Genomic DNA, 57,671 nt, shown 5'->3' on the forward strand with positions numbered 1-57,671 from the left:
CTTCGTGCTCGTCATCGTCTCAAACTATATCGTACGCAAATATAACAAAGAAAACGCATTATTCTAGGAGTGACAACTGATGACTCATGAAAGTAATCTGACAAAATGGATTCCCCATGTCGTGCTGATGGGTTTCGCGCTGGCCTGCATTGTGCCGTTCTTGCTTCTCATCATTTCATCCGTCACGAGCGAAGACAGTATCGTGCGAAACGGTTATTCCTATTTCCCGGAACAACTAAGTCTGACCGCTTATGAGTATTTGTGGTCGCACTGGAATGAACTTGGCCGCGCATACGGCATTACCATCTTCATAACGGTCGTGGGCACGGTCACGAGTCTCGCGATTACGTCCATGCTCGCTTATCCGATGTCGCGTACAGATTTGCCGTTACGAAACTTCTGGGCGTTTCTCGTCTTCTTCACCTTGCTGTTCAACGGCGGGCTCGTCCCGACCTATCTGATCTATACGCTTGTATTCGACATTAAGAACACGATTTGGGCGCTGCTCATTCCTGGACTGCTTATGAATGGCTTCAACGTCTTGCTTGTCCGCACGTTCTTCATCACCTCGATTCCCCCTGCACTGGTTGAGGCCGCAAGCATCGACGGCGCAGGCGAGATCAAGATCTTCTACAAAATCGTTCTGCCGCTCTCCATGCCGATTATGGCAACGATTGGACTATTTGAAGCGATTCTGTACTGGAATGACTGGTTTAACGGCTTAACGTATGTTACAGATCCGAGCCTGTTCAGCATCCAAAACATTCTGAACCGGATCATTTCGGATATTCAATTTCTGTCGAATAACAGCAGCTTGGCCTCGTCTGCGAACGAAACAATGGCTGAATTGCCGAGCACTTCGGTCCGGATGGCCATTGCAGTTGTCGGTGTCCTGCCGCTTCTGATTGCCTATCCGTTCTTCCAAAAGTATTTCATAAAAGGGATTACAATTGGTGCCGTCAAATAATGAAATTTGTGTCGAAGGAGCGTCTGATAACATGATCGGAATATGGCATGCAAGCAAGACGGTTAACGGGTCCGTCTTCAAATTGTTATTCTCCATAACGGAAAACGACGGTTATAAGCTCGCGATAAATAGTGAACCTACGCCAGCATTCATTCTGCCAATGGATGCCCAAATCGAAGGGAATAATCTTCGCGCGGAGGGGCGTTCATTCTTCACCCCGGATCCGGTGTGCGTAACGCTAGTGTTCGAAGGCGATACGTTCCGAGGAACGGTCACGCTACCATTCATGGGGGAACTGCAAATCGAAGGTGAACGTGGGCGCGGCCGTTCGCTTAGCGAGGATCTCATTCCGAAGGTGATGCCGTACCGGAAAACGGGTGTCAATTTGCGTTCGGACGCGGACATACGCCAAGAGGTCGAGAAGCTGCTCGATCGAATGACACTTCTCGACAAGATCGGTCAGATGTCCCAGAGCGGTGCTTCCGATTTCTCCTTTGGCAGCGACGTTGAATCAGAGCCGACGGAGAAGCTGGTCGCCGAAGGGAAAGTAGGCTCGATTCTAGGAGCTTTCGATATTAACCGCGTATTCGAGCTTCAGAAGATTGCGGTGGAACAGTCGCCGCATCGCATCCCATTGCTGTTTAACGCGGACATCATTCACGGTTTCCAGACGATATTCCCTGTGCCCCTTGCCTGGTCATGTAGTTGGGATCTCGAAGCGATCAAACGTGCTTGCGCTATCTCCGCGAAGGAAGCGGCCGCTTCGGGAACGACATTCAACCATGGCCCTATGGTCGACATTACCCGTGACCCTCGTTGGGGCAGGGTCGTTGAGGGGGCAGGGGAGGATCCTTATCTTGGAGCGCTCATTGCTAGGGCGCAGGTGGAAGGCTTCCAAGGTGACAACTTGTTCGACAACGAGACTATAATCGCATGCCTTAAGCATTTCATCGCATATGGCGCGGCTGAAGGAGGCCGGGACTACAACACGGTCGACATTTCCGAAGGGACGCTGCGCAATGTCTTTCTTCCGCCTTTCAAAGAAGGGATAGAAGCCGGGGCCGGATCGGTGATGAATGCTTTCAACATCTATCAGAGCATGCCCGTCGCGGGCAGCCGATATTTGCTAAATGACCTGCTTCGGGATGAACTCGGCTTCGACGGAATGTTGATTTCTGATTACGGCGCAATCGAAGAGATTCATATCCACGGCGCGGCCAAGGACGGAAAGGAAGCAGCGAAGCTGGCGCTGGAAGCCACCATGGATATCGAGATGGTGACACGACTATATTTCCGCTATTTGCCAGAGCTCATCAAGGAAGGCGTTATAAAGGAAGAGCAGATCGACGAGGCCGTAAGACGCATTCTAACGTTCAAGTTTAAGATTGGCATCATGGACGATCCGTTCCGCTATGTGCAGCCGGAGAAGGAGATGGAATACCACTTCAATACCGCGCATCTTGAAGCGAGTCGGGATCTGGCACGCAAATCGATCGTGCTGCTCAAGAACGACGGAGTGTTGCCGCTCCGGAATGACGGGCGAACGGTTGCGCTGATCGGCCCGTTTGCAGCAAGTCAAGACCTGCTCGGGCCGTGGCAGTTTTCCCGTTATGGGATGGAGACAGTCACGCTGCGTGACGGTCTGGTCGCCAAAGGATTCACAAGCGAACGGTTGCTTGTCGCATCGGGGTGTGGTGTCGACAGCGAAATCGAAGGTGGCTTTGACAAAGCACTTGCTGCCGCAACCCGTGCGGACGTTGTCGTGCTGGCGCTCGGCGAAGACAGCAACATGTCGGGCGAAGCGGCATCTCGGGCCGATATTGAGCTGCCCGCCGTTCAACGAAAACTTGCGGAAGCGATTGTTGGCCTCGGCAAGCCGACGGTGCTTGTGCTGACGAACGGCCGTCCGCTAATTTTGGATTGGTTTGATCAGCACGTCAATGCCATCGTCGAAACTTGGTTTGCCGGATCGCAAGCCGGTCATGCTATTACGGACGTACTGCTAGGCGAATACAATCCGTCAGGCCGTCTTACGATGAGCTTCCCTCATCATGCGGGACAAGTGCCAATCTACTACAATCATTTCAATACAGGTCGCCCGGTCACACCTGAAAATGCGCATATGAAGTTCAACTCTAAGTATCTGGACAGCCCGAACGAGCCGCTCTATCCGTTTGGTTTCGGCTTGAGTTATTCCGCTGTTGAATATACGGAGCCTCTGTTAGACAAGTGTGTCATGTCCCGGACGGAGTCCTTGTCGGCCAGCGTCGAAGTGAAGAATATCGGAGATCTTACATGCGAAGAAACGGTTCAGCTTTATATACAAGACCTCCATGGCAGCGTCGTTAGGCCGGTCAAGGAGTTGAAGGGGTTCCGTAAAATCAAGTTGGAGCCGGGTGAGACACAAGTCGTGACATTCGATGTCATGGAAAAAGATTTGGAATATTATTTGCCGGACAATAGCTTCAAGGCCGAAGCTGGATTGTTTAAGCTATTCATCGGACCAAACGCAAGAGTCGTTAAGGAAGCGTCTTTCGAGCTGACCGATTAAGAAGGCGCGGTTAATGATCGAGTGGAAGGTATTACCCGGATTGGAGCTCGGCATGCCGTCTGATCGCGGCATAAGTGCCACTCTCATCGCTAAGCGGTGCGAAGCGTGAGAAGGAGCTGCAGGGGTTCGAAAAAATTGAACTGGAGCATTGCGAATCGGGGAAATATTTGGATTAAAGGACGTACTCCGTTTGGGGTGCGTCCTATTGTCATTTAAGGTGGTTTGTCCGTTCATTTTGGAGCTAAAATTAGAATTTTCTAAACCGCAACTCAGGCATCAAATTTCCGCCACCGAAATCGAAAAACGCAAGTTTTGAATAAAAAAGTGCACTATTTTGGAGCGCATGCTTAAAGAGCCAAAAAATTTAAAGGGAAACCGAAAGAGCCTCCGTATATCGACGATATGAAAGCGGTTTATAATTGCCCTACACCAGCGATGGTGATAACGAAAGGGGATGAAAGAAGAAATGAAAAGGTACAGAAAACTAGGAGCGACTGTCGCTCTATCACTCATGATGATTTTTAGCGCTGCTTGCGGGAGTAATGCAAATAACGGTAATTCAGGCGGGGAGAACGCGGGTACGAATGCAGCGGCTGGAGCTGCTGCTAACGATAATGCCGTAAAAGCAAGCGGGGACAAAAAAATTACGCTTGGTTTCTCGCAAGTAGGTGCTGAGAGCGGTTGGCGCTCAGCAAACACCAAATCGATACAAGAGTCTGCAGGTGAAGTGGGCTATGATCTGAAATTTTCCGATGCGCAGCAAAAACAGGAAAACCAAATTAAAGCCATTCGTTCGTTTATCCAACAAAAAGTTGATGTAATCGGCTTCTCCCCCGTAGTTGAATCGGGTTGGGACACGGTTCTTAAAGAAGCGAAAGATGCGGGCATCCCGGTCGTCTTGACCGATCGCGCCGTTGATTCGCAGGATAAATCGCTTTATGTTACATTCATTGGCTCCGATTTCGTGGAAGAAGGCCGTAAAGCCGGACAATGGTTGGTAGATCAGTACAAGGATGCACAGGAACCGGTCAATATCGTAGAACTTCAAGGTACGACTGGCTCCGCGCCGGCGAATGACCGCAAAGCGGGCTTCGAGGAATTGATTAAGTCAAATCCTAACTTAAAGGTTATCGCATCGCAAACAGGTGATTTCACTCGTGCGAAAGGCAAAGAAGTTATGCAAGCCTTTTTGAAAGCCCATAAAGATATCGATGTTCTTTATGCGCACAATGACGACATGGCACTTGGAGCCATTCAGGCAATCGAAGCTGCCGGCCTAAAGCCAGGCGTAGATATTAAAATTATTTCTGTAGATGCGGTTAAGGACGGTATGCAGGCAGCAAGCGAAGGGAAAATCAATTTTATCGTTGAGTGTAATCCTCTGCTAGGGCCTCAATTGATGGAAGCCGTACAAAATATTATGGACGGAAAAGAGATTCCGGCTCGCATTGTGACGGTAGAGTCGACATTCACGTCCGAGCAAGCGAAAGAGGCTTTGCCGACACGGGCTTATTAATTCAAACTTATTTTAAATCAAGCGAGAAAGTCACTCGATCCAGCCGAATGCTGCCTCCAGAGTGGCTTTCTCATTTGAAAAGGAGAGATATCCAGTGAGTGAGATTCAACCTGTTCTGCAAATGACGGGCATTCATAAAGGGTTTCCTGGCGTTCGTGCATTATCAAACGTGAATTTTCGTTTATTCCCGGGCGAGGTTCACGCTTTGATGGGGGAGAACGGAGCAGGTAAATCAACGCTGATTAAAGTGCTGACAGGCGTTTATTCCATCGATAAGGGAACGGTTCTTTTGAACAATAATCAAATTTCGGTTCAAAACCCGCATGAATCACAAGAAGCCGGTATCAGCACCGTATACCAAGAGGTTAATTTATGCACGAATCTTACGGTGGCGGAAAACATCTTTATTGGAAGGGAACCAAGAAGATTGGGCCGAATTCTTTGGAAGGAAATGAACCGGAGGGCAGAAGAACTTCTGCGCGACCGTCTTCATTTGCAAATCGATGTGACGCAGCCTCTGCATGCTTATTCGGTTGCTATTCAGCAGTTAATAGCCATTGCGCGGGCACTCAACATATCGGCCAAGGTGCTCATTCTCGACGAGCCAACCTCAAGCTTGGACAGCAATGAAGTAAAGCAATTGTTCACCATCATGAGAAAGCTGAAAAACGAAGGTCTAGCCATCCTTTTCGTCACGCACTTTCTAGACCAGGTCTATGAAATTTCAGATCGGATAACGATTCTTCGTAACGGCGAATTCATTGGAGAGTATCCGGCTAATAAACTGCCTCGAATCGAACTCGTTTCAAAGATGATTGGCAAAGAACTTCATTTGCTCGAGGACCTTCCGAAATTATCTAATGAGGTAGAGTACCATAGGAATGAATTAGTAGCAGAAGCAACTGGGGCAGGGAGAAAGGGAGCGATAGAGCCCTTTGATTTGAAACTCCATAAAGGAGAAGTTGTTGGACTCGCGGGGTTGCTAGGGTCAGGCCGTACGGAAGCCGCGCGTTTATTTTTCGGAGCTGACAGACCCGACGTGGGATCGGTCGTTGTCTCGGGGACGAAGCAAGCGGTTCATTCCCCTAGGAAAGCAATCGATCAAGGGATAGCATTTTGTTCGGAAAACCGCAAGACCGAGGGCATAATCGATGATTTAACGATTAGAGAAAACATTATTTTGGCTCTCCAAGCGACTCGCGGCTGGCATAAGCCAATTTCCCGCAAGCGACAGGATGAAATCGCCAACGAATATATTAAGCTTTTGAATATTAATCCTCCTAATCCGGAGCATCTCATTAAAAACCTAAGCGGTGGCAATCAACAAAAGGTGCTGCTTGCAAGGTGGCTGCTGACGGATCCTAAATTGCTGATATTGGACGAACCGACAAGGGGAATTGACGTAGGCGCTAAGGCGGAAATTCAGAAGCTTGTGCTATCGCTCGCAAAGAAGGGAATGTCGGTCCTCTTTATTTCCTCAGAACTGGAGGAAGTGCTGCGGGTTAGCAATCGCATAGCCGTATTGCGGGACAGACGCAAGGTAAAGGAAATTACGGACGAAAAATTCAGTCAGCAAGAAATTATGCAGACCATCGCAGGAGGATAAACATGATGAAAAGGGTGTTCAAACACCATCTATTTTGGCCTTTGAGTGTTTTAGGCGGATTGCTTTTATTTAATTTATTATATTCTCCTGACTTTTTCTCAATTGTCATGAGAGACGGACATTTGTACGGCAGTTTGATCGATATTTTAAATTTCGGAGCTCCTTTGATGCTCGTTTCCATTGGAATGACCATTGTCATTGCAACGAAAGGCATAGACTTGTCCGTTGGCTCCATTGTGGCCATCGCAGGAGCAGTTACCTGCATGACAATAAGCAAGGGGGCTGATCAAAATGCGCTTTCGCTTGTGTTAACAGGAATTGGAATGTCTCTCATCCTGTCTTTAGTATTAGGAGTTTGGAACGGCATCCTCGTTGCCGGAGCAGGCATACAGCCAATTATTGCAACTCTTATCCTTATGGTTGCCGGCCGGGGGATCGCACAGTTAATTACAAGCGGCCAAATTATTACGGTTTCCAGTCCGACATATGCGTATATAGGAACAGGTGCGTTAGCTTCTCTTCCGTTTTCTATATTTGTAGTCCTATTTATATTCGTTATCGCTGCTTTGTTAACAAGAAAAACGGCGTTAGGCATATTTATTGAGTCAGTCGGCTCTAATCCGAATGCAAGCCGTTTAGCCGGTATCCGTTCCAATTTCGTTATCATTTCAGTTTATGTGTTTTGCGGTTTATGCGCGGGTATTGCGGGTTTGCTGCTCAGTTCCAACGTTTCCAGCGCCGACGGCAACAATGCAGGTCTCTGGTATGAGCTGGATGCGATCCTGGCAGTCGTTATCGGAGGAACCTCACTGAATGGAGGACGTTTTTACCTGATGGGTACAATCATCGGCGCGTTGATTATCCAGACGTTGACGACAACGATATACATGATCGGGGTACCGCCAGAAATTACACTCGTCGTTAAAGCCTTTGTTGTACTCGCCGTTTGCCTGATTCAATCGGAAACGTTCCGGCAGACGATCGTCAAGAGATGGAAAACGAGGCATTACCCCGCAGAAAAGGAGATCGTACGCCATGCTTCTTAACCGTAGATACATCCCTATTTTAGTTACGTTTGGTTTGTTCATTATTATGTTTGCGGCAGGATCCTTTCGATATACGGGCTTTTTTTCTCTTCAGGTGCTGCTAAATCTTCTCATTGATAACTCATTTCTTCTTATTGTTGCAGTAGGAATGTCATTCGTTATCTTATCGGGGGGCATTGATTTGTCCGTCGGTTCGGTCATCGCTTTAACGACCATGATTTCCGCTAGTCTGATCCAGCAGCAGGGATGGCCGCCTGCAGTGGTCATTACTCTTGTCTTAATTATCGGTTCCCTCTTCGGTTACGCGATGGGCGCCATTATTCATTATTTCAAAATCCAGCCTTTTATCGTAACGTTGGCTGGGATGTTTTTGGCAAGAGGTCTTTGTTATATGATAAGCATTAATACCATTACGATTGATAATCCTTTCTACACAGCAGTCGCGCAAACCAAAATCCCATTGCCCGGCGGAAGTTTTGTATCCATTAGCGTAATCATTGCCATCGTCGTCGTTATCGCTGCTATCTACGTCGCGCATTATACCCGCTTCGGACGCAATGTTTATGCAGTCGGCGGCAGCGAGCAATCTTCTTTGCTCATGGGCTTGCCCGTAGCCAAAACAAAAATAATGGTGTATACGTTAAGCGGATTCTGTTCTGCCCTTGCCGGTGTTGTCTTTACATTCTATATGCTTTCGGGTTACGGGCTGCACGCAGTAGGACTTGAGCTCGACACGATCGCTGCGGTTGTAATCGGGGGGACACTGCTTTCTGGAGGTGTCGGTTATATTGCGGGAACCTTCTTTGGCGTATTGATTCAGGGGGTTATCCAAACTATAATTAGCTTCGAAGGAACGTTGAGCTCTTGGTGGACGAAGATCGTTATCGGTCTGCTGCTTTGCGTTTTCATTCTTCTACAGAAGGTTCTCAGCGCAAGACGCTCCACGATAAAAGCTTAAAAGATTGAGGGGGACTTATGCGTAGTATCTTAAAATGGATGAGTATCCCCATGCTTGTTATTTTTCTCGGCGGCTGCTGGTGGGGAGTCCAATCGGAACAAACGGTATCGATGGATGAATCGTTAACAGAAACGGACCTGTGGACACCTCCGATTACACCCACTGACGGATTGGGGGAGAGAATTAAGCTGGGCTTCTCTCAGCTCGGAAGCGAAAGTGATTGGCGAAGGGCGAATACGGCTTCAATCACCGAAGCGGCTGAAGAAGCGGGAATCACACTAATGATGGAAAACGCCGAGCAGTCCCAGGAAAAACAGTTTGAGGCCATTCGAGCCTTTATTAAGCAAAAAGTGGATGTCATTGCAATAGCTCCGGTTGTGCAATCCGGCTGGGAAGCTATTCTGAAAGAGGTTAAGGAGGCTGGCATTCCGGTCGTCGTCTTGGATCGATCCGTTAACGTAGAGGATACATCCCTTTATGTTACATTTATCGGACCGGATTTTTACGAGGAAGGAATCAAGGCGGCCAAGTATGCTATTGATAAAATGCGCAATCATCCGGGACCTATCCGCATTGCCGAGTTAGAAGGTACGGTAGGATCCACGCCTTCAATCGACCGCGGGAGAGGTTTTAGGGATGCCATTGCGGGTAGAGAAGGCATGAATATTATCTGGAGCAGTCCGGCGGATTTTACCGTAAAAGAAGGAACCAGAGTGATGAGGGAGTTTCTAAAGGAAGCAGGAAGCGAACGGCCTCAACTTTTATTTTCACATAATGACGACATGGCGATTGGGGCAATTGAAGCCATTGAACAATCAGGACTTATTCCTGGCGAGGATATTATTATCATATCCGTAGATGGCACGCGGCAAGCATTCGAAATGATGGTAGAAGGAAAAATCAATGCGGTCGTGGAATGTAACCCGCTGCTAGGTCCATTGCTTATGCAGGCTACTAAGGAAATCATGGCGGGAAGAACTTTACCAAAAAGGATGATTCCGCCCGAAGATATCTTTACCCAGGAGAATGCTGCGACAGAAGTGAATAAAAGGAAATATTAGACCGATCATCACAAAGGCGAAACTGCTGAATCTCAAATTCAGCGGTTTTTTGTTGTTTGCAGCTAAGGGAAGACCCTAAGATGATAAAAAAGGAACCCAGGCTCACTTTTGATCATCTTGGGGTCCTTTTCCAAGTTTTAAAATCCCTGTATCAATCATTTCGGGAATCGTTTCGCCTCCGCTTACTTTTATAAGGGCTTCTATGATCTTTTGACCCCATTGATTTTCGTATTGCGAAATAATAGAGGTCACTTGGCCATTAAGCAGTGCTTCTTCGATTTTCGGCGTAGCTCCTATACTGAGGACATGCCTATTTAACCCATATGCTTTCCAGATCAAAATGGAAGCAGAGCTGGACACGAAATCAAGGCTGAGGAAGGCATTGAAATGCGGGTGCGCGTTAATCATTTCCTCTTGTTCCGTTATGGCGAGATCTTCACGGCCGTCATTGTAACGGACCTCCAACACTTCTATTTCCGTCTCATCATTTAAATAGTTGAGAAGTCCTTCAAGCCTTTCCTTTAGGCTATCCATTTCCGGCATTCCCGTCCCTACCAAAACCATCCCTTTTCCATTAAGCAATAGATCCGTTGCTTTACCGAGTTGTCGGCCTGTTTCGTAGTTGTCGGCGCCGATATAGCTGAGCCTTTTGCTGCCAGGCGAGTCTGTCTCGAAGCAGATGACGGGTATGCCTTGTTCTACCGCTTTATTGATAACGGGGGCAAGTGCATCGGGGTTCACGGGCGCGATAGCGATTCCGTCAACCTTCTGTTTAATCATCGATTCCATAATGCGAATTTGCTGCTCCAGGTTGGCTTCATCGGGAGCTGAGACTAATAGGCGTATATTGGCCGCTTTTGCGGTCTCCTCCGCATTCTCGGTTATTTTCTCATAGGCTGGAAAGGCCATAGGGAAGATGATTCCGAATACACGGTCCCTATCGGACGGTATGGTGCTGGGCTCTGATGAGTTCACCAGGCTTGTTGGAGGAGCCGACTGGCAGCTCACTATAAACAGTGCAAGGAGCAAGAGCATAAAAACCCAACTGCGTCGTTTATGGAGCAGCATGTTATTTTCCTCCGTCTTCCATAACATGCAGCTTCTCATTTGTGCTGCCTTGACGCCTAAACTCCATGGGCGTCATACCCGTTACTTTTTTGAAAATATTAGAGAAGTAATGCTGATCGTGGTAACCGACTTCAAACGCGATTTCAAACGTTTTTCTGCGAGTCGTTTTAAGCAGCTCCTTCGCTTTGCGGATTCGGGATTGCGTTAAATACTCGGTTAGCGTTTGGCTCGTTTCTTGACTGAACACTTTGCTTAAGTGACTGGGACTGACCCCTACATGTTTAGATACGACATGAAGTGACAATTGATCATCGTTGTAATGCTCATTAATGAATTGCTTGACGCTGGCGATCAGCGCACCGTATTGATCGGAGCCTTTCGAACGCCACAGCCACAAACGGTCCAGTAAAATAAGCAGATACCGAACGCAATCTTCCCAGCATGAAATCTCTCTAATCTGCTGTTGGAGCTCTTTTATCGTGTCAGAAGTATGATTGGAAGCCGTGAAGCTTTGCTTTGCGACACGGAAAGCCTCCAGTGTAATATCGTTTAGCAAATAGCAGCCATACATGGATGATTGCCAATCAAGACTCCTAAGCTCGGCTGCGAATTCATTTACGAATGGTTCAGCCTTTACGGAACTTCCTATCTTCATGAAATCAACGAAGAGATTGCGATCCAATAAGATATTGCTGATAGAAGAAGCTTTAATAAAGTCTTTAAATGCCAATTTGTTTTGATTGGAAAGCCGTTGCAGGTTTTTATCGTCATCTGCCTCCAAGAATGAGCTGTGTATGCCTTGGAGTCGGTCTTGAATGCTTCCTACCCCTATGGACAGATCGCAGTTGAATAGTTCCTGCAGCTCATATCGGAGCTTATTGACAATGATGTTCATGGCTTCGGATATGGCCGTTTTATCGTTTTCTTTGATAATCCAAATCATTTCCGATCGGTTGCGTTTGTAAGAAAAGCCGGTAATCAAGCTTTCCATTCGTTCTTTAAGGACATGCTCCACTTGCTCAGTACGTAACGATTCTTCGGATTCATGAACTCGAATGTCAATGATCGCAACCGCATAGTAGCGGGCAATTAAGTTAATTGAAATATTGCCTGAGGTTTCAATGGCATCGGAGGTACCGATCAGGCCACCGCATAGGTCGGAAAGCAATTTATCACTCGTATAAGTTAACTTTTTCTTATCCTGCCGTTCTTTGTCGATTCTTCTGCTAATCTTATGCAGCATTTCTATCAAATCCGACGCACCGACAGGCTTGAGGCAATAATCCTCAACGCCAATGCGAAGAGCGGACTGGGCATAATGGAATTCGTCATGTCCCGTAAGAATAATTATTTTGATATCCGGCATACGCTGACGAACGATCGTGCTAAGCTCGAGTCCGTTCATAAAGGGCATCTTTATATCGGTAATTAATATATCCGGCATCCGCTCTTCGATTAGAGGCAGCGCCATTTCCCCATCGGGTGCATCGCCGCAGTAGATAAAGCCCTCTTGCTCCCAATCTACGCAATTTCTAATGCTTTCCCTAATTAAGATTTCGTCATCAATCAACATCACTTTTTTCATGGTGCTGCCTCCTTATTTCTTTGGTATACGGAGGGAGATACGAGCCCCTTCTCCTTCGATGCTATCTAATTGCAGGCCGTAATGATCGCCGAAATAAAGACGAAGCCTTTGATGCACATTATTTAAACCAAACCCTCCTTCGCCAGGTTTATCAGGCAGTTCGGCGTCTTTGGGCAGTTCAAGCTGACGTCTTAGCTCGGCTAACCGTTCGGGATTTATGCCTATCCCGTTATCCTCGACGTTCAATATAATATTTCTCTCATTCTCGACATACCCGGTTATTCGAATATGTCCCATGCCTCTTTTGTTTTTGATGCCGTGATACAAAGCATTCTCCACAAGAGGCTGCAGCGTCATGCCAAGCATCGGATATACCTGCAGTTCCGCTGGTACGTCAATTTCATAGGAGAGGATGTCCCGGTACCGCATTTGCTGAATCGTTAAATAACTTTGTACATGCTCAAGTTCCGTCTTTAACGATATCCATTCTCTCCCTTTATTGAGCGTAAGCCGAAAAAAGCGAGCCAGCGCTTTCACTAATTTGATTACGCTTTCATTTTTGCCTGATTCAGCCATCCAGATGATGGATTCCAGCGTGTTATATAAAAAATGAGGATTAATTTGCGCCTGCAGCGTACGCAGCTCTGCTTTCTGAACTTGTTCCTGCTCGCGAATGCTTTTTTCTAGAAGCAGCTTAATGTTTTCCAGCATGATATTAAAGCTGTTGCTAAGATCCGTAATCTCATCATGGCCGGCAGGCTTTACCTTTGCTTCCAGATAGCCGCTCGCGGCTTGCTTCATTTTATTTTTCAGGATCTGGATGGGCCGAGTCAGCCGTTGTGTCAGGGATATATAAATGGCAATTGCAAAAACGGCGCTAAGGATCACGCTGGCAATGATTAGAAGCCTAATTTCATTCGCCTCGAAAATGATTTCCCGCAAAGGTGCCATGCCAATGATGGTCCAATCCGTTGTTTGCGATTTTACATGAACGACGAGTTTCTTATTTCCATCAATCGTTTGGACGAAACTGCCAGAAGCATTAGTGAATGTATTTGGCATTCCATTCCCCGCAGGAATGTTGATCTGTTCACCGGCGGAAGGCTTGAAAATCGGAACTCCTTGCGGATCCAGCACATAGAAGAAGCCTGTTTTGCCAATGGTGACATTATCGCAAAATTGTTCAATAATAGAGTCATCAAGGTCGATGACGATAAAACCAATCACTTCGTTTGTAATACGCTGCTGGATTGGCGCAATAATGGAAATGACGCTTTTGTCAGGGTAAGTAAAGCCGTCCAACCGATCGAACTCGGAGGAAGAGGACGGAGGTACCTTTAATACAAGACCCGGATCATTCGTCAATTGCACAAAATGCGGATTTCTGAGAGGATTATGGTCAAGTTGAAAAAGTCCTCTACGCTCGCTGATTCCTTTACCGTAGAGATTGACCATTTGAATGTTCAGTACGCTATCATATTTGTATGTATCACGGTACATCTCAAAGGTACGTACGATTTCTTTGGCCTCCGCGTTTGTTTCGGATTGCGAGATCAGAAAATGAAGAACCTTCGGATTATTTCCGAGCTCCAGCAGCTTAAGCGTATCCTGAAATAGCACATCGATGTTTCGGACCAGTTGATCCGCAACAAGTATGGTGGAGGCCTTGCTGTGATCGGATACGGTATGGTAAGACTTTTGATAGGATACAAGACCAACCACCAGCAGCGGGATTGATGTCAAAATAATAAACATCACCAGCAGCTTTGCACGCAGGCTCGATGTAATGCGTCGTATGAGCTTCATACTTTTTTTCCTTTCTATTAGGCCTTAACTCATATTGCAATTACATCATATATCAAAATCAGTGAGTTGAGAGTAAGAAATGGAATCGTCGATAAAAAATACAACTTTTAAATAAAATTGTACACTTTCCATTACACTCCAAAGAAGAGGGCCAAATCTATATGAGTTCAAGAACGATCGATTGCTCAACTACTGAAAAATGCCTTTGTGGGAAATTATTTTTGAAAAAATCAGTAAAGATCGGGTAACGAAATAAAGATATGTGTCTTGTATGATCAGAATGCAATTTGGATAATTGTAATGTTACGGTTGTCGCAATCATTATATGTGAAATGGGGTAAGAACTGTTGCGGGTACCTATAATGAATAAGGCCAAGCTCATGCTGACTGCATTATTGTCTGTTCAAATTTTATCGGCATGCAGTCAAAGCGACAGTACGAATAATCAAATTCCTGATGGGAACGATCACGTGACCGAGTATCAAGACCTAGGATTAAGCAAGTATAATCCGCCGATAGAAGTTACCTTTGTGAGGGAAACCAGCGTCGGTATGGAAAACTTAATAGGATTACTGCCGGGACAAACGTTGGAGGACAACACTTGGAGCCGTTTTTATGAACAGGTGCTCGGCATTAAAATAAAGTATGATTGGATCGCCAAAGGCGATCTCTATCATCAAAAATTAGGCGTTGCGCTTGCTTCGGGAGATATACCCGAAGTAGTAAGGGTCAATGCGCAGCAGCTCAGACTGCTCAGTAATGCAGGATTAATTCAAGATTTATCCGAGGTTTACGAGAAATACGCCACTCCGCTTACCAAGCGAATCCTTAGTCAGGAAGGAAACGGTCCTTTCGATGCGGCGACGATCGATGGAAAGCTGATGGGAATTCCGGAAACGGGCTCCTCTATTGAAGGAGCCCAGTATATATGGATCCGAACGGATTGGTTGGATCAGCTTGGTATTAAACCGCCCCAAACCATGGATGACGTTTTGGCGATTTCGAAAGCGTTTACAGAAAAGGATCCGGACCAAAACGGCGACAATGACACGTTTGGGCTTGCGATCACGCAATATTTGTGGGATCCCGTTATGGGAATAACGGCATTTATGGCAGGTTATAATGCGTTCCCGAATATTTGGATTGAGGATGATTCCGGTAAACTCGCCTATGGAGGAATTCAACCGGAAGTGAAAGAGGCGTTAAAAGTACTGCAGGTCATGTATCGAAAGGGTCAAATCGATAGCGAATTCGGGTTTAAAGACGGCAATAAAGTGAAGGAGCAAGTCGCTGCCGGGAAGATCGGAATGCTGTACGGGCAGCAATGGGGGTCGTTTTTGGTTCAAGTGAGCCGCGATAACAATATTAATGCCCAGTGGCAGGCATTTCCGATCGTTTCTTTATCGGGAGTAGCGCCGAAGGTACCGCTCAGTTTCAGCACAAATCAGTTCCTTGCGGTGAGGAAGGACTTTAAACATCCCGAAGCCATCGTTAAGCTTTTTAATTTACACCTGGAGAAAAATTGGGGAGAAACGGCCGAATATGAAACTTACTATATCTCTCCGCTCCCTATATGGCAGCTATCCCCTGTAACCCCTTATCCGGCAAGGAAAAACCTGGAGGCGTTTCGGCAACTAGACGAGGCCCGCCGCACCGGGGATACTTCCGTGTTAAAGGACGAAGCCAAAGCCATACAGAAGAACATTGATACCTATCTGTCCGGAGATAAGAATAAGGAATCAGGGTGGGGATGGGAACGAACATACGGTCCCTCAGGAGCCTTTGCGATCCTTGACCAATACGAAAAGAATAACCAGCTATTGTATGAGAGTTTTGTCGGAGCCCCCACGGAAACGATGATTGAGAAACAAGCCATTCTGGATAATCTTCAACACGAGACTTTTGTTGATATCATTCTTGGCAGGCCCATCGACGAATTCGATCAATTTGTTGAAGAATGGCATAAGTTGGGCGGAGAAAAGATGACAACAGAGGTAAATCAGTGGTTTGCAGGAAGAGACAGCAAGTGAAGATAAGGTGGACAACCTCTGGCTTTGTCTGCTAACAGCTTAAACATTTTAAACATACTTTAAAGCGGCTACGGAGGCGTTTTCTTGCTTAAATTTCCCGCCATATCCATACGAAATACAATCTTCGTCCGGCTGGTCTTTACTTACCTTCTCGTTATACTCCCCATCATTTTACTTGGGGCGTATTTGTATAACTGGAGCTACAAAAATGCTAGCCAGGATATATCGAGAGCAACCGTTAAACAGTTGACTTATTATTTAGAAGGATTAAACCGTGAACTCGAGTGGATGGAGCTTCAGCAATTCGATATTTTGGAGGATAGCGAACTAAATAAGCTTGCAGCCACTTGGGGGATGATGGATAACGCAGAAAGAAGATCAGGTTTGAACTACCTGCTGCATCAGCTTACCTCTTTCCAAAATAGCAGCCCCTATATCAAAGATATTTATGTGCATATCCGTACCATTAACAAAACGGTCTCGACGGCTAAAGCGATCTATGATTTTGATTCGGAAAGGTTCGATTATTTTCGCTCCACTGCCGGAGGAAATGAGAATCGGCTTATTAATTGGAATAACACGCTTTATATGAGTGCTTCTAAACAAAGCGGGAAAAAGGGAGAGGAACCTTTATTCCTTGTCGAAATCGAATTGGACACGGAGAAGCTAAGGGATTCTTTGCATCAGATCAACATTTATCCGGATAGCGGCTCTTTTCTGATCTCGGTTACGACGGGCTTTACGTTAATGAGCCAAGGGAACTCTAACCCTATTAACCAGGACTACATGAGGGTAGCGAATGCATCAAGCGGCAGCACTTTTTTATTGAATATGAATGGCAAAAAGTATCATTTCAATAAAGCCAATTCCGAGAAACTGGGACTTACCGTCGTTACCTATTTACCCGAAGAAACGGTCAAAAGACCACTGAGCATTTTTTATAGATGGGCTTGGGTGTTCGCCATAACGTCATTTTTTGCCGTTGTTATCTTTTCCTATTCTTCTTATAAGATTATCCATAAACCGCTGCTGTCTCTCGTTCAGAGCTTTAAACGGATGGAAGGAGGTGCATTGAACATTCGAATCGAACACGAACAGAAAGATGAATTTGGCTATTTGTATACAAGATTCAACCATATGCTTACGAAATTGCAAAGCCTTATTGATCAGGATTTCAAACAAAAAATGATGATGCAAAAGGCAGAGCTAAAGCAGCTGCAATCCCAGATTAACCCGCATTTTCTGTATAACAGCTTCTTCATTCTGAACTCATTGGCCAAAACCGGGGATGTCGATCGGATCGAACAATTTACCAATATGCTTGGCGAGTATTTCAGGTTTATTACCCGAAACGGGGAAGACCATGTTTTATTGTCGGAAGAAACGAGACACTCCCAAATGTATACGGAAATACAAAAACTCCGATTCTCAAGACGCATTCGAGTGCAATTTGATGACTTACCGAAGGAAATGGAACAAATCAAGGTACCAAGATTAATCATTCAGCCCATTATCGAGAACGCTTACGAGCATAGTCTCGAGAAAATGACAGAGGAAGGTTTGCTTCGCGTTTCGTTCGAGATGGATTATGCCGAGGCTCGAATCATTGTAGAGGATAACGGAGATAGCATTAGCGATTCCGAGATTGAAGCGTTAAGGGATCGGCTGGATCCTACCGCCGAATCCTATGAAATGACGGGCGTGATCAACATTCATCGCCGCCTTGTTTTAACATACGGGGAAGGCAGCGGCTTGAATCTATCAAGGAGCGAGCTGAACGGCTTGAAAGTCATCATTAGAATCAAGCTGCAGGAGGCGGTTTGGGATGTATAGACTGTTAATCGTCGATGATGAAGAAATAATTACGGATGGTCTATACGAAGTGTTTAATCAGCTCATGCCGGAAGAGATGGATATTTGCAGAGCCTACTCCGGCAAAGAAGCGCTAAATTGGATGTCCCGTACGAGAATCGATATCGTTCTAACCGACATTCGCATGCCCGGGATGAGCGGTTTGGAACTAACCGAAGAAATTCAAACCTATTGGCCAAGATGCAGAATCATTTTTCTCACCGGATACAGTGAATTCGACTATGCCTATAAAGCCATTCAAATGTCAAATGTCCGGTATTTGTTGAAAACGGAAGGGTACGCGAAGGTAACCCAAACCGTGCAAGAAGTCATGCAGGAATTAAATCACGGCATTCAATTGAATGAATTATTGGAGCAATCCCGCGAACAGAAGGATACGCTTGAATTTATGGCGCAAGGGGATTACTTTAGGCATTTCCTGCAAGAGAGCCATGGTTTTTATGGAAATCAAGAAGCGTTAGTCCAAGATTTTGACAAATTAAATATTAGTGTGGATCCTAAAGCGCCGGTCGTGCTGGCCCTTGGCCGCTTATCGTATGCCGCTGCTGCTTCCTATACCGAAAGAAGCCAAATCCTTGCTTCCTCTAGAATTATATGGAATTCATTTATGAAGGATCAGACACGAAGCATTGGAATCGTGGATAAGTACGGTGACATCGTATGGTTCATTCAGACTTCGATGCACTCCGAGGAAAAGTTCAACAATCATTTCATGCGTTATTTGGAGGGAACGCTGGAGCTGATCCAAGAAGCCTGTCTCGCATCCCTTGGTTTGACGATAGGTTTTACGATAAGCGGCGCTTCCTGTGAGTGGGGAAACGTAACCCCGCAGTATGAGAGGCTTAGACAGCTTCAGCAGTTAAAAATCGGAGACGGCATTTCCATGATTTTAATGGACCGTTCCGATCAATTCAATAGTTCTTCTATTAAAGAAGGATTTGTACCGAGCCATAAAGCCGAGGTCATGGAGGCGCATCTTGAGGCAGGCAGGGCGGCGGAATTTTTCGATGATTTAGAAGAAATGTCGAGATCCATGCTGCAGGCTAGCGGAAAAGTCCAGCGAACGATCGAAGGGTATTATTCAATCGCGCTTGTTCTGCTGTCTTACATCAACCGAATGGGGCTGCACAGTCAAATCGAGGATAACGGAAAGCTTATGCGATTGGATGACCATGCCTCCATGAAAGAGGGATTCCTTTATCTTAAACAAATCGCGGACGAGATATTTAAATTCAAACACAAGGATGAACGAGACAGAGCTTCGCATGTGATCGAGCGGATATGCCAATTTATCGAGGAGCATTTAAGCGAGGACTTGTCTTTGGTTCGACTCGCGGAAATCCACTATTTTAATCCGTCATACTTATCCCGCTTTTTCAAACAGGAACGCGGAATTAATTTATCCGAGTATATCGATAAATGCCGATTAAGAAAAGCAAAGGATCTTCTTAGAGACGGAGATTTGAAGGTGCGGGAAGTGGCTTCGTTCGTAGGTTACGAGGCAGCCCATTCTTTTACCCGTTTTTTCAAAAAAGCAACGGCATTGACACCCCAAGAATACCGCGACAGTTTATCCGTAATTGAATGAGTTATGTTCATGGTGAGTATGAATAGTCTTTTTTTCAATGAGTTCGTGATAGGTTCGTAAGTTCTGTTCTTATTAATGCGAGTTCATATAACCTTTAGACAACCTTAACCCCGGATTAACAACAAACCTATACACTTAGATAAGGAGACAAAACGAGGAGGGTCGAAGGTTGAACTTATACCTTTATTTTTGACAGTTTTCGGTGGCAGCCCAATGACAGTAGTCCAATTATATTATTATTTTGAATGGAGGTATCCGTATGTTTCAAGTACAAGCGTCGAGCCTTATTAAAAGGCAATTAAAACTACTCACAATTGTTGTTCTCACCATTCTTATTTGGGGGATGTCTGTTTTGCCGATATATGCGGCAACACCAGTGAAAACAGTGAACGCTTCGGCAACGCTTGCATACAATCTCAAAGGACTTAATCACAATGTGGCTGTTCAGAAAGCATACATTGCTTCAACGTATCTTTACGTAACCCAGCGTTCTGGGGGAACATGCTATCTTTCAAGGCTGCTCATAAACGGAAGTGATGCAACATACGTTGATGAAATGACCATCACTAATGCCGGGCATTGCCAAACCTTGGACATGTACACCTACAATGGTATAAATTATTTTTATTTCAGTTCAAAATCGGATCCTTCAACATCGTATTACTGGTCGCTCCAGGCAGCAAGGCTTCAATACTCGCCCGGCGCGACATATGATTATACGGATCTTCATCGGTTTACCTATATGAATTACGCCAATAAGACCGGTACAAGATTAGGCGAGACATACCGCGTTGATGCCGGCGGCAACAGTACCCATACTGTCTTCCGCATACAAACGGTAGAAGGAACCGTAACTTGGTCCATTTATGACACGGTAAAATTGAACCAGCTTCTTGACAGCAATGAACAGGTACGAATGGACAGTGCGGCGGCGGTAGGAGCCTGCATTACCAGCTTTACGCAGTCGGGCAGTGCTATAGTCAGACCGAACGGATCTTTCCAGGGTGCTGATATGCTCGATAATACGGAAATCTATACGTCAGGCGGGGCAGAAGGCGATACTCCGCAGATTGCTATGATGTCAAACACAGGGTCATACAAAACTCTTGTGAATATTACAAATGTGGGAACCCATGAAATCGAGGGAGTACAGACAAAAAACGGTAACGTTTATTTTACTATAGTTACAGACCCAGTAAACAAAACAAACACGCAGAAAGTTTATTTCGTTCCTGATAGCCTATTTGCCTAACCGCCAAACCGGTCTGCCCCCGAAAACTGTACCAAGCCTAAAAGTAAGAGTAGTCATAGCTGGAAAGAGCGATTGAAAAGGTCGGCAAGATGAGAGCCTGTTGAGAAACCTCAACAGGTTTTCTTTATGCTCATACCTAAAAACCTATAAATTGACAGGTAATTTATCAGCAATCGGCAGGTTGTTGCCTCTATGTGTAAGCGTTACACTTTTTACATATAGGAAGGGCAGGAGGCTGGCGGAACATGCTTGTCAAAAGGAAGCCATTTCTATTACTGGCTGCGGCTTTGGTCGTAGCAGCAGCCCTGATCTATATTCTAATTCGTCCGTTTGATTCCAATCCCAATTCGGATAGGAACACGGGCGATAGCAGTCATGAAGCAGCGGGAAGCGAAACGCCATCCGTGTTAAAGGCCTATTTGAAAGAAGACGCTGTAGTGCTTAGCAACGAAAAGGGAATTGTTTATGATTTTCCACTATTAATAGATGAATTTCCGGATGATAGGGAAGTTCATCGAATCAACGCAGCCGTTCGTATACCAGCAGCATTCGAGGTCGTTAGCATTGTTCCGAATTCAACTAATCTAAAGGCAACGAATGTAGATTTTAATTCGGTTAACGGAGGGTTGGAGCTTCATATTCATAACGCGGATGATTCTGCTATTTCATTTGCGAATTCGGACGCAAGCAGGGAATTGGCGACCATTAGTTTAAAACTTAATCGGGAGTTGACAGCAGTCATGAATGAAGAAATTAAAGTGAGCAGCATGGAGATCGGTTACTCCGACAACAAAACGGACTCGTATGACGTTAGCGGCGCCGTTTCCAAAGTGAGCTTCATTCCGCTTGCCGGGGCGATCGGGAAGCTTCCTCCGAACGGAAACCCGGTTGTCAGCCATAAATTCGGCGCGGATCCGTATGCACTGGTATTCAAGGATCGGGTATATCTGTACAATACGAACGACGTGCTGGAATATGACGGGGATGGCAACGTTAAAGACAATAGTTACGGCAACATTAACAAGCTGTCGGTCATTTCCTCCGATGACTTGGTGAACTGGACGGATCACGGCGAGATCAACGCTGCAGGCCCGGAAGGGGCGGCAAAATGGGCGACGCAGTCATGGGCGCCTGCGGCCGCCCACAAAGTCATTAACGGACAAGATAAATTTTTCTTATACTTTGCCAATAATGCCAGCGGCATTGGCGTTTTATCAAGCGACAGTCCGATCGGACCGTGGGTGGACCCGATCGGTAATCCGCTTATATCGAGATCCATGCCAGCCGCTGCGGATGTAACCTGGCTCTTCGACCCTGCCGTGCTGGTAGACGACGATGGCAAAGCCTATATCTACTTCGGCGGGGGCGTTCCGGAAGGGAAAGATGAAATGCCGAATACCGCGCGCGTCATGCAGCTCGGCGACGATATGATCAGCGTAGTCGGCGAAGCGGCTTCAATACCGGCACCCTTTATGTTCGAGGATGCCGGAATCAATAAATACAATGGAGTTTATTACTATACCTATTGTTCGAATTTCTACAATGGCGTCCGCCCGGAAGGAAGCCCGCCAGCTGGTGAGATTGCCTATATGACGAGCGACAATCCAATGGGACCATGGACGTACCAAGGAACGATATTAAAGAACCCCGGTCACTTCTTCGGGGTTGGCGGCAATAACCATCATGTTATTTTCCAATTCCATGATGCTTGGTACATTGCCTACCATGCGCAGACCTTATCCAAAGCGATGGGTGTTCCAAAGGGCTATCGTTCGACTCATCTGAACAAGGTTCTCTTTAGCGAGGACGGTTCCATTGGGGAAATCGCCGCAGATATGAAAGGCGTAGAGCAAATCAAGAATTTCAATCCGTTTGTCCGCGTTGAAGCGGAGACGATAGCATGGAGCGCTGGGATTAACACGCAGCCGCTCTTGACGGATGACAAAGAGCAAGCGTCCGTGAAGTTGGCTGTCTCCGATATTGGCAGCGGGGATTGGACGGCGGTTTCAAAAGTAAATTTCGGCAACGGAGCATCCTCGTTTATGGCATTGGTTGCTAGCACGGAGGACGGCGGCAGCATAGAGCTGCGCTTGGATGATCCAGATGGCAAGCTGATCGGAACGATTGCCGTGCCTTCGACGGAAGGATGGAGTCAATGGGTCGAAGCGAAAACGGAAGTCTCGGGTGCCAAGGGTATTCACGATCTATATTTCGTGTTTAATGGAAAGCCGGGTACGGAGTTATTTAAATTTGGCGCCTGGCAGTTTAGTAAATAAGCTGCCTGAACCAATAGCGAGCGTGGAAGGCGCCAGCCGGAAGATCCGACTGGCGCCGGACTGCAACAATCGAAAAACAAGCGTGGACGCAGGGCATTGAAAACCGAAAACCACCGATAGGCTTGAGGGACTGCGCTCACACGGCGCAGTTTTTTTATTCGCTGGGCGGTAGGCGTCCATTTGGCCAAACGGACCATTGCGCTCACGAGATGAGCCCCCAAAGGACGGCGTCTGCAATTTTTCGCTCATTAAACCTATTATTTGTAAGGTGAATAAACAAGAAACGAACGGGTATTGTTCGCTAAATGAAAGCGCTAAAATGAGGAGTGTTAGTATCGGATCGGCTTTAAATCCATGGTGGCATGACTTTACTGCATCAACAATTAGATGACTGGAGGGGGGATCGCGATGTCTACGAAGGTAGAGAGAATAATAGAAGCAAGCAGCGAAACGATCCTGCAGGCAACCGGCATTAAACGAGTCTTTGGCAGAGGCAATACCGCCGTCACCGCGCTGGCGGACATTCATCTGACCATACCGGCCGGGTCTATGGTGGCGCTCAAAGGCCGGTCGGGTTCCGGCAAGACGACACTGCTGAATATTCTCAGCACGCTTGACGAGCCGACGGAGGGCCAAGTGTTCCTCCGGGGACGGGAGATTAGCGGGCTTTCCGGTTCGCAGCGCAGCGCGCTGCGGCGCAAGGAGATTGGCCTGGTGTTCCAGTCGTTCGGCCTGATTCCGTTAATGTCTGCTTACGAGAACGTGGAGTTCGGGCTGCGTATCGCGGGAACCCCGGTCAATGGCAACCGCGAGGCCGCGGAGCGTGCGCTGGATCGCGTCGGCATGCGGGAGAGGATGAAGCACCGGCCGACGGAGCTGTCCGGCGGCGAACAGCAGCGCGTGGCGATCGCCCGTGCGATTGCGCACGAGCCTTCGCTGCTGATCGCGGACGAGCCAACCGCGGAGCTGGACACCAAGATGGGACTGCAGGTCATCCGCGTATTCCGTGATCTTGTGAATAGGTCGGGCATGACGATCGTTCTGACGACGCACGACCCGGGCATTATGGAGCTTGCCGATTACGTTATCGCATTGGAGGATGGAAAAATTGTATCGCAGACGACTCATGAAACAACCGTTGTTTAGTCTGATACCCCGCGTCAAGCACGTTGCCGTAATGCTCGCCGCAACGCTGGCGCTTACGGGCTGCTCGCTGCTCCCCATGGAGGAGGCGTCGCTTCAGCCGCCGCTTGTCCAGCCGGCCGAGGAAGAATTAGACATCGTGGACGCAGCCAAAGGAAACATTCAGACGTTTCTCAAAGGAACGGCGAATTTCGTGTCCTCCAGCATGGATACGCTCTCTTTCAAGGAATCCGGCGGGCGGTTGAAATCCATCAACGTGACGGTCGGCCAAGAAGTGAAAGCCGGCGACCTGATCGCCCAGCTAGAGACTGGCGACCTAGACCTTCAAATCCGCCTACAGAGGCTGAGCGTCGAGCGCGCCCGTCTGCAGTATGAACAGGCTCGGGCTTCCGGCGCGAACGCTACCGATCTGCGCTTGCGGGAGATCGATTTGGAACGGGAATCGCTGATGCGGGATTCCATGGAGAAGCGACTCGGCCAATCGCAGCTGTACGCGCCGATTGCAGGGATCGTAACCTTCGCCGAATCACTGAATGCAGGCGACTTTATCAACGCTTACCAACCCATCGTAACCATCGCGGATCCGTCCAAAATGCAGCTGACTTATAAAGCAGCAAATTCGAAGGACCTGCTTCCGGTAGAAGCGGGCATGCCCGTCAGCCTGAAGTATAAGGGCAAGGACTATAAAGGGAAAGTGCTGCAATCTCCTTCTAACGTGCCCCTCGGCGCTGACGATGCGAAGGCCGAGCGCAATTCGGTGACCATCATTATCGGCATGAACGATAAGCCTGAGGGGGTACAGATTGGCCATAGCGCAGAGCTCAATATCGAGCTGCAGAAGCGCGAGAACGTCATCTTGCTTCCGCGATCGGCGATCCGCTCCTATATGGGCCGCAGCTATGTGCAGGTCGCGGAGGGCGATCGGCGCAAGGAGGTAGACGTTGAGGTGGGATTAACGACACCGACCGAAGTGGAGATCGTCCGCGGGCTGGAGGAAGGCGAGAAGGTCATCCTGAACAATTAAACGCAGAGCGTAAACGGCTGATGCCGTATTTTGAAGGCTCAGCCTACGTTTCAAGGTGAATTCTAAGCGCAAATAAAATTGGAACTTTATTAATTCTTAGAATCGAACAATAATGCCCGGACTGACCGGGCGCAAGAATGGGGTATACGTATGGCCTTATGGACGATGATTCTCCGCAAAATGGCAAATAACAAATGGCTGCAGCTGAATCTGTGGTTTGGCCTTACCGTATGCGTGGCCCTGTTCAGCTCTATGCCGCTTTATTCCGAAGCCATTCTGCAGCAGACATTGTTGAAAGAGCTCCAGCAGGTGCAGAGTCAAAGCGCCGTTTACCCGGGCTTTGTCCGGGTTAGTACGACCGTTTCTTCATCAAAAATGGATAAAGAGACTTCTGAGGCGCTTGTACGGGCTGACCGTTTCGTGCAGACGATCCCGGACAGGGCGGGACTTGCGGCGATGTCATTCTACCAGCAGCGTTTCACGCAAAAAATGAAGGTGTACGGTGCCGACGCCTCGGATCAAGAGAAGCAGTCGCAAAAAACGGCAGGCAGCTTTAAATCCCTGTCCGGTATGGAGAAGCGGTTGCGGCTGATAGACGGACGGATGCCGGTTGACCGAACGGACGGCGTTTTCGAAGCGCTTGTAACCCAGAAATTTCTGTTTGCAACGAAGCGCGGTCTCGGAGAAGAGCTGGTGGCGGAATCGCCTGAAGGGGACCGGAGCCGCTTTCGCGTCATTCCGGTCGGCATCATCGAGACGGATCCTGCCGGCGACCCCTATTTGCCGTATTTGACAACGGATGCCGAAGACGGATTTATTATCCCGTTCGAGCAGTTCGAGCGCGAATTTACGAAAGGCGGCAAGGCGAGGTTAACCGACTTGGAATGGCGCTTCGCCCTTAATTATGAACAGATGAATGTCGACAATATCGACCAATTCATCGCAGCCAACACGGATATCCGGCGCTATTTCCGAGGACGGCTCGGAGTTGAAGAGATTAATATCCCGGCAATTGAGACGGTCGGATCTTATCGGGGGAAACAAGCGAAGCTCGACGTAATGATGCTGTCCCTTTACTCCCCCGTCATGCTCATGCTGGCCTTCTATTTGTATATGGCTGCCAATCTCATCATCGAACGGCAAAAGACGGAAATTTCCGTTCTCCGCAGCCGTGGAGCCAGCCGATTGCAGATCATGATGGCCTACGCGCTGGAGAGCCTGTTCCTTGGTTTGAGCGCACTGGCCGTGGGACCTTTCCTCGGCGTTTCGTTCACGAAGGTGCTGGGCGCCTCGAGCGGTTTCCTGGAGTTCGTCCAGCGATCGGCGCTTGAAGTCAGCCTGACCAGCACCGCCTATAAGATCTCGGCGATTGCTGTGGGCGTGGCGATTGTGCTTATTCTGATTCCGGCTTTCCTGGCGACAAGGACAAGCATTGTGGGTCACAAGCAGCAAATGGCACGCCTGACCAGGATGTCGTTCTGGCATAAGACCGGTCTCGATGTCATACTCGTCAGTCTGGCGGTCTATCTGCTGTACAATTTCAACAAAAGGCAGGAGGATTTGAAGCGGCTGGCACTCGATTCCGACGCCATGCAGCTTGATCCGCTGCTGTTCCTAATGCCTGCACTATTTGCTCTCGGAGGCGGTCTGCTGGTGCTGCGCGTGTACCCGTGGTTTATCCGCCTCATCTACTGGGCGGGCCGCAGATGGTGGTCGCCGGCGCTATACAATACGCTGGTTCAAATCAGCCGATCGTCCGGTCAGTATTTGACCATCAAGGTGTTTCTGATCATGACGGTGGCGACCGGCCTCTTCAGCGCGAATGCGGCCCGGACGATCAACGACAATATGGAAAGCAAGATCCAGTACGCCGTCGGCGCCGACATGGCGTTGACCATGCGGTGGAAGAGCGACGCGCCTCCTCCGATGTCATCAGGCTCTACGCAGCAGCCGCCAACCGAAACGGGCATCGCGGAAACGAGGCGGATCCAGTATACCGAGCCTCCGTTCCAGCCAATTCAGGTACTGGAGGGGGTAGAAGCGGTTGCTAGAGTGTTCAAGAAGGAAGCGGCCAGGTTCAGTGCAGGCAGCAACGGCACGACCGGAAAGACCGTGCTATTCGGCATCGATACGTTGGATTTCGGCAAGACGGCCTGGATGAAGAACGGGCTGCTTGAATATCCCATCAACAGCTATCTGAATCTGATAGCGCCGAATCCGAAGGCGGTACTGATCTCAAGGTCGCTCGCCGATGCGGCAGCAATCAAGCCAGGCGATCCGATCCGTGTCTCCTGGGATGGACTCGACCAGGCACAGTTCACTGTTTACGGGATTATCGACTACTGGCCTGGCTGGAATCCGCTTCCGACAAGCGGAGACGCGAAAGACGGGCAGGCAGCAGAGTCTCATCTGATCGTCGGACATCTGGGCACGATCCAGAACCGGCTTGCGGTCGAGCCCTATGAGGTATGGCTTAAGCTGAATGACGGCGTATCCAGCCAGGTGATCTATGACCAACTGGCTGAGAAAAAAGTGCCGGTTGCCGGCCTTCGCGATGCGATACAGGAGCTGATTTTGTCAAAGAACGATCCTTTCCGGCTGGCAATCAACGGCGTTATGACGCTGGGCTTTGTGATCTCCATGCTGATCAGCTTCTTCGGCTTCTTGCTGTTCTGGGTGCTGACCCTATCGGGAAGGACGCTCCAATACGGGGTGCTGAGGGCCATGGGCCTTCCATTCCGGCAGATTATTGGCATGCTAGTCAGCGAACAATTGTTCACCTCGGGTGCGGCAGTCATCATCGGCGTGTTTATCGGCAACTTGATCAGCGAAATGTTTGTTCCCCTGTTCGAAATGTCTTTCTCGACCGCCGAGCAGGTGCCGCCGTTCGAGATCACTTATCAGCTCAGCGATTACGTGCAGCTTTACAGCATCGTCGGGGTCATGCTAACGATCGGCCTGCTGATTCTCGGCTACCGCCTGTCGAGGACCCGGATTGCCCAAGCGCTGAAGCTGGGAGAGGAGTAACCTATGATTCAATGTGAAGGACTCGTCAAAATTTATAAAACCGCGGATCTTGAGGTCGTCGCCCTGCAAGGGCTCGATATGAAGATCGAAGACGGCGAGCTGATGGCCATCATCGGCAATTCCGGCAGCGGCAAGTCAACGCTGCTCAATATGTTGGGCGGATTGGACAAGCCGTCAGCCGGCAAGCTGCTTGTGGACGGGAAGGATCTGCTGACGTTTGGCGAGAAGGACCTGGTGAAGTACAAGCGGGATACGGTCGGTTTCGTATGGCAGAACAATGCGCGAAACCTGATTCCGTACCTGACCGCAAGGGAAAATGTCGAGCTGCCGATGCTGCTGCGCGGCAAACGCCGCCGGGCACGGGCGTTCGAGCTTCTCGAAGCAGTTGGACTCGGCCACCGAATGATGAATCGGCTGAGCGAGCTATCCGGCGGGGAACAGCAGCGGGTGGCGATTGCCATCGCCCTCGCGAACGAGCCGAGGCTGCTGTTAGCCGATGAGCCGACAGGCTCACTGGACACGAAAACGTCCAATCAGGTGCTGGATCTGTTCCGCACGCTGAATCGGACGATCGGCATTACGATTGTCATCGTGACGCATGATCCGCTGCTGGCGCGCAAGGTGGATCGAGTCGTTCAAATCCGTGACGGCAAGACGTCGGCGGAGATGATTCGCCGGGTATCGTATGCGGAAGAAATTGCGCTGCTGGACGCAGAGAGCGCCCGGCACGGGACTGAGAGCCATATTGAGTATGCCGTTGTCGATAAGGCGGGCCGGTTACAGATTCCGGCTGGCTACCTCGACCTCGAGGGCTTCAAGGACAGCAACAAAGTGCGCGTGGAGATGGAGGACGGCCGCATCATTCTTTATCCGCCGGAGGCCAAGAGGACGGGCTGAACGATTCAAGAACAAACTAAAAAGCCGCTTGCTTTGACATACAAAGCAAGCGGCTTTCTTTTCTGATGATTAAAGGATTCCACGATCAAATGAGCTTATGCCGATATCGCAATCCATTACGGGTCATGCCGTAATCGAGATCATCTTCCTGTACTCGTTAGCGCTTACACCAGTGTACGACTTGAATTTTTTGTAGAACCAATCCATTTCGGTGTATCCGACTTCGTTAGCGATTTTATAAACTTTCATGTCGGTATGTTCGAGTAGGGATTTGGCTTTCTCCATTCGCTGTTGCAGCAGGTATTCGTTAAAGGTCATTTTCTCGTGGTATTTGAATTTTTGTCCCAGGTAAGAGCAGTTGAAGTGCAAAATATTGGATATTTCTTTCAAGGTAATGTTCTGATGCAACGTTTCTCCCACGTATTCCTTCACTTTATCGATAATGTTGCCCTGCGGGGAAGAATCATTTTCGGATAAGGACAAAGAATGCTCGTGATCATCCGTTGAAAGGGCGGAGTCGAGCTCCCGCTTCAAATTTTGCATGCTTGCCATTAACTCATCGATTGACAAGGGATCGGGTAAATAGTCGCTGACTTGATAGTACATCGCCTTTCTTGCGAGCTGGAAGTCATTTCCACCGCCAATGAGCATTATCGGCAGGCGGCTTTTGCTGCGGATCTGGTCGCACAGCTCGAGCCCCTCTGCGTGAGCGCCTTTCATATTGATCGCGATAAGCGAGAAACGATGCTTGGCGAATAAAGACATGGCGGCTGCGGAAGCGTCGGCAAAACCCTCCAAGGCAAAACCCAAGCTGTTCCAATCAAGCGTATATAGTGTCTTATCTTCCGAATGATCATTCAGATCGACAACCAGTACCTTATACACAATGTTTACCTCCCATTGTATTCGCGGCACGCCTGACTCCCTCATGCCTGCAAAAGATTACGCTTTCATTATGTAAAATACACGAATGATTAACAATGTGCTTTTCTTTATATCGTTAGCCGTTGTTTACTACTTGTCTTTCCTAGCCCTATTGGATTCGAAATGTCAGCTCCAGACCTATAATTTGACAGGTGGAATAGCTGGTTTTCGACAGGTTGTTGCTGCAAAATGTAAGCGCTACACTTTTAATGTGTTCACAAATCTTAAGGGGGATAAAGTATGCAGGTTCGCAAAATGATGATTCTGTTATGCGCAATGGTTCTGGTTCTCGCAGCATGCGGCAGCGGTTCAAACAGCAGCAATAACACCGGCAACAACAAGGGAACGAACGTTAGTACGAACACCAGCGCGACCGAGACGCCGGACAATGCGGCTGGGAACGATGCGGAAGAAGTGAACAGCACGCCGGAGATGGATTTCGATCTGGGCGGCAAAACGATCAAAATCGTTTCGTGGTGGGATATGACGATTCCGGAGGACAATCCGGACAATATTCAGCGCAAGAAAAACCTGGATGCGTTAATGGAGAAGCATAATTTCAAAGTGGAATATGTCGCTATCGATTACGGCGAGTACCAGCAGAAAGTTACCGCATCCTTGCTGGCGGGCGAGCCGATCGGCGATATCGTCCGATTGGGCAAAACGTACACGGTTCCAACGCTTGTGAAACAAGATCTGTTGTGGCCAATCGACGAGTACACGAAGAACCCTAGGGCATTCAATCAGAAGGTCACGAATGAATATTACACGTATGAGGGCAAAGGTTACGGCTTTAGCGAGGGTCAGGCTAATCTGGTTCAGGGCATATTCTACAACCGTACGCTTATGAATCAGCTAGGCGCGAAAGCACTGCAAGAGTATGTGAACGAAGACAACTGGAATTGGGAAACGTTCATTCAAGTTGCCAAAGAGGCCAATAAAGATACGAATAACGATGGCAAGCTGGATACATGGGGTCTCGCGAATTCTTCGCTTATGGACCAGGCTCTGTATTCCAACAATACAGGACTCACCAAAGGAGACAAGCAAAATCTAGAGGATCCTGCGACGCTTGATGCGCTTAATTTCGTTTCCCGCTTGGCTACGGAGCAAATAGCGAGACCGACGGAAGGCGGCGATTGGACGGAGCCTGGTCAGTTCTTCCGACAAGGCAATACGCTTATGTATGCAGGCGCTTTGTGGGAGCTAAGCGGCTTCCAGACGGATATGCCTGATTATGAGCTCGGTTTCATTCCGTTTCCGAAGGGACCGAATGCTACGACCTATCATTCCGCGGAAGCGCTCTTCCAAGCTTTGACGATTCCGAAATCGGTCAAGAATCCCGAGCAGCTCTTGTATATTTGGGAAAAGATTAACGATATCGATTCCATGTATGATTATCCGGATCAAGGCTGGTATGAGACTTTGTTTAAAAATGAGGATGACATCAACAACGCCAAAATGGTTGCGCCGAATATGATCGTCCTCGACCACAATACGTTCCCGAATCTGAAGTTTTATGATTTCGTCGGCGAACTGAATAGCGGGGTTTCGGTATCCACAGTCGTCGAAAAGTATAAATCGACATTTCAAGCGGCGATTGACGAAGTATTTGGCTCGTAACCATTAATAGCGATTGCCTTGCAGTCCCCATTTAGAAATTTTCTATAATGGGGACTGTTATTGGATTAAATACTTCATGCTGCAGGAGGGGAGAAAAATTGAACATCAGAAAGAAGAAGTATGTAATCGTCATCCTTGTTCTTGCCGTATTTGTATTGTCCATTTGGGCTTTTTACCCTTCAAATCAGACAAGTAACGGGCAGGTTCGGGCCATGGCTGATTTTGAAGCGGAATCGGCTGGAGCAGAAGGTTATGACGAATATATAAATTCCCACTCGACAGCGAAGCGGCCTGAAGGGGTGATTCGAATTGAGGGGGAGAATTATGCCGAAACCGTCGGGGACGGTTTTGAAGTCGCAGAGAAGCTGCATGGTTTGGAAGGGAAAGCGGTAATTACACCGGAGACGGGATCTATTAATTGGGATGTTCAAATGGATCAGCCTGGTTTGTACAACGTTAGAATTCATTATTATCCGATCGAGGGAAAGAGCTCTGCCATTGAAAGACAATTTGCCATTAATCAGGAAGTCCCCTTTAAGGGCGCTGATATTATTTTGTTTGACCGGGTATGGGGAGATCGGAATGAAGAGATCAAGAGAGACGACAGAGGAAACGACCTGCGTCCGAGACAGGTTGAGAAGCCTGAATGGCAAATCACCGCGCTCACCGACAGATACGGTTATTATGATGAGCCTTATTCCTTCTATTTCGACAAAGGCATGCAAAGGCTTTCCTTGACGGCGTTAAGAGAACCCATGGCGATTGATTATATTGAGCTATACCAAGATCAGGAGTTGAAGACTTACGAAGAGCTGAAGAGCGAGTATACAGCCGGAGGCATAAAGCCTGTCAAGGATCAATATATCCTCATCCAAGCGGAAGACGCAGAGTTCAAGTCTTCCCCGACCTTATATCCGATGTCCGACAGGTCTAGTCCAACGGTTATTCCATATGACGTTTCAAAAATCAGAATCAACACCATCGGAGGACTGAACTGGAAGCTGCCCGGGCAGTGGATCGAGTGGGAATTCGAGGTAGAAGAGGACGGTTTGTATCAAATTGCGTTAAAACAAAAGCAGGACCAGCTTCGCGGCGTCTACGCCACGCGCAGTCTTATGATCGACGGAAAATATCCGTTTGAGGAGATGAAGCGAATTCGCTTTAACTTTGAAAGGGATTGGCAGATGAATGTGCTGGGCGGCGATGAGCCCTACTCGTACCATTTGACCAAAGGCTCGCATCGTATTCGAATGATGGTCTCCCTCGGCGAAATCGCGCCTTTGCTTCAGACGATCGAGTCGAGCGTGCTGCAGTTGAATGAGATGTACCGGAAAATCTTAATGATTACATCGAATAAGCCTGATCCGTTTCGCGATTATCAATTGGAGAAGCGGATTCCTGATATGGTAGAGGTTTTCACGGAACAAGCCGAAACGATTCAAAGCGTAGCGGACTATCTCGAGCAGGCGACAGGTGAACGAAGCGACAAGGTAGCCGTCCTTCACTCGATGGTTCGCCAACTGAAGGATTTGGCGGCATATCCTGAGACGGTTGCCAAGCGATTGGATGCATACAAGGTCAATGTCGGCGGTCTGGGAACGTGGATCCTGACCGTGCGGGAGCAGCCGCTTTCGCTTGATTATCTTGTTGTCTCTTCGCCAGGCCGCGAACTTCCGAGAGCGGAAGCCACATTGCTGGAAGAGGTAGGACATGAGCTCGGAGCCTATGCGGCCTCTTATACAGAAGATTATGACAACATCGGAAATACCGAAGAGAAAAATCGTGCGGTCACGGTGTGGATTACCACCGGTCGCGATCAGGCGCAAGTATTGAAGGGACTGATTGACGATTCCTTTACGCCGGATACGGATATTTCCGTTCAGCTGAAGCTCGTTCCGGGCAACATCCTTCTGCCGGCTACGCTTGCCGGCGAGGGGCCGGACGTGGCCATGCAGATCGGCGAAGATGTTCCGGTGAACTATGCGATGAGGGGCGCTGCGGCCGACTTGTCGCGCTTTGCGGATTACGATGAAGTCGCTTCAAGGTTCCGCGACAGCGGACTTACGCCTTACAAATACGATGATGGAGTATTTGCCCTCCCGGAGCAGCAGACATTCCCGATGTTGTTCTATCGCAAAGATATCCTCAAGGAGCTGAATTTGACTCCGCCGAAAACCTGGCAGGATATCTATAACATGATTTCGGTTCTTCAGAAGCACAACATGGAGTTTTATTTGCCGCTTGAGGCCACGAATGCGAGTTTGGTTCCGAATGCGACATTCTCCATGCTGCTTTACCAGAACGGCGGCGAATTTTATCGTGGTGACGATAAGAAGAGCGCACTCGATTCCGAAATTTCGATGAGCGCATTTAAAAAATGGACGCAATTTTATACAAGCTATAAGTTCCCGTTGCAAGCGGACTTCCCGAACCGGTTCAGAACGGGCGAGATGCCGATTGGCATTGCGGACTATACGACGTACAACATGCTGACGGTCATGGCTCCGGAGATCAAAGGCCTATGGGACTTCACCGTTGTTCCGGGCACGAAGCTTGCGGACGGCACGATTAACAATGAAGTAGCCAGCCACACAACCGGCGTCATGATGCTGGAAAATTCGGATGATAAAGAGTCGTCTTGGCAATTTATGAAATGGTGGACGGACAAGGAAACCCAAATTGCTTACGGACGTGAAATGGAAGGTCTTATGGGCGAGGCGGCCCGGTATCCGACGGCTAATATTGAGGCGCTTGAAGAGCTGCCTTGGCCGGTCAAGGATTACAACAACTTAGAGAGCCAGTGGCAGTGGGTCAGAGGCATTCCGCAGGTTCCAGGCGGGTACTTTACGGGCAGGCATTTGGACAATGCCTTCCGAAAAGTCGTTAATGCCAATGAGAATCCCCGTGAAGCCTTCTCGGATTATATCCTCTATATTAACGATGAAATTGAGATTAAGCGGAAAGAATTTAATTTACCGCATTAGTTAGGGGGAGGAAGCCGGGTGCAAGCAGAAACAACCGCTCAAGCCATGAAGGGCTCCATTCGTCCGAAGAAGAGATCCAAGTTGGCTTATGTCGTGAATGAGTTGAAACGAAACAAGCATTACTACCTATTGATGAGTCCTTACATGATTATTTTTTTCTTATTTACCGTTATTCCGGTAGTTTTCTCGCTCTGCTTAAGTTTCTTCTATTTTAATATGCTTGAATTTCCGCGTTTTGTGGGCTGGCAAAACTATTCCAGGCTGTTTCTAAACGATGATGTTTTTATGATCGCCTTGAAGAACACGTTTATGTTCGCGGTCATTACCGGTCCTATCAGCTATATCGCCTGCTTCCTGTTTGCATGGATCATCAACGAGCTTTCGCCCAAGGTGCGCGCATTCATGACGTTGATTTTTTATGCGCCGGCGATTTCAGGAAATGTATTTTTTATTTGGCTGATCGTATTCTCCGGTGACAGCTACGGCTATTTGAACGGTTTCCTGATGAAAATCGGGTTTATATTGGAACCGATTCAATGGCTGCTGGACGAGAAATATATTTTGACCATTGTCATGATCGTTCAGCTTTGGCTCAGTCTGGGAACCAGCTTCTTGGCCTTTATCGCCGGTCTGCAAACGATCGATAAAACGCTGGTTGAAGCAGGGGCGGTAGACGGGATTAAGAACCGCTGGCAGGAGCTTTGGTTCATTACGCTGCCTTCCATGAGGCCGCAGCTTCTGTTCGGCGCGGTCATGCAGATTACCGGTTCGTTTGCCGTTGCTGACATATCGATCGCGCTTGCGGGATTTCCAAGCGTCAATTACGCGGCGCATACCGTCGTAACGCATCTGATGGATTATGGCACCATCCGTTTCGAGATGGGCTACGCGTCCGCGATCGCAACGGTTCTCTTCGGGCTTATGATCGGGACCAACATGCTGACGCAAAAAATGTTGAGAAAGATAGGTGAGTGACGACATGAAAATGATGGCGGCCTTTCGAACGCCCAAAAAGCTCAATCGCTCCTTTACCGTCAGCTTTTTGCTGTTCGTTCTCCTTGCCTTATTCGGGTCCTTTATGGCTCTGCCGTTAATTTATGCGGTGAACAATGCCTTTAAGCCGCTTGACGAATTGTTCATATTCCCGCCGCGGTTTTTCGTGAACAATCCGACATTGGATAACTTTTATGATCTGCTGTCCTTGATGGGGAATTCGTGGGTGCCGCTATCGCGCTATATCGCCAATACGCTGCTGATTACGGTTGTCGGCACCGTGGGGCATATCTTATTGGCATCCGCTGCGGCTTATCCGCTGGCCAAATACCGATTCATGGGATCAAAAACGCTTTTCTCCATCGTCGTGCTGTCCTTAATGTTTTCTCCGCATGTAACGGCCATTCCCAACTATATGGTGATGTCCTGGCTGGGATGGATCAATACGCATGCGTCCATCATTGTGCCGTCATTGGCTTTCCCGTTAGGGCTCTTCCTAATGAAGCAATTTATGGAACAAATTCCGGATGCCCTGCTGGAAGCGGCCAAAATAGACGGAGCTAACGAGTACCGGATTTACTGGAGTATCGTTATGCCCAATGTTAAGCCTGCATGGCTAACGCTCATGATTTTGCAATTTCCGATGCTGTGGGGAACCGATGGAGGCAGCTTTATCTACAGTGAGAATCTAAAGACGCTTCACTTTGCATTGGGGCAGATTACGCTTGGGGGAATTGCCAGAGCAGGGGTTGGAGCGGCGGTCGCGCTGCTCTTGATGATTGTTCCGATTTCGCTCTTTATTATTTCCCAGAGCAGCGTCATTCAGACGATGGCGACTTCCGGGATGAAGGATTAGAAGGGAGCCGTGCACGATGTTTAAAAGCATACAAAAAGGGAGAGCACACCTCCTTATTGCGCTTTGTTGTTTACTGGGCGTAAGTATGGGAGGAGCGCTTGTCCAGGCTGAAGACGGAGCCGCCGCTTCCTATAATTACTCATTCTGGGGAGATACCGTGGCTTCGCCCGCCGCTTACCAGGCGACGACTTTATTGAGCGGGCTTGGTCTCGGTGTGGGACCGTTCAAAGATCCGAGCGATTTTTACGTCACGCCGGACAAACAAATCTATGTGCTGGATTCCGGCAATAACCGGATTGTCATTCTGGATGAGACATTCAAGCCGGCAGCCACGATCGATTCCTTTGAAAGGGATGGGCAAGCCGACAATTTCCAAAATCCGCAAGGCCTCTTCGTAACGGATCAGAAGCATGTGCTTGTTGCCGATACGGGCCATAATCGCATCGTTCATCTCGACTCGGATTTTAAGCTGGTGAAGGTTATCGAAGCTCCTGAATCCGAGCTGCTGCAAGCTAATTTTCAGTTCCAACCCGTCCGGGTCATTATGGACAAGGCGCAGCGGACTTATGTGATGGCGACTGGCGTATTCGACGGCTTCATGGAATTTAATGCGGACGGGGCGTTCACTTCATTTATCGGCGCTAACCGCGTTTATGTCGATCCAGTTGAATACTTCTGGAAGCGGATGTCGACAAAGGCGCAGCGGAGCCAGATGGTTATGTTTACGCCGACGGAATTTACGAACCTGGATATGGATAACGAAGGGTTCATTTATGCAACCAATGGGGATCTTTGGGGAGACAATATCAAAAAACTGAATGCGCAGGGCAACGATATATTGCGCAGAACCGGGTATTACAATCCGCAAGGAGATATTCGTTATTCGAGCGATATCGGCCCCTCTAGACTTGTGGATATCGATGTCGCGGACAGCGAGATGTATTCCGTTCTCGATGCCAAGCGGGGCCGGGTTTTCACCTACAGCGGCGACGGGCATTTTATGTACGTTTTCGGGGGGATGGGCAACCAACTGGGCGAATTCAATACGCCTGTGGCGATTGAACGGGTCGGAGACGATTTCCTCGTTTTGGATAAGGCGCTCGGCGAGATTACGGTATTCCAAACGACGGAGTATGGCCGGACGCTCAACGAAGCTGTTAGAAGCTATTACAGAGGCGAGGAAGAGAAAGCCTTTCAATTGTTCAATCAGACGATCAACATGAATGCGAACCTTGAATTCGCTTATGCCGGCATCGGCAAGTCGCTTCTAAGGCAAGGCGATTACGAAGAGGCGATGAAGCATTTTAAACGGAGCATGGATCAAAAGAATTATTCGAAGGCTTTCCTGCTCTTCCGGAAACAAGTAATGAGAGAGCATTTCACGGCGATCATGACCGTTATCGTCTTACTTGCAGCCGGTGCACTAGCGGCGAGAAAGTATCGGAAAACGTCGGGAAGAAAGAGGGGTGTCTCTATTGAGTAAAGAGTGGATTAAATATCCGTTAAATCTCATCGTCCATCCTTTTAACGGCTACTGGGACCTGAAATATGATCGCAGTCAGAAGCTCAATTTAATCATTGCATTTGCGGTTGTGTTCCTGCTGGCCGTTACCAATATTTTAAGCAGCCAATACAGCGGTTTCCTCGTTCATTTATTCAATCCGAACGAGATGAACAGCTTCATGGAAATCATGTACGTGGTTGTGCCGGTATTATTCTGGTGCGTGGCCAATTGGTCGCTCACAACCTTGCTGGACGGGGAAGGGAAGTTTGTCGAAATCTTTACCTCCACTTGTTTTGCCTTGATTCCGCTGGTCGTTATTAACTTCCCGTGGATCTGGCTAAGCAACGTCATTTCGCTGCAAGAAACGACATTTTATTATTTTTCGAATAGCGTTGCGGTTATTTGGTTTATTTTTCTATTATTTGTCGCGAATATGACGGTGCATCAATTTACGCCGTCCAAAACGATCGGGATCATCATTCTGACGGTCGTAGCGATGGGCTTTATGGCTTTTATCGGTTTACTGTTCTTCAGCTTGGTCCAACAGATCATCGCCTTCATATCCGTTATCTATCAAGAATTGGTTATGAGGAACTAAGGAAGGAGGAGGAGAGATGAACAAAGCTGCAAGGTACGTACTGCTTACCTCATGTTTATTGGTAGGGCTGCTCGTTGCCGGCTGCTCGGATGGGGGCACGGTTAATCAGGCGGAGGATAGCGCACAGCTTGCCGAGGCATTTACGCAAGGAAAGGCTCTGAGCGTTTCCTTCACGGATGCCCGCGTGGCCGGTATGAAAGGGATAGCTGAAAATGATTTATTGAAATTGTTTGTGGACGATAAGACAGGCGCTGTTGCGGTCATTCATAAGCAAAGCGGCGAAATATGGCACAGCAATCCGCCTGAACGCGAATCGGATCCGTTAGCCGCAGGGGTTAACAAGGGAGTATTGTCTTCGCAATTGAAAATCGATTTTTATAATTTGTTCGGACAGCTGAGCGCAGTCAATTCCTTCTCAGACAGCGTGGTTTACAAGCAGATCAAATTCGAAGAAATTCCAAGCGGCGTAAGGGTGTCGTATCAGTTCGGAACGAGCAAAAAAACGATGGACGACATGCCTATGAAGATGAGCAAAGCCCGTTTTGAAGAAAAAGTGTTAAGTAAATTGGATAATACGGGGAAGCGGGCATTGAAAATCGCCTATACCGAAGACAAAGAAAATTCGGTATATGAAAGAAATGACGGTGCGCTCAAAGGACTTCAGCTTGACCGGGCGCTCAAGGCGTTCGAGGATGCGGGTTATACGGAGGAGGATCTTGTAGCGGACATCGCGGAGAACCATCTGGATCAGACGAAGCCGGAGCCGCGGATTTTCCTTGCATCGATTGAATATGTCCTGGATGGGGATAGTCTCGTCGCCAAAGTTCCGGTTTCGAGCATCCAATATCCGGAGGAATACCCGGTGAACACGATTTCGCTCCTGAGCTTCTTTGGCGCAGGGGGACCGGAGTCGAAAGGCTCCATCCTTGTTCCGGACGGGGCAGGGGCGCTGATCCATTTTAACAACGGCAAAACTAATTATCCAGCCTACCAGCAGCAAATATACGGAACGGACCAGACGATGGATACGACTGAAAATGCGGTTAGAACGCAAGAGGCCAGGCTGCCGGTATTCGGAATGATCCGCGAGGGCGGCGCGTTTCTCGGCATTATTGAAGAAGGCGAGTCCGTTGCGACCATTAATGCCGATATCAGCGGCAGGCTGAACAGCTATAACTACGTCTATCCGAGCTTCTCCGTTCTGAACAAGGGCGATTTAAACCTGGATGCGAATGGACAGCAGCGCTCGCTGCCAAAGTTTCAAGAAAATCCGGTAATGAGCGACCTGACGGTCCGATATGCGTTTCTTGACGGCGAAGATGCTTCTTATCAAGGAATGGCTGCGTACTACCAGCAATATTTGATGCAGAACAACGGTCTCCCTCATCTGGAGGCGGCTGACGGAAAGGATGATATCCCTTTTTATCTGCAACTGATCGGAAGCATATCCAAAAAGAAGCATATTGCAGGAATTCCGTATCAAGCGCTGGAGCCGCTTACGACATTCGAACAAGCGCAGAGCATTGTTACACAAATGCAGCAGCGTAACATTCACGAAATTAAGCTCAAGTACTCCGGGTGGTTTAACAAAGGCCTGGATCACGAGGTTCCGGATAACCTCTCGGTCGACCGGGCGATCGGCGGGAGCAAAGGCTTGAAGGATTTTGTATCGTTTGCCAAGGACCAGGGAATTTCATTCTATCCGGACGTCGCGATTCTAACTGCCCATTCAGGGTCAGGGTTCAATGAGACGAAGGAAGCTTCCAGAACGTTAAGAGGAGTTCCGGCGGCGCTTTATCCGCTCGACACGGCGCTAAACCGACGCGACCGGGACCGGTCGCCGTCCTATGTCGTTTCGCCGAAGATGGTTGGGAAATTCACGGATGCCATGCTGAAGGATTTCGGCGGCTTTAAGACCGGAGGCATTTCGCTGCGGGATTTGGCGGACCAATTGAACAGCGATTACCGCGAGAACAATCAAGTTGATCGGGCAGAGTCTGAGGGGATATCCGTCCAATCGCTGAACAAGATCCGTGAAGCGGATCTCACGATGATGGCCGACGGCGGAAATGCCTATGCGCTTCCTTATCTGAGCGACATCACAAATGCGCCTATGTCGAACAGTAAATTTAAAATCGAAGATGAAGAGATTCCTTTTTATCAGATGGTCGTTCGCGGATTTATCGATTATACGGGAGCGCCATTTAATCTTTCTACCTTCACCGATGTAAAGCAATACGTGCTCAAATGCCTGGAATACGGTGCAGGCGTTTACTTTGAGTGGATCTATGAGCCGAATCATAAGGTGAAAGATACGGAATATAACGATCTGTACGCCGTTAATTACGAGCTGTGGATCGACCAGGCCGCCGAGATTTATCAGGAGGTAAACGGGGTTCTGAAAAATGTCCGGAATGAGCGGATCACCGGGCATGAGAAGCTGAGTGAAGGCGTGTTCAAAACGGTCTATGAGAATGGCGCTTATGTCATTGTGAATTATAACCGTTCGCAAGTAACGGCGGGCGGCAGGACGGTCGAAGCCGAGAGCTATATTACGGGTGGTGGACAATCATGAAATCCTTAACGAAGCTCGGCATGAAACAAAGGACGTATGCGGAGCAGAAAGCGCTCTGGGGCTTTGTCTACGTCTTGCCTTGGCTGCTTGGATTTGTATTTTTCTTCTTTATTCCTTTGCTGTCATCCTTGCGTTACAGCTTCAGCACGATCAAGGCCAATGCGGAAGGCATCACGATCACGTTTTCCGGTTGGAAGAATTACGTAGAAGCCTTGACCGTCAATGCTACCTTTAATCGGATTCTGACGGAAGCGATCGTAAATATGGTGGTAAACGTACCGCTGATCGTTATATTCAGCTTGTTCCTCGCGGTATTGCTGAACCAGAAGTTTTTTGGCCGATCTGTGGCCAGGTCCATCTTTTTCTTGCCGGTCATCCTGGCCTCGGGGATTATTATGACCCTTGAGAGCACCAGCTTGATCCAAGCCGTCAATGAGCAAAATGCGGGCTCGGGCGGCGTTATGAATGCTTTAGGAAGCTTCGAACTTGCCAAAATGATGCTTCAAGCCGGCGTAAGCGAGACCATCGTGAACTATCTTACGGGTGCGGTAGACCGGATCTACCAAATCGTCAGTCAGTCGGGCGTTCAGATTCTGATTTTCCTTGCCGGCATACAGACGATTTCCCCTCAGCTGTACGAAGCTTCAAAGATCGAGGGAGCTACCGGCTACGAAGCCTTCTGGAAAATTACCTTTCCGATGGTCAGCCCGCTTATTCTGGTCAACATGATTTACACGATTATTGATTCGTTCTCGCGTAATGCGTTAACGGACTTGATTCGTGATACGGGCTTTGTCAAATTCAACTTTGGCCTCAGCTCGGCGATGGCCTGGATTTATTTTCTGGCGATTGCCGTCATTTTATTGATCAGCTCTTATTTTATATCCAAAAAAGTCTTTTACCACGAATAGAAAGAAGGTGTATGAGATGCCCGTTTCTCGATTGTTATCGTTAGAAAGCTGGAAGCGCTGGCTTTGGACAATCATTCGGTTAACGCTGATCGCAGGGTTATCATTCGTTATCTTGTACCCGATCCTTCAGAAAATCTCGACAGCGATTAAGGACAAAACGGATCTCTATTCGCCGATCGTCGTATGGATTCCCAAGCATTATACGTTGGACAATTTCATGAACGCGATAAGGATCATGGACTACTGGGAAACGTTGCTCAATACCTTTACGCTATCGGCGACGACCACGGTTCTGACCGCGATTTCCTGCGCGCTCGCCGGATACGGGTTTGCCCGCCTGAAATTCAAAGGAAGCAATTTGCTCTTTGCAGGCGTCATTTTGACCATACTCGTACCGCCAACAACCATACTCATTCCGATTTATTTAAATCTGAAGGATTTCACCTTAATGGGGCTTATTCCTTTGCTTTCCGGGAAATCAGTTAATCTTCTCAACTCCTATTGGCCGTTTATACTGACGTCGCTTACAGCCAATTCGCTCAAAGCGGGATTATATATTTTTATCTTTCGGCAATTTTTCAGGGGGATTCCCAAAGAAGTCGAGGAAGCAGCGTACATCGACGGTGCTGGGGTAAGCTCAACGTTTACTCGAATCATGCTGCCTAATGCGGTGCCGGCCATCATTACCACTACGCTCTTCTCGTTTGTATGGCAGTGGAACGACAGTTTCTTTACGACGACGTATTTAACCTCGAGTAAAGTCATGTCAACGCAATTATCGTCATTGCCGTACAATTTGGCGATTCAGCTTCAAGGCGGCGATGCGTCAAAGGCAGATCCGTTCTATATGAGCATGGTGCAGGATACGGGGATTCTGCTCGCGATTTTACCGCTCATTATTATTTATTTGTTCGTTCAGCGCTATTTTGTCGAAAGTATCGAGCGAACAGGCATAGTAGGCTAGCTTTGACCAGTATAGGGGAAGCGCCTTGCGGAGCTGAAACTTCCGCAAGGCTGTTCCCTTTTATGGTATCCATTGAAATGATCCATAGGAAGGTGGTTTCCGGCTTGTCCAGCCCAATAATTAAACGAAGAAAAGCCTTGCTAGTTATGTTGTTAGCCGCCGCAATTGTCGTTGCCTTGCTGCTGCTGAACAGGTTTGATCCAAGCGAGACGGAAGCTATAAGCAGCAGCGAAAGCCTGACGGCTCAGCAGGTGGATGGCCCGAAGGCGGAAGAGTCCGTGGACCCGATTGAACAGACCTCGGCCACAGATGAAGAAAATGCCGACAATGGCGGACAGGGAGCACTTTCGGAGCCGTCAGTCCAAACGGATATTCCGTCGCTCGCAGAATCGTACGCCGACTATTTCCCGATCGGGGCGGCCATCGAACCGTTTCAGACAACGGGGCTCAAGGCAGAGCTGCTCAAGAAGCACGTGAATTGGCTGGTCGCGGAGAACGTAATGAAGCCGGATGCGATACAGCCTGCAGAAGGCAGCTTCACTTGGGAAAATGCAGACCGGATCGTCGAATTCGCGAAGAAGAGCGGTATGGAAGTTCGATTCCACACGCTTGTGTGGCATAGCCAAGTCGGAGCTTGGTTCTTCAAGGATGCCGATGGCAAACCGATGGTCGAAGAGACGGATCCGGGAAAGCGCGAAACGAACAAGAAATTGCTGCTTGAACGGCTCGATACGCATGTTCGTACCATTGTCGGACGGTATAAGGACGACATCCAATCATGGGACGTTGTAAACGAGGTCATTGAGCCGGGGGACCCGGGCGGCATGCGGTCCAGCGACTGGTACAAGATTACAGGTACCGATTACATCGAGACGGCCTTCCGCGCGGCGCGCGAAGCGGGCGGACCGGACGCAAAGCTGTACATTAACGACTATGGAACGGACAATCCGGTGAAACGCGACAGGTTGTATGAATTGGTGAAGGAAATGCTGGACAAAGGGGTGCCGATCGACGGCGTCGGTCATCAGACGCATATCGGCATACACGGACCAACGGTCGATTCCATTATCGATTCCATGCAGAAATTCAGTGAGCTCGGCCTCGACAATCTAGTTACCGAGCTCGATATGAGTATCTACGCTTGGAACGATCGCAGAGATTTCGGAGCGGATATTCCGGATGACGTGCTGAAGATGCAAGCAGATCGGTACCGTGAGCTGTTCGAGGCGTTCAAGGCGAACAAGGACATTCTCAGCGGCGTCGTATTCTGGGGCATCGCGGATGATCATACGTGGCTGAGCTCGTTCCCGGTAAAGCGCACCGAGGCGCCGTTTCTATTCGATAAGCAGCTTCAGGCGAAGCCGGCGTTCTGGGCGGTCGTGGATCCTTCGAAGCTGCCGTAAGGCGGGGAGCTATTCACCGCTGCGCGAACAAGGAGCCAAAGCGGAGTATTTCGAGTGTCTTCGGATCGTTGCTTAGTTGTAGATTAAGAATGGGAGAATGATGTCCATGTCCAAGCAGGATATGCTTCCGGAGCATCTTCGGAAGCAGTTGACAGGCAATCTGTTGTTTAGTTTCAAGACAGACCTGCTGCCTGACGGCCGGTTCGGTGAGCAATGGATCGCCGTTACCAGCCGCGACATCATGATTATGCAGATGGAAGGTCCGACAGTCATGCAGCTATCGGCTGCGGAGCTTAAGGATGCGAGAGCCGTTGGCGCAGTAGGAGGCGGCACACTGGTAGCCGACATGCAAAGCGGACCGGTAGTCATTGCCCGCTATACCGCTGAGCTGACATCGGTAGCCGGCTTTGCAGCAAAGCTCTTGAGCGCGATTGCAAAGGGAGAGGAGCTTCCGGCCGTTTCGCAGCGCGATTTACCGCGTTATTGCCCGACCTGCGCCAATCCGCTCGGCGAAGGCACGCAGGTTTGCCAGCTTTGCTTGAACAATGGCAAGCTGGCCTCCCGGATGCTGGGATACGCAAAGCCCTATAAGCTTCAAATGGCAGCGGCCGGCTGTTTGCTTATTCTGACCACCTTGGTCGAGCTGCTGCCGCCGTTTCTGACGAAAATCATCATCGACGATGTGCTGCAGCCCAAAAATATGGGCTCAGCCTTGTTTACTGTTGTTTCAGGCCTCGGTCTTACCATGCTGCTTCTTACTGTTATGCAGACGGTGCGCGGGTATATCGGCATATGGGTCGGCTCCAAGCTAATGGGTGATGTTCGCAAGGATGTTTATGCGTCGCTCATGAGGCTTTCGCTGGCTTTCTTCGACCGCAGGCAGACCTCTCAATTTATAGGCCGCGTTAATAATGATGCAGAGTCGAAGCGTCAATTCATGACGGACGGCGTCATTTTCGTCTGCGGAGAATCGCTTCGTGTCGTCATCATTTTTATCATCATGATGAGCCTGGATTGGAGGCTGTCACTGTTCGCGCTGCTGCCTGTTCCGTTTATGGTTGCGGCGTCCGTCACCATCTGGCCAAAAATCGGACGCCGCCTATACCAGCAGTGGCGATCGATCTTTCGCTTGAATATGCTGGTCGGCGATTCACTGCAGGGTATTCGGGTGGTGAAGGCATTTGGCCGTGAACGCGAGGAGTTGTCCCGCTATACCGAGGCGAACGCGGAAGTCGTGAAGAACAATGTCAAGACAGAAGGACTTTGGCAGTTTATATTTCCTGCCTTTAACCTTATTGCGGGAATAGGCACGCTTCTGATCTGGTATTACGGAGGAAGCAAGGTGTTGAACGACGAGCTGCAGCTAGGGGTGCTTATGGCGCTTGTCGCTTATCTTGGCATGTTATTCGGGCCTTTGCAGTGGGTCAGCCAGATGATTAACTGGGCCAGCAATGCGATGGCTGCCGCGCATCGGGTGTTTGAAATTATCGATACGCCGTCCGAAGTGCCCGATGTCCACAAGCCGGTGCGGCTCGGTACCATCAAGGGCGATGTCGTCTTCGAACAGGTCACTTATGGCTATGAGAAGCATCATCCAGTGCTTCGGAATATCAGCCTAAGTGTGAAAGCAGGCGAGATGATCGGCCTTGTCGGACATTCGGGAGCGGGAAAGTCGACGTTTATCAATTTGATATGCCGGTTTTATGACGCGGATGAAGGTTCCATCCTCATTGACGGTGTTTCAATCCGCGATATCAGCCAATCCGATTTAAGAAAGCAGATCGGTGTTGTCCTTCAGGAAACGTTTCTCTTTGACGGCTCGATAGCGGAGAACATCGCGTATTCCAAGTCCGACGCGACACCTGAAGAAATTATGCGGGCAGCCAAGATTGCCAATGCGCATGATTTTATCGTCAGATTGCCGGACGGCTATGATACCCGGGTAGGCGAGCGTGGGCACAAGCTGTCCGGCGGGGAGCGGCAGCGGGTAGCCATCGGCCGCGCTATCATCCATGACCCCCGTATTCTTATTTTGGATGAGGCGACCGCTTCAGTCGACACCGAAACCGAGCGGCAGATTCAGGAGGCGATTTCCCGGCTAGTTCAGGGCCGTACGACCATTGCCATCGCCCATCGCTTATCCACGCTCCGCAACGCAGATCGTCTCGTCGTGCTGGAACGGGGTAAAATCGTCGAAGTCGGCTCTCACGAACAACTTCTTGAGAAAGAAAAGGGCGTCTACCGCAAGCTTGTTGACGCCCAGAAAGAGATGTCCAAAATAAAGGGGGTTGAGTGCTGATGGCGGATAGCTTTGCTATTCGGGTATTGTCAGAGGACGAAGCGAGCTTCAGCCGAGGCAAAGGCGGCGTGCTCCAGGGTGTCATTGACGGCAAGCCATATGATGAGCTTGTCGTCTACCGTACGTTCCCGTTTCAATACGACTCGCAGTATATCTCAATCCGTAATGCGAGCGGCGTTGAGCTCGGAATCATCCGCGATATCGCGGAGCTTAATGAAGAAAGTGCCGCCGAGCTTACGAAGGAGCTTCAGTTCCGCTACTTCCTTCCGAGAGTAACGCGGGTGGAAAGCGTGAAATTCAAATCCGATCTGTGGCTGTGGGAGCTGCAGACACATCTTGGCCCCGCCCGAATGGCGATGCGAAATCTGCATGAGCATCTTCAGTATCCCGGCGGAGGCCGGATTATTCTGACCGATCTGAGCGGCAAACGCTGTGAAATTCCTGATTGGCACGCGCTTGACGCGCATAGCCGAAGATTGCTTGAAGAAGTGCTGTAAATGAAATCAAACTTATATCTACAAAGGAGTGTCTTACGAAATGACTTACCAAAATCCCGTTATTAGCGGCTTCCATCCCGACCCGAGCGTCTGCAGAGAAGGTGAGGACTACTACCTGGTGACCAGCTCTTTCGAGTATTTTCCGGGAGTACCGCTCTATCACAGCAAAGATCTTGTGCATTGGCAGCAGATAGGACATTGCTTGACCAGGCCAGAGCAATTGGATTTGCGTCAAGCGGGCAGTTCTGGCGGAATATTCGCGCCTACAATTCGTGTTCATAACGGTACATTCTACATGGTCACCACAAATGTCTCGAGCGGGGGCAACTTTTATGTGTATACGAATGATCCGCGCGGGGAGTGGTCCGATCCGATTTATTTAGATCATCCTGGGATTGATCCTGATCTCATCTTCGACGAGGATGGGACGGTTTATATTACTTCATCCGCGAGTAATGATATAACGGGCCCGGGTATATACCAGAGCCGAATCGACTTGAAGACCGGGAAAAAAGTTTCGGAATGCGCGTTCCTATGGACGGGGACCGGCGGGCAATATCCGGAGGCTCCGCATATCTACCGGATCGGCGATTGGTATTACCTCCTCATATCCGAAGGAGGCACGGAATACGGCCATATGGTAACGGTGGCAAGGAGCAAAGGGCCGGCCGGACCGTTTGAGAGCTGTCCGAACAATCCGATTCTGTCTCATCGGAGCCTCTTCAAGCCGATTCATGCGACGGGACATGCAGACTTCGTCCAGACGCCGGATGGCGGCTGGTGGGCCGTATTCCTTGGCATACGTCCTGTCGGGTATCCGAATCGTCATCATCTCGGCAGAGAAACGTTCCTTGCACCCGTCACCTGGACGGAAGACGGATGGCCGATGATCGGCGAGAACGGCACCATAGGAGAGACGATGCCTTCCGCTGGGTTAACTCTGCAGCCTGTGACCGAAGAGCATATGGTGAGAGACGACTTCAACGCTTCCGCTCTTGCTCCGCAATGGAATTTTCTGCGTTCGCCGAACCCGGATAATTGGACGTTGACGGAGAATGACAGCTGCCTGACGCTGTACGGCTCCCCGGCTACCTTAAATGCTATTGACGCGCCTGCGTTTATCGGGCGGAGACAGCAGCACTTTGCATGCCGCGTATCCGCATATTTGACGTTTGCGCCGCAGCGAAACGGCGAAGAAGCGGGAATAACCGTATACATGAATGAGCGGTTTCATTACGAGATTGCAGTGACAAGAATTGCCGGCGAGCGCAAGATCATTTTCCGGAGAAGGGTCGGCAGTTTATGGAAGGTGGAGCATGAGGCGCCATGGTCGGCTGATAAGGTTGTGCTGACCGTCAAATCGGACAAGGAGCATTATGCCTTCGGTTTCTCAAGCAGCAGCCATGAGGAGCCTTTCTGGTTTGGCCAAGGGGAGTGTGCTTTGCTGGCCACGGAAGTAGCCGGAGGGTTTACGGGCGTGTTCTTCGCCATGTATGCGACGGGCAACGGCACTCGATCCGAGTCGCCGGCTCATTTTGACTGGTTCCATTATGAAGCCGTCGAGTGAGTAAGGATTAAGGTGCCTTTACCGTAGTATAAGTACGCGAGATCATTCGGGTTATAAAAAAAGGAGAATTCGCATGAATCAAATCCCAAAACCAAATCAACCGCTTGTCACTCATATTTTCACGGCCGATCCTTCTGCGCATGTCTTCGAGGGGAAAATTTATATTTATCCGTCGCATGACCTTGACCACGATGGACCTGATAATGACAATGGGGACCATTACGCAATGGAAGATTATCATGTGCTTTCCGTGGACAATCTCGAATCTCCCGTCGTTGATCATGGCGAGGTTCTTCATTTAAGAGATATACCGTGGGCCTCCAAGCAGCTTTGGGCGCCGGATGCCGCTTATAAGAACGACACCTATTACTTGTTTTTTCCCGCACGGGATTATGATGGGGTTTTTCGGATCGGTGTGGCGACAAGCCCGTCGCCAGCCGGCCCTTTTATCCCGCAGCCATCGTACATTGCAGGCAGCTTCAGCATCGACCCGGCCGTACTGATTGACGAAGATAAGCAGGCCTATATCTACTTTGGCGGTCTTTGGGGCGGCCAACTGGAAAAATGGCAGACCGGCAGCTTCGAGCCGGAAGCTGCGGGGCCGGATGCGAATGCTCCTGCTCTTGGTCCGCAGGTCGCGATATTGAGTGAGGACATGCTGTCTTTTCAAGGAGCTCCGCAGGAAATTTCGATCATCGATGAGGACGGCAGCCCGATTCCGGCCGGCGACGAGGATCGGCGCTTCTTTGAAGGACCGTGGGTGCACAAACATAACGGATGGTACTATTTGTCCTACTCGACCGGTACTACGCATAAGCTCGTCTACGCCGTCAGCCGGAATCCGCTGGGCCCGTATACCTTTAAAGGAACGATCCTTTCACCGGTAATCGGCTGGACAACCCATCATTCCATCGTCCAGTTTGAAAACAAGTGGTACCTGTTTTATCACGACTGTTCCCTCTCTGGGGGCGTCAACCATAAGCGGTGTGTCAAATATACAGAACTGCATTATAACGATGACGGGACGATTCAGACGATCGATCCTTATATTAAAGGAGAAGTAGAATAAATGGAAAACGCGGAACCCATAAGTTTTGAAAGAAATCATGTCTATTTATTATGCTATACAAGAACGCCTATGGAAGATGATGTCTATAGTCCCAAATTGGCCTATAGCATGCATTTGGCGTATAGCCATGACGGAAATTCTTACACAGGGTTGAATCATAATTCAGGCGTTTTATTCGCAAAGGCAACCGCCAATGACAACGGGACCCTGAACGCCAAAAGTTTGAAAAATCCATACCTCTTTCATATGGCGGACGGTACCTTCGGCGTCATCGCAGAACGTATCGAGCATGATGGTGGGGACGACCCGGAGAGTGTAGGCTGTATCCTGCTGTTTACCTCCTCCGATTTCATCCATTATAAAGAAATCGGTTTGATTCATTTGAAGAGCGATTCCTATGTAAGCGATGCGATTTGCGAATATAATCCCCGGACAAACCATTACGAAATTAGCTGGCGCGATGAATCCGGCCATTATTACAAAAATTCCATGTCGGATATTACCGCACTGGATTGCGCATCTCAACCGGAAACGGCAAGTGCATTCGAATTTAAGACAGCTGAGACTGCTATTGAGGGGGCTGTGGAGCGAAACGCGATTCATGTGCCTAATCAAATCGGAAACAAGGTCATAACGAAATTATCAGTTCTTGCAAATACAGAAATCCGAGTACCAGATACAGTAGAGGCTTCCTCGGCAAGCGACTTGGAACTTGTAAGGGCTGCGGCTTTCTATAACGATGGTTCGTCAGCAACGAAAAAAGTAGATTGGGATACTAGTCACTTAGATTGGGATATTGCCGGTCTGTACGAGGTTAAAGGAACGGTACGACAAGATTCTTATTCCTTTCCAACGGCTGTCAATCGGGCTGACCCCTGTGTTATTGAATGGAATGGTACATTCCTTTTTATCGCGACTAATGACGATACATCAATGAAGCAAGGTTTTTATGTCAGGGAATCAGCGACTATTGCAGGTATAGCAAGCGCCGGCGAGAGCTTGATTTTGGATGACGATATATATCCGTTAATTAAACATTTTTTTTGGGCCCCGGAGTTCCATATTATCGGGAATGATCTTTATATTTTCTTCGCGGTAAGCAGTGGAGAATTCGGCAGCATTCATTCCCATGTGATGAAATTAAAGTCCGGTGGAAATCCAGTCCATGCAGATGATTGGGAAATGCCGATTAGAATGCAGAACAAAGATGGCGATTATATGTACGAATCCGGCATCACACTGGATATGACCTATTTTGAAGCAGATGGCAAGCACTTCGTCATATGGGCTCAGCGACAGCTTTCTCCGGTGGATCTTGGCTCTTGGCTGTACATTGCGAATGTTGATCCAGAGCAGCCTTGGAGGCTGGTTAACGATCCCGTTCTACTCTCCAAGCCGGAATATGGCTGGGCAAATAATCACACTTTTGTGGATGAAGGACCTTTTGCCATGATTACAAAAGAGAATATATTTGTTACCTTCTCCAGTGCGCTCGTTAATGCTACCTACTGCGTAGGTATGATAACGGCACCTAGAGGTGCGGACCTTCTGGATACAGACAGCTGGACGAAAAGTAATTATCCATTGCTCACATCGAGGTCGGTTACCGGTGAATACGGACCTGGTCATAATGCTTATATATCTGACGATGACGGTAACCTGCTGAATGTTTACCATGCAAGAGGCGGTTTAACGGAGCCAAGAAGTACTGGCATCCGCAGAGTGCATTTTGATATCGATGGATGCCCGGTCTTGGATCTGACGGAGGATGCGGACCTGAACAGAGATCTGAGGTACGTAACGACGAAAGTCAACTTGACGAAAAAATAATTGGTTGAAATTTTGGACGAACGATCCTTATCCAGGAACCTATTATTTGCCGGGTTAATGAACAAATAATAGACAGGTTGTTGCTAACGAATGCAAGCGCTACACTTTTGGTAAACAATTGCCTATGGCTTGTTTGAGCTTGAAGCATTACATAGGTAAGAGGAGGCGAACAAAGAGTGGTCAATTCTCATACGGATGCTTCCACAAAGCTGCATGAAGCGTTCAGTCAGCAGTTTTTAATCGGGGCGGCAGTAAATCCAAAAACGCTGATCACGCAGCGTGACCTGTTGACGGAACATTTCAATAGTATAACGGCGGAGAACGAAATGAAGTTCGAGAGCCTGCATCCTGCTGAAGACCGATATACCTTCGAGAATGCGGATCGATTGATTGCATTTGCCAAAGCGTATGGCATGGCGGTTAGAGGCCATACCCTGGTATGGCACAATCAAACGCCTAATTGGATGTTTGAGGATCACACCGGCGGCGCAGTTAACCGCGAAACGCTGCTTGCGCGGATGAAATCCCACATCGAAACGGTGGTTGCGCGTTATAAGGGATGCATCTATGCATGGGATGTCGTGAATGAGGCGGTTTCCGACAGCGGCGGGGAGCTGCTGCGTTCGTCCAAGTGGCTGGACATCGCCGGAGAGGATTTTATAGCCAAAGCGTTCGAATATGCGCATGCGGCGGATCCGGAGGCCATGTTGTTTTATAACGATTATAACGAGTCCATTCCCGAAAAGAGAGAAAAAATCTATGCCTTGGTAAAGTCGTTGAAGGAGAAGGATGTGCCGATCCACGGGATCGGACTCCAGGCGCACTGGAACTTGGAGCATCCGTCTATTGACGATATACGCCAAGCGATCGAAAGATATGCAAGCCTCGGCGTGAAGCTGCATATTACGGAGTTGGACGTATCCGTATTCCAGCATGACGACCGCCGAACCGATCTGCTCGCGCCGACCAAAGAGATGCTCGTGAGGCAAGCGGAACGTTACAAGCAATTTTTCCAACTGTTTAAGGAGTACAGCGAATGTATCACGTCCGTAACATTCTGGGGAGCGGCCGATGATTATACTTGGTTGGATAACTTTCCGGTGAAAGGCCGAAAAAACTGGCCATTCGTCTTTAATATGGCGCATAAGCCCAAGCCATCCTATTGGGACATTTTGGACGCAGCACGTTATTGACCGCGTCCGGGCAAGCGTAAAACGTAAGCTAAGGCAACTAGTATTATAAATTGTTAATAAGGAGTGATAGGGATGAGCCATGCGGTAATAACCAATCCGGTTATCTGGTCTGATGTTCCGGACGTAGATGTCATAAGAGTAGGGGATTTTTATTATATGGTCAGCACGAGCATGCATACGATGCCCGGATGCCCGATCATGAAGTCGGAGAACCTGATGAATTGGGAGATCGTGAATTATGTGTACGATACATTCGAGGATAACGATGCTCACAACTTGTTGGATGGGAAAGGCATTTATGGACAAGGGTCTTGGGCCGCAAGCTTGCGTTATCATAACGGGTTGTTCTATGTGTGCTTTTCAAGCAATGATATGAACCGTTTTTATATATACCGGACGAATGATATCGAGAACGGTCCATGGGAACGCTCCACATTTGAAGGGCTCTTTCACGATCCGGGCTTATTGTTTGACGAAGGCCGCGTCTACGTGATCTATGGTAACGGAGATATCTACATTACGGAGCTAACGGACGATGCGACGGCTGTAAAGCCGGGCGGAGTCAATCGGCTGTTGTTTGAAACGGAACGGGACGGCATTGGACTGCGATGCGAAGGATGCCACGCGTATAAGATAGACGGCCGCTATTATCTGTTCTTCATCGAGTGGCCAAAGACCGGAAACCAGCGTCGCAGACAAATTTGTTATCGCTCGGAAGCGCTTCTTGGCCCTTATGAAAGCAAATTGATTTTAGATGACGACATGGGCTATCAGAACAAAGGTGTTGCGCAAGGCGGCATCGTTGAAACGCCGGGAGGCAAGTGGTATGCCGTGCTGTTTCAAGATCACGATGCCGTCGGCAGAATTCCCTGCGTGCTGCCTGTTTCTTGGGTAGATGAATGGCCTATCATCGGGGTGGAGGGGAAGGCGCCAAAGGAATTTGAAATCCCATTGCCCGCCACGTCTCCTAAACCGCTGGTGATTAGCGACGAGTTTGAATACACAGCAAACAAGCTGGCTCTGAACTGGCAGTGGAATCATAACCCGGACAACCGACTTTGGTCGGTGACAGAGCGGCCAAGTTTTCTGCGATTGGAAACGGGCAATTTGACCGACAGCGTAGTACACGCGCGCAATACATTAACGCAGCGGACGGAAGGACCCGCCTGCAGCGGGATGACGTTGATGGACATTTCCCATATGAAGCCGGGCGATCATGCCGGCTTGGTCGCTCTACAGAATCACTTCGGCACCGTTGGCGTTAAAGTTGCGGAGAACGGCGACAGGCTCGTTGCGATGTGTATTAATCGTGGCGATGGCAGTGAAGATGAGGTCGAGAATATTCGATACGAGGCTAGTCAGATTTCTTTAAAGATTGATTTTAATTTTGCGAATAGCATTGATACAGCAAATTTCTATTACGCTGCGGATGGAGTCAAATGGATTCAAATCGGCCGCCCGTTAGAGATGAAATATACGTTAGATCATTTTATGGGATATCGGATCGGGTTGTTTAATTATGCAACCAAGCAAATAGGCGGGTATGCCGAGTTTGATTATTTCCGTTATGCCAGGGTAATGAAACAAAGGTACGAATAAATGAGGATCGGTTAATGTTTATTGTACATCAGTGCCCAACTATTGCGGCACTGATGTTTTTTTACACACAATTTGTATCCGCTTACAGTCTAGTTGGTTTTAGAGGAAACCTAAGTCGAAATTTCGTATCAAATGAAACTTTTCAAACAAGAAATTACATGGTTTATACGTATTAACTACTATAAAATGAGCTCAGAAATAGATTTTTTATGGAATTATTTACAATTAAGAGGAGGAGTTACAAATCAATGTTTAAAAAGTCGTTTGCATTTTTATTAGCGCTTACATTATTTCTGAACCTTGTACCTAGCACATCTGTATATGCGCAGCAAGGCGAGAGCATGTTCGAGAACCCCTTTATATGGTCGGATGTACCTGACCTCGATGTCATTAGGGTGGGTGACGCGTACTATATGTCGAGCACGACCATGCACATGAATCCCGGCGTGCCGATCATGAAATCATATGATCTCGTGAATTGGGAAATCGTCAATTATGTTTACGATATCCTTGCAGACAATGACGAACAAGCGCTCAGGAACGGGAAAAACAATTATGGCCAAGGCTCGTGGGCCAGCAGCCTTCGGTATCATAACGGGAAATTTTATGTGGCGTTTCCTTCCTATGATACCGGCAAAACTTATATTTACCAAACGGAAGATATAGAAAAAGGCCCATGGACTCATTCAACGTTTGATGGTGTTTACCATGACATGTCATTGCTGTTCGATGATGACGGACGTGTGTATATGGTTTATGGCGGCGGCGATATTAAAGCCATTGAGCTCACCTCGGATGCAACGGCGATCAAACCGGGCGGGCTTGATCAAATCATCATTCCTAATGCAAGCCTGGTTGCAGGACCTAACGTTGGCCTGAATGCTGAAGGCACACATATTCAAAAAATTAACGGCAGCTATTATGTATTCAACATCACATGGCCGAAGGACGGTATGCGTACTCAAATCGTACATCGCGCGGACGCTATAGACGGCACATACACAGGACAAGTTGCCTTGAGGGATGCGGGTATCGCGCAGGGTGGAATTGTGGATACGGTTGATGGGAAATGGTACGGAATGTTATTTGGAGACCGCGGATCCGTTGGACGTATCCCCTACCTAATTCCCGTTACATGGGAAGACGGGTGGCCGATATTCGGGGTTGACGGCAAGGTTCCGCAAAGTATGCCTATTCCTGTTAATGGCGTGACATCGAAGAACCTCGTTGTCGATTCCGATGAATTTTATCAGAGAACAGAGAGAGTAGGAGCTTCACATTCGGTATTCGGGGAAACAGCGAATAACGTTTCTAATCCATCATTTTCTGAAATACAAACCGCGGCAGCTCCAGCAGCACAATCATTCGCTGCGGTAAGCGAAGGAAATGAACTTCTTGTAAACGGCGGATTTGAAGCCGGCCAAGAGCCTTGGACGGGCCATGAAAATGCAACGGTTACAGCATCAACATACGATGCTTATAGCGGCTCTAGCAGTATGCTTGTCAGCAATAGACAGGCGACTGGTGCAGGCCCGCAGCATGTGATTACTGGAAAAGTGAAAGCCGGCGGGGTATATGAATTTTCCGCCAGAGTGAAATATGACGGTAACAGCGCGCTGCCTGCAACCAAGCAATTTAACTTTGCTATCCAAGATGGCGATTGGACGACGATTAAAGTGCTTGGTTCGGCAACGGTAAACAAAGGGGAATGGGGTACCATTCAAGGAACCTATACCATTCCGGAAGATGCAGTGCTTAATGAACCGCTTATTTTTATTGAGACGGTTTGGACACCGCAACAAGATCCGACGTTAGATTTAATGGATTTCTATGTCGATGATGTATCGCTTAGAGACGTGACGCCGGATTCAAACCTGCTTGTAAACGGCGGATTCGAGAATGGCCGGGAGCCTTGGACGGGACATGAGAATGCAGCGGTTGCGGTAACGGCGGACGAAGCGTACAGCGGCTCAAGCAGCTTGTTCATCAGCAACCGACAATCTACAGGCGGGGGGCCGCAGCAATCGATTGCCGGAAAAGTGAAAGCCGGCGGAGTGTATAAGTTTTCCGCCAAAGTGAAATATGACGGAGACGGCGCGCTTCCTGCGGCCAAGCAATTTAACTTCGATATCCAGGATGGCGACTGGACGACAATCAAGGTTCTTGGATCGGTTACGGTAAACAAAGGGGAATGGGGTACCATTGAAGGAACGTATACGATTCCGGATGATGCCGAGCTTCATGCTCCGATTATTTTTATGGAGACCGTTTGGACACCGCAACAAGATCCGACGTTAGATTTAATGAATTTCTATGTCGATGATGTTTCACTTGAAGATGTTACGCCGGCCGGCGGGCTGGACAAAGCGAATATCGGCGAATACGATTACAATGGTTCTAATCTTGCATTAGTGTGGCAGTGGAACCATAACCCGGACAACAGGAATTGGTCGCTTACGGAGCGCCCGGGTTATTTAAGGCTAACGACCGGCAGAAAGAGCACTAATCTTCTTGATGCCAGAAATACGCTTACCCAAAGAACATTTGAACCCGAAAGCTCTGGGAGCATTGCAGTGGATGTAAGCCAAATGAAAAATGGCGATTATGCCGGACTTGCTGCATTGCAAAAAGAATATGGCTATGTCGGCGTTAAAATGTCCGGAACTTCGAAATCCATTGTTATGGTAGACGGCAGCTCCGGAACGGCAGTGGAAGCGGCTAGCATTCCAGTCACTGAGGAAAAGGTATATTTTAAAATTGAAATGGATTATAAAAATCAGACCGATAAGGCGTATTTCTATTACAGCCTTAATGGAGCTGACTGGACAGCGATAGGAAACACGCTGCAAATGCATTATACACTGCCGCATTTTATGGGCTATCGTTTTGCATTGTTCAATTATGCAACTAAAACGACAGGCGGATCCGTCGATTTTGATTATTTCAGGGTCGACGATAAGATGACGGGATCAAATGCGTCTGCAACCATCTTAAATGCGGAATTAGGGG

39 protein-coding genes (2 of these 39 running past the window's edge) are annotated in these 57,671 nt (G+C 48.6%); 35 read left to right on the plus strand and 4 right to left on the minus strand.

Annotated features, from left to right (window positions below; translation table 11 throughout):
• The 8 genes from MRBLPE1_RS30225 to MRBLPE1_RS30260 form a co-directional block, all read left to right on the plus strand.
• Positions 1-67 carry the end of an ABC transporter permease gene (locus tag MRBLPE1_RS30225; protein ID WP_364153332.1) on the plus strand. The gene continues 848 nt to the left of window position 1, outside the view, so 67 of the gene's 915 nt are visible here — the last part of the coding sequence; its start codon lies beyond the left edge, outside the window; the stop codon is at positions 65-67.
• Positions 68-79: 12 nt separating this feature from the next.
• Positions 80-967: a carbohydrate ABC transporter permease gene (locus tag MRBLPE1_RS30230; protein WP_364153334.1), complete on the plus strand. Its 888-nt coding sequence runs from the start codon at positions 80-82 to the stop codon at positions 965-967.
• 31 nt (positions 968-998) lie between these two features.
• Positions 999-3,518, plus strand: a complete 2,520-nt coding sequence (bglX, locus tag MRBLPE1_RS30235; protein ID WP_364153337.1) for a beta-glucosidase BglX — start codon at positions 999-1,001, stop codon at positions 3,516-3,518.
• 466 nt (positions 3,519-3,984) lie between these two features.
• On the plus strand, positions 3,985-5,034 hold the full coding sequence (locus MRBLPE1_RS30240) for an ABC transporter substrate-binding protein (RefSeq protein ID WP_364153339.1): 1,050 nt from the start codon (positions 3,985-3,987) through the stop codon (positions 5,032-5,034).
• Positions 5,035-5,128: 94 nt separating this feature from the next.
• Positions 5,129-6,640, plus strand: coding sequence for a sugar ABC transporter ATP-binding protein (locus MRBLPE1_RS30245; protein ID WP_364153341.1), 1,512 nt, complete (start codon positions 5,129-5,131; stop codon positions 6,638-6,640).
• A 2-nt stretch (positions 6,641-6,642) separates the two neighbouring features.
• Positions 6,643-7,686, plus strand: coding sequence for an ABC transporter permease (locus MRBLPE1_RS30250; protein WP_364153344.1), 1,044 nt, complete (start codon positions 6,643-6,645; stop codon positions 7,684-7,686).
• A complete protein-coding gene (yjfF, locus tag MRBLPE1_RS30255) occupies positions 7,676-8,644 on the plus strand; it encodes a galactofuranose ABC transporter, permease protein YjfF (RefSeq protein ID WP_364153347.1) in 969 nt (322 codons plus the stop codon). Before MRBLPE1_RS30250 ends, yjfF begins: the two co-directional genes overlap by 11 nt.
• 17 nt (positions 8,645-8,661) lie before the next feature.
• On the plus strand, positions 8,662-9,705 hold the full coding sequence (locus MRBLPE1_RS30260) for an ABC transporter substrate-binding protein (RefSeq protein WP_364153349.1): 1,044 nt from the start codon (positions 8,662-8,664) through the stop codon (positions 9,703-9,705).
• Between the two features lie 102 nt (positions 9,706-9,807).
• Here the strand turns inward: MRBLPE1_RS30260 and MRBLPE1_RS30265 are convergent, their stop codons facing one another.
• The 3 genes from MRBLPE1_RS30265 to MRBLPE1_RS30275 are packed head-to-tail and all read right to left on the minus strand — an operon-like array spanning position 9,808 to position 14,164.
• Complete coding sequence (locus MRBLPE1_RS30265; RefSeq protein ID WP_364153351.1) at positions 9,808-10,773, minus strand: sugar ABC transporter substrate-binding protein; 966 nt, start codon at positions 10,771-10,773, stop codon at positions 9,808-9,810.
• A 1-nt stretch (position 10,774) separates the two neighbouring features.
• A complete protein-coding gene (locus MRBLPE1_RS30270; protein ID WP_364153354.1) occupies positions 10,775-12,358 on the minus strand; it encodes a response regulator in 1,584 nt (527 codons plus the stop codon).
• Between the two features lie 12 nt (positions 12,359-12,370).
• The gene (locus MRBLPE1_RS30275; RefSeq protein WP_364153356.1) at positions 12,371-14,164 is read right to left on the minus strand and encodes a sensor histidine kinase; all 1,794 of its coding nucleotides are present in this window, start codon (positions 14,162-14,164) and stop codon (positions 12,371-12,373) included.
• Between the two features lie 362 nt (positions 14,165-14,526).
• On the opposite strand from MRBLPE1_RS30275, the gene MRBLPE1_RS30280 reads away from it, so the two are divergent.
• The 9 genes from MRBLPE1_RS30280 to MRBLPE1_RS30320 all read left to right on the plus strand — a co-directional run bounded on the left by MRBLPE1_RS30280 (position 14,527) and on the right by MRBLPE1_RS30320 (position 29,273).
• The gene (locus MRBLPE1_RS30280; RefSeq protein WP_364153359.1) at positions 14,527-16,194 is read left to right on the plus strand and encodes an extracellular solute-binding protein; all 1,668 of its coding nucleotides are present in this window, start codon (positions 14,527-14,529) and stop codon (positions 16,192-16,194) included.
• An 84-nt stretch (positions 16,195-16,278) separates the two neighbouring features.
• The gene (locus tag MRBLPE1_RS30285) at positions 16,279-18,027 is read left to right on the plus strand and encodes a sensor histidine kinase (protein WP_364153362.1); all 1,749 of its coding nucleotides are present in this window, start codon (positions 16,279-16,281) and stop codon (positions 18,025-18,027) included.
• A complete protein-coding gene (locus MRBLPE1_RS30290) occupies positions 18,020-19,654 on the plus strand; it encodes a response regulator transcription factor (RefSeq protein WP_364153364.1) in 1,635 nt (544 codons plus the stop codon). Before MRBLPE1_RS30285 ends, MRBLPE1_RS30290 begins: the two co-directional genes overlap by 8 nt.
• A gap of 259 nt (positions 19,655-19,913) precedes the next feature.
• Positions 19,914-20,906, plus strand: a complete 993-nt coding sequence (locus MRBLPE1_RS30295; protein WP_364153367.1) for a helveticin J family class III bacteriocin — start codon at positions 19,914-19,916, stop codon at positions 20,904-20,906.
• A gap of 245 nt (positions 20,907-21,151) precedes the next feature.
• A complete protein-coding gene (locus MRBLPE1_RS30300) occupies positions 21,152-23,182 on the plus strand; it encodes a glycoside hydrolase family 43 protein (protein ID WP_364153369.1) in 2,031 nt (676 codons plus the stop codon).
• Positions 23,183-23,590: 408 nt separating this feature from the next.
• Positions 23,591-24,328 (plus strand): ABC transporter ATP-binding protein, encoded by a 738-nt coding sequence (locus MRBLPE1_RS30305; protein ID WP_364153372.1) that lies wholly within the window; start codon positions 23,591-23,593, stop codon positions 24,326-24,328.
• Positions 24,282-25,349 carry an efflux RND transporter periplasmic adaptor subunit gene (locus MRBLPE1_RS30310; RefSeq protein WP_364153375.1) on the plus strand — a complete coding sequence of 356 codons (1,068 nt, stop codon included), beginning with the start codon at positions 24,282-24,284 and terminating at the stop codon, positions 25,347-25,349. The genes MRBLPE1_RS30305 and MRBLPE1_RS30310 overlap by 47 nt, the downstream gene beginning before the upstream one ends.
• A gap of 150 nt (positions 25,350-25,499) precedes the next feature.
• Entirely contained in the window at positions 25,500-28,376 is a 2,877-nt protein-coding gene (locus MRBLPE1_RS30315; protein ID WP_364153378.1) for an ABC transporter permease, read from the plus strand.
• Between the two features lie 3 nt (positions 28,377-28,379).
• Positions 28,380-29,273 (plus strand): ABC transporter ATP-binding protein, encoded by an 894-nt coding sequence (locus MRBLPE1_RS30320; protein WP_364153381.1) that lies wholly within the window; start codon positions 28,380-28,382, stop codon positions 29,271-29,273.
• 123 nt (positions 29,274-29,396) lie between these two features.
• Here MRBLPE1_RS30320 and MRBLPE1_RS30325 read toward each other — a convergent pair whose 3' ends face one another.
• Positions 29,397-30,158 carry a helix-turn-helix domain-containing protein gene (locus tag MRBLPE1_RS30325; protein ID WP_364153384.1) on the minus strand — a complete coding sequence of 254 codons (762 nt, stop codon included), beginning with the start codon at positions 30,156-30,158 and terminating at the stop codon, positions 29,397-29,399.
• A 279-nt stretch (positions 30,159-30,437) separates the two neighbouring features.
• On the opposite strand from MRBLPE1_RS30325, the gene MRBLPE1_RS30330 reads away from it, so the two are divergent.
• The 18 genes from MRBLPE1_RS30330 to MRBLPE1_RS30415 form a co-directional block, all read left to right on the plus strand.
• Positions 30,438-31,820: an ABC transporter substrate-binding protein gene (locus MRBLPE1_RS30330; RefSeq protein WP_364153386.1), complete on the plus strand. Its 1,383-nt coding sequence runs from the start codon at positions 30,438-30,440 to the stop codon at positions 31,818-31,820.
• Positions 31,821-31,918: 98 nt separating this feature from the next.
• Positions 31,919-34,804, plus strand: a complete 2,886-nt coding sequence (locus tag MRBLPE1_RS30335) for an extracellular solute-binding protein (RefSeq protein WP_364153388.1) — start codon at positions 31,919-31,921, stop codon at positions 34,802-34,804.
• A gap of 45 nt (positions 34,805-34,849) precedes the next feature.
• Positions 34,850-35,779 (plus strand): carbohydrate ABC transporter permease, encoded by a 930-nt coding sequence (locus MRBLPE1_RS30340; RefSeq protein ID WP_364153647.1) that lies wholly within the window; start codon positions 34,850-34,852, stop codon positions 35,777-35,779.
• Between the two features lie 4 nt (positions 35,780-35,783).
• The gene (locus tag MRBLPE1_RS30345; protein WP_364153391.1) at positions 35,784-36,653 is read left to right on the plus strand and encodes a carbohydrate ABC transporter permease; all 870 of its coding nucleotides are present in this window, start codon (positions 35,784-35,786) and stop codon (positions 36,651-36,653) included.
• Positions 36,654-36,669: 16 nt separating this feature from the next.
• On the plus strand, positions 36,670-38,136 hold the full coding sequence (locus MRBLPE1_RS30350; protein WP_364153393.1) for a hypothetical protein: 1,467 nt from the start codon (positions 36,670-36,672) through the stop codon (positions 38,134-38,136).
• Positions 38,129-38,755, plus strand: coding sequence for a YIP1 family protein (locus tag MRBLPE1_RS30355; RefSeq protein WP_364153395.1), 627 nt, complete (start codon positions 38,129-38,131; stop codon positions 38,753-38,755). The genes MRBLPE1_RS30350 and MRBLPE1_RS30355 overlap by 8 nt, the downstream gene beginning before the upstream one ends.
• A gap of 16 nt (positions 38,756-38,771) precedes the next feature.
• Entirely contained in the window at positions 38,772-41,330 is a 2,559-nt protein-coding gene (locus tag MRBLPE1_RS30360) for a DUF5696 domain-containing protein (protein WP_364153398.1), read from the plus strand.
• Complete coding sequence (locus tag MRBLPE1_RS30365) at positions 41,327-42,241, plus strand: carbohydrate ABC transporter permease (protein WP_364153401.1); 915 nt, start codon at positions 41,327-41,329, stop codon at positions 42,239-42,241. Before MRBLPE1_RS30360 ends, MRBLPE1_RS30365 begins: the two co-directional genes overlap by 4 nt.
• A 16-nt stretch (positions 42,242-42,257) precedes the next feature.
• Positions 42,258-43,205, plus strand: a complete 948-nt coding sequence (locus MRBLPE1_RS30370; RefSeq protein ID WP_364153404.1) for a carbohydrate ABC transporter permease — start codon at positions 42,258-42,260, stop codon at positions 43,203-43,205.
• A gap of 104 nt (positions 43,206-43,309) precedes the next feature.
• Complete coding sequence (locus MRBLPE1_RS30375; protein ID WP_364153407.1) at positions 43,310-44,608, plus strand: endo-1,4-beta-xylanase; 1,299 nt, start codon at positions 43,310-43,312, stop codon at positions 44,606-44,608.
• A 106-nt stretch (positions 44,609-44,714) separates the two neighbouring features.
• Positions 44,715-46,907: an ABC transporter ATP-binding protein gene (locus MRBLPE1_RS30380; RefSeq protein WP_364153410.1), complete on the plus strand. Its 2,193-nt coding sequence runs from the start codon at positions 44,715-44,717 to the stop codon at positions 46,905-46,907.
• Entirely contained in the window at positions 46,907-47,404 is a 498-nt protein-coding gene (locus MRBLPE1_RS30385) for a DUF1854 domain-containing protein (RefSeq protein ID WP_364153414.1), read from the plus strand. Before MRBLPE1_RS30380 ends, MRBLPE1_RS30385 begins: the two co-directional genes overlap by 1 nt.
• Positions 47,405-47,444: 40 nt before the next feature.
• Complete coding sequence (locus tag MRBLPE1_RS30390) at positions 47,445-48,971, plus strand: glycoside hydrolase family 43 protein (RefSeq protein WP_364153417.1); 1,527 nt, start codon at positions 47,445-47,447, stop codon at positions 48,969-48,971.
• Positions 48,972-49,044: 73 nt separating this feature from the next.
• Complete coding sequence (locus tag MRBLPE1_RS30395) at positions 49,045-50,040, plus strand: glycoside hydrolase family 43 protein (RefSeq protein WP_364153419.1); 996 nt, start codon at positions 49,045-49,047, stop codon at positions 50,038-50,040.
• Positions 50,041-51,870 carry a family 43 glycosylhydrolase gene (locus MRBLPE1_RS30400; protein WP_364153422.1) on the plus strand — a complete coding sequence of 610 codons (1,830 nt, stop codon included), beginning with the start codon at positions 50,041-50,043 and terminating at the stop codon, positions 51,868-51,870.
• A 176-nt stretch (positions 51,871-52,046) separates the two neighbouring features.
• Positions 52,047-53,063 carry an endo-1,4-beta-xylanase gene (locus tag MRBLPE1_RS30405; protein ID WP_364153425.1) on the plus strand — a complete coding sequence of 339 codons (1,017 nt, stop codon included), beginning with the start codon at positions 52,047-52,049 and terminating at the stop codon, positions 53,061-53,063.
• A 72-nt stretch (positions 53,064-53,135) separates the two neighbouring features.
• Complete coding sequence (locus MRBLPE1_RS30410; RefSeq protein WP_364153427.1) at positions 53,136-54,662, plus strand: glycoside hydrolase 43 family protein; 1,527 nt, start codon at positions 53,136-53,138, stop codon at positions 54,660-54,662.
• Between the two features lie 248 nt (positions 54,663-54,910).
• A protein-coding gene (locus MRBLPE1_RS30415; RefSeq protein ID WP_364153429.1) for a family 43 glycosylhydrolase crosses the window boundary here: on the plus strand, positions 54,911-57,671 show its 5' portion. 3,428 nt of this gene lie beyond the right edge of the window; 2,761 of the gene's 6,189 nt are visible here — the first part of the coding sequence; it begins with the start codon at positions 54,911-54,913; its stop codon lies off the right edge, out of view.

The organism is Paenibacillus sp. LPE1-1-1.1 (assembly GCF_040676435.1).
Taxonomy (GTDB): Bacteria; Bacillota; Bacilli; order Paenibacillales; family Paenibacillaceae; genus Pristimantibacillus.

Excerpts from the sequence above, each read along its gene's own strand:
- MRBLPE1_RS30350 (WP_364153393.1), top strand. The coding sequence starts at position 36,670 with ATGTTTAAAAGCATACAAAAAGGGAGAGCACACCTCCTTATTGCGCTT.
- MRBLPE1_RS30240 (WP_364153339.1), top strand. The coding sequence starts at position 3,985 with ATGAAAAGGTACAGAAAACTAGGAGCGACTGTCGCTCTATCACTCATG.
- MRBLPE1_RS30330 (WP_364153386.1), top strand. The coding sequence starts at position 30,438 with ATGCAGGTTCGCAAAATGATGATTCTGTTATGCGCAATGGTTCTGGTT.
- MRBLPE1_RS30360 (WP_364153398.1), top strand. The coding sequence starts at position 38,772 with ATGAACAAAGCTGCAAGGTACGTACTGCTTACCTCATGTTTATTGGTA.
- MRBLPE1_RS30295 (WP_364153367.1), top strand. The coding sequence starts at position 19,914 with ATGTTTCAAGTACAAGCGTCGAGCCTTATTAAAAGGCAATTAAAACTA.
- MRBLPE1_RS30300 (WP_364153369.1), top strand. The coding sequence starts at position 21,152 with ATGCTTGTCAAAAGGAAGCCATTTCTATTACTGGCTGCGGCTTTGGTC.
- MRBLPE1_RS30305 (WP_364153372.1), top strand. The coding sequence starts at position 23,591 with ATGTCTACGAAGGTAGAGAGAATAATAGAAGCAAGCAGCGAAACGATC.
- MRBLPE1_RS30260 (WP_364153349.1), top strand. The coding sequence starts at position 8,662 with ATGCGTAGTATCTTAAAATGGATGAGTATCCCCATGCTTGTTATTTTT.
- MRBLPE1_RS30280 (WP_364153359.1), top strand. The coding sequence starts at position 14,527 with ATGAATAAGGCCAAGCTCATGCTGACTGCATTATTGTCTGTTCAAATT.
- MRBLPE1_RS30315 (WP_364153378.1), top strand. The coding sequence starts at position 25,500 with ATGGCCTTATGGACGATGATTCTCCGCAAAATGGCAAATAACAAATGG.
- MRBLPE1_RS30345 (WP_364153391.1), top strand. The coding sequence starts at position 35,784 with ATGAAAATGATGGCGGCCTTTCGAACGCCCAAAAAGCTCAATCGCTCC.
- MRBLPE1_RS30230 (WP_364153334.1), top strand. The coding sequence starts at position 80 with ATGACTCATGAAAGTAATCTGACAAAATGGATTCCCCATGTCGTGCTG.
- MRBLPE1_RS30320 (WP_364153381.1), top strand. The coding sequence starts at position 28,380 with ATGATTCAATGTGAAGGACTCGTCAAAATTTATAAAACCGCGGATCTT.
- MRBLPE1_RS30400 (WP_364153422.1), top strand. The coding sequence starts at position 50,041 with ATGGAAAACGCGGAACCCATAAGTTTTGAAAGAAATCATGTCTATTTA.
- MRBLPE1_RS30275 (WP_364153356.1), bottom strand. The coding sequence starts at position 14,164 with ATGAAGCTCATACGACGCATTACATCGAGCCTGCGTGCAAAGCTGCTG.
- yjfF (WP_364153347.1), top strand. The coding sequence starts at position 7,676 with ATGCTTCTTAACCGTAGATACATCCCTATTTTAGTTACGTTTGGTTTG.
- MRBLPE1_RS30340 (WP_364153647.1), top strand. The coding sequence starts at position 34,850 with ATGAAGGGCTCCATTCGTCCGAAGAAGAGATCCAAGTTGGCTTATGTC.
- MRBLPE1_RS30310 (WP_364153375.1), top strand. The coding sequence starts at position 24,282 with ATGGAAAAATTGTATCGCAGACGACTCATGAAACAACCGTTGTTTAGT.
- MRBLPE1_RS30265 (WP_364153351.1), bottom strand. The coding sequence starts at position 10,773 with ATGCTGCTCCATAAACGACGCAGTTGGGTTTTTATGCTCTTGCTCCTT.
- MRBLPE1_RS30380 (WP_364153410.1), top strand. The coding sequence starts at position 44,715 with ATGTCCAAGCAGGATATGCTTCCGGAGCATCTTCGGAAGCAGTTGACA.
- MRBLPE1_RS30370 (WP_364153404.1), top strand. The coding sequence starts at position 42,258 with ATGCCCGTTTCTCGATTGTTATCGTTAGAAAGCTGGAAGCGCTGGCTT.
- MRBLPE1_RS30385 (WP_364153414.1), top strand. The coding sequence starts at position 46,907 with ATGGCGGATAGCTTTGCTATTCGGGTATTGTCAGAGGACGAAGCGAGC.
- MRBLPE1_RS30365 (WP_364153401.1), top strand. The coding sequence starts at position 41,327 with ATGAAATCCTTAACGAAGCTCGGCATGAAACAAAGGACGTATGCGGAG.
- MRBLPE1_RS30290 (WP_364153364.1), top strand. The coding sequence starts at position 18,020 with ATGTATAGACTGTTAATCGTCGATGATGAAGAAATAATTACGGATGGT.
- MRBLPE1_RS30410 (WP_364153427.1), top strand. The coding sequence starts at position 53,136 with ATGAGCCATGCGGTAATAACCAATCCGGTTATCTGGTCTGATGTTCCG.
- MRBLPE1_RS30390 (WP_364153417.1), top strand. The coding sequence starts at position 47,445 with ATGACTTACCAAAATCCCGTTATTAGCGGCTTCCATCCCGACCCGAGC.
- MRBLPE1_RS30250 (WP_364153344.1), top strand. The coding sequence starts at position 6,643 with ATGATGAAAAGGGTGTTCAAACACCATCTATTTTGGCCTTTGAGTGTT.
- bglX (WP_364153337.1), top strand. The coding sequence starts at position 999 with ATGATCGGAATATGGCATGCAAGCAAGACGGTTAACGGGTCCGTCTTC.
- MRBLPE1_RS30395 (WP_364153419.1), top strand. The coding sequence starts at position 49,045 with ATGAATCAAATCCCAAAACCAAATCAACCGCTTGTCACTCATATTTTC.
- MRBLPE1_RS30270 (WP_364153354.1), bottom strand. The coding sequence starts at position 12,358 with ATGAAAAAAGTGATGTTGATTGATGACGAAATCTTAATTAGGGAAAGC.